The 57,284-nt window shown below is 32.7% G+C and carries 69 protein-coding genes and 20 pseudogenes (2 of these 89 cut by a window edge); 3 read left to right on the forward strand and 86 right to left on the reverse strand.

The genetic code is table 11. The annotated features are described in order from the left end of the window. The 21 genes and pseudogenes from yqfD to gpr all read right to left on the reverse strand — a co-directional run. Positions 1-78: pseudogene (gene yqfD, locus PWK10_RS07485) on the reverse strand (sporulation protein YqfD); it reaches 1,097 nt to the left of the window's first position. Between the two features lie 21 nt (positions 79-99). Further along, entirely contained in the window at positions 100-339 is a 240-nt protein-coding gene (gene yqfC / locus PWK10_RS07495; protein ID WP_274767858.1) for a sporulation protein YqfC, read from the reverse strand. Between the two features lie 75 nt (positions 340-414). Beyond that, positions 415-887 (reverse strand): annotated as a pseudogene (locus PWK10_RS07500) (GatB/YqeY domain-containing protein). Positions 888-903: 16 nt separating this feature from the next. Beyond that, positions 904-1,080 carry a 30S ribosomal protein S21 gene (gene rpsU / locus PWK10_RS07505; RefSeq protein WP_008907865.1) on the reverse strand — a complete coding sequence of 59 codons (177 nt, stop codon included), beginning with the start codon at positions 1,078-1,080 and terminating at the stop codon, positions 904-906. Between the two features lie 198 nt (positions 1,081-1,278). After that, positions 1,279-2,666 (reverse strand): annotated as a pseudogene (locus tag PWK10_RS07510) (ISLre2 family transposase). Between the two features lie 103 nt (positions 2,667-2,769). Further along, entirely contained in the window at positions 2,770-3,111 is a 342-nt protein-coding gene (locus tag PWK10_RS07515; RefSeq protein ID WP_446715308.1) for a histidine triad nucleotide-binding protein, read from the reverse strand. Continuing rightward, a pseudogene (gene mtaB, locus PWK10_RS07520) lies at positions 3,111-4,409 on the reverse strand (tRNA (N(6)-L-threonylcarbamoyladenosine(37)-C(2))-methylthiotransferase MtaB). Before mtaB ends, PWK10_RS07515 begins: the two are co-directional and overlap by 1 nt. Next, positions 4,406-5,152 (reverse strand): 16S rRNA (uracil(1498)-N(3))-methyltransferase, encoded by a 747-nt coding sequence (locus tag PWK10_RS07525; protein ID WP_274767859.1) that lies wholly within the window; start codon positions 5,150-5,152, stop codon positions 4,406-4,408. The pseudogene mtaB and the gene PWK10_RS07525 overlap by 4 nt, the downstream one beginning before the upstream one ends. A 12-nt stretch (positions 5,153-5,164) precedes the next feature. Then, positions 5,165-6,102 (reverse strand): annotated as a pseudogene (gene prmA, locus PWK10_RS07530) (50S ribosomal protein L11 methyltransferase). A 172-nt stretch (positions 6,103-6,274) separates the two neighbouring features. After that, positions 6,275-7,387, reverse strand: a pseudogene (gene dnaJ, locus PWK10_RS07535) (molecular chaperone DnaJ). A 43-nt stretch (positions 7,388-7,430) separates the two neighbouring features. Further along, a pseudogene (gene dnaK / locus PWK10_RS07540) lies at positions 7,431-9,253 on the reverse strand (molecular chaperone DnaK). Between the two features lie 18 nt (positions 9,254-9,271). Then, positions 9,272-9,870 (reverse strand): annotated as a pseudogene (grpE, locus tag PWK10_RS07545) (nucleotide exchange factor GrpE). A gap of 15 nt (positions 9,871-9,885) precedes the next feature. Continuing rightward, positions 9,886-10,909: pseudogene (hrcA, locus tag PWK10_RS07550) on the reverse strand (heat-inducible transcriptional repressor HrcA). Positions 10,910-11,089: 180 nt separating this feature from the next. Further along, positions 11,090-11,365, reverse strand: a complete 276-nt coding sequence (locus PWK10_RS07555; RefSeq protein WP_342455729.1) for a hypothetical protein — start codon at positions 11,363-11,365, stop codon at positions 11,090-11,092. Next, positions 11,329-11,769 carry a carboxylesterase family protein gene (locus PWK10_RS07560; RefSeq protein WP_274767861.1) on the reverse strand — a complete coding sequence of 147 codons (441 nt, stop codon included), beginning with the start codon at positions 11,767-11,769 and terminating at the stop codon, positions 11,329-11,331. Before PWK10_RS07560 ends, PWK10_RS07555 begins: the two co-directional genes overlap by 37 nt. A 62-nt stretch (positions 11,770-11,831) precedes the next feature. After that, positions 11,832-12,341, reverse strand: coding sequence for a GGDEF domain-containing protein (locus PWK10_RS07565; RefSeq protein ID WP_342455730.1), 510 nt, complete (start codon positions 12,339-12,341; stop codon positions 11,832-11,834). Continuing rightward, a complete protein-coding gene (locus PWK10_RS07570; protein ID WP_274767862.1) occupies positions 12,319-13,086 on the reverse strand; it encodes a hypothetical protein in 768 nt (255 codons plus the stop codon). Before PWK10_RS07570 ends, PWK10_RS07565 begins: the two co-directional genes overlap by 23 nt. 535 nt (positions 13,087-13,621) lie before the next feature. Continuing rightward, positions 13,622-14,722 (reverse strand): annotated as a pseudogene (hemW, locus tag PWK10_RS07575) (radical SAM family heme chaperone HemW). Next, positions 14,722-16,524, reverse strand: a pseudogene (lepA, locus tag PWK10_RS07580) (translation elongation factor 4). The pseudogenes hemW and lepA overlap by 1 nt, the downstream one beginning before the upstream one ends. A 102-nt stretch (positions 16,525-16,626) precedes the next feature. Further along, positions 16,627-17,636: pseudogene (gene spoIIP, locus PWK10_RS19650) on the reverse strand (stage II sporulation protein P). A gap of 179 nt (positions 17,637-17,815) precedes the next feature. Then, positions 17,816-18,793, reverse strand: a complete 978-nt coding sequence (gpr, locus tag PWK10_RS07595; RefSeq protein WP_008909647.1) for a GPR endopeptidase — start codon at positions 18,791-18,793, stop codon at positions 17,816-17,818. Positions 18,794-19,010: 217 nt separating this feature from the next. On the opposite strand from gpr, the pseudogene rpsT reads away from it, so the two are divergent. Beyond that, positions 19,011-19,279 (forward strand): annotated as a pseudogene (gene rpsT, locus PWK10_RS07600) (30S ribosomal protein S20). 31 nt (positions 19,280-19,310) lie between these two features. Here the strand turns inward: rpsT and holA are convergent. From holA to PWK10_RS07650, 10 genes and pseudogenes are all read right to left on the reverse strand, one after another. Further along, on the reverse strand, positions 19,311-20,120 hold the full coding sequence (holA, locus tag PWK10_RS07605) for a DNA polymerase III subunit delta (RefSeq protein WP_274767864.1): 810 nt from the start codon (positions 20,118-20,120) through the stop codon (positions 19,311-19,313). An 8-nt stretch (positions 20,121-20,128) separates the two neighbouring features. Continuing rightward, entirely contained in the window at positions 20,129-20,341 is a 213-nt protein-coding gene (locus PWK10_RS07610; protein WP_274767865.1) for a hypothetical protein, read from the reverse strand. Further along, positions 20,331-21,176: a ComEC/Rec2 family competence protein gene (locus PWK10_RS07615; RefSeq protein WP_274767866.1), complete on the reverse strand. Its 846-nt coding sequence runs from the start codon at positions 21,174-21,176 to the stop codon at positions 20,331-20,333. Before PWK10_RS07615 ends, PWK10_RS07610 begins: the two co-directional genes overlap by 11 nt. A 226-nt stretch (positions 21,177-21,402) precedes the next feature. Next, positions 21,403-22,137, reverse strand: coding sequence for a ComEC/Rec2 family competence protein (locus tag PWK10_RS07620; protein ID WP_274767867.1), 735 nt, complete (start codon positions 22,135-22,137; stop codon positions 21,403-21,405). After that, on the reverse strand, positions 22,134-22,280 hold the full coding sequence (locus PWK10_RS07625; RefSeq protein ID WP_274767868.1) for a hypothetical protein: 147 nt from the start codon (positions 22,278-22,280) through the stop codon (positions 22,134-22,136). Before PWK10_RS07625 ends, PWK10_RS07620 begins: the two co-directional genes overlap by 4 nt. Positions 22,281-22,404: 124 nt before the next feature. After that, a complete protein-coding gene (locus tag PWK10_RS07630) occupies positions 22,405-22,704 on the reverse strand; it encodes a hypothetical protein (RefSeq protein WP_008909651.1) in 300 nt (99 codons plus the stop codon). 93 nt (positions 22,705-22,797) lie between these two features. Continuing rightward, on the reverse strand, positions 22,798-23,289 hold the full coding sequence (locus PWK10_RS07635) for an ECF transporter S component (RefSeq protein WP_274767869.1): 492 nt from the start codon (positions 23,287-23,289) through the stop codon (positions 22,798-22,800). 107 nt (positions 23,290-23,396) lie between these two features. After that, positions 23,397-26,014, reverse strand: a pseudogene (locus PWK10_RS07640) (calcium-translocating P-type ATPase, PMCA-type). A gap of 133 nt (positions 26,015-26,147) precedes the next feature. Next, positions 26,148-26,555 (reverse strand): TVP38/TMEM64 family protein, encoded by a 408-nt coding sequence (locus PWK10_RS07645; protein WP_274767870.1) that lies wholly within the window; start codon positions 26,553-26,555, stop codon positions 26,148-26,150. Then, complete coding sequence (locus PWK10_RS07650) at positions 26,540-26,887, reverse strand: hypothetical protein (RefSeq protein ID WP_274767871.1); 348 nt, start codon at positions 26,885-26,887, stop codon at positions 26,540-26,542. The genes PWK10_RS07645 and PWK10_RS07650 overlap by 16 nt, the downstream gene beginning before the upstream one ends. Before the next feature lie 150 nt (positions 26,888-27,037). On the opposite strand from PWK10_RS07650, the gene PWK10_RS07655 reads away from it, so the two are divergent. Together PWK10_RS07655 and PWK10_RS07660 are read left to right on the forward strand one after the other, a co-directional pair. After that, positions 27,038-27,229 carry a zinc-ribbon domain-containing protein gene (locus PWK10_RS07655; protein WP_274767872.1) on the forward strand — a complete coding sequence of 64 codons (192 nt, stop codon included), beginning with the start codon at positions 27,038-27,040 and terminating at the stop codon, positions 27,227-27,229. A gap of 63 nt (positions 27,230-27,292) precedes the next feature. Beyond that, positions 27,293-28,134 (forward strand): annotated as a pseudogene (locus tag PWK10_RS07660) (DegV family protein). A gap of 62 nt (positions 28,135-28,196) precedes the next feature. On the opposite strand, the pseudogene PWK10_RS07665 reads toward PWK10_RS07660, so the two are convergent. The 55 genes and pseudogenes from PWK10_RS07665 to PWK10_RS07930 form a co-directional block, all read right to left on the reverse strand. After that, positions 28,197-28,436: pseudogene (locus PWK10_RS07665) on the reverse strand (FAD-dependent oxidoreductase); the annotation flags it as partial. Positions 28,437-29,085: 649 nt separating this feature from the next. Then, positions 29,086-29,334 carry a hypothetical protein gene (locus tag PWK10_RS07670; protein ID WP_274767874.1) on the reverse strand — a complete coding sequence of 83 codons (249 nt, stop codon included), beginning with the start codon at positions 29,332-29,334 and terminating at the stop codon, positions 29,086-29,088. A gap of 13 nt (positions 29,335-29,347) precedes the next feature. Beyond that, positions 29,348-29,545: an SH3 domain-containing protein gene (locus PWK10_RS07675; protein ID WP_274767875.1), complete on the reverse strand. Its 198-nt coding sequence runs from the start codon at positions 29,543-29,545 to the stop codon at positions 29,348-29,350. Positions 29,546-29,748: 203 nt separating this feature from the next. Further along, positions 29,749-30,126, reverse strand: a complete 378-nt coding sequence (locus PWK10_RS07680) for a peptidoglycan recognition protein family protein (protein ID WP_274767876.1) — start codon at positions 30,124-30,126, stop codon at positions 29,749-29,751. A gap of 10 nt (positions 30,127-30,136) precedes the next feature. Continuing rightward, positions 30,137-30,430, reverse strand: a complete 294-nt coding sequence (locus PWK10_RS07685) for a hypothetical protein (protein ID WP_274767877.1) — start codon at positions 30,428-30,430, stop codon at positions 30,137-30,139. An 87-nt stretch (positions 30,431-30,517) separates the two neighbouring features. Further along, positions 30,518-30,652, reverse strand: a complete 135-nt coding sequence (locus tag PWK10_RS07690; RefSeq protein WP_274767878.1) for an XkdX family protein — start codon at positions 30,650-30,652, stop codon at positions 30,518-30,520. Positions 30,653-30,655: 3 nt separating this feature from the next. Beyond that, complete coding sequence (locus PWK10_RS07695) at positions 30,656-30,964, reverse strand: hypothetical protein (protein WP_274767879.1); 309 nt, start codon at positions 30,962-30,964, stop codon at positions 30,656-30,658. Between the two features lie 15 nt (positions 30,965-30,979). Next, positions 30,980-31,999: a hypothetical protein gene (locus tag PWK10_RS07700; protein ID WP_274767880.1), complete on the reverse strand. Its 1,020-nt coding sequence runs from the start codon at positions 31,997-31,999 to the stop codon at positions 30,980-30,982. A gap of 15 nt (positions 32,000-32,014) precedes the next feature. Continuing rightward, positions 32,015-32,350 carry a hypothetical protein gene (locus tag PWK10_RS07705; protein ID WP_274767881.1) on the reverse strand — a complete coding sequence of 112 codons (336 nt, stop codon included), beginning with the start codon at positions 32,348-32,350 and terminating at the stop codon, positions 32,015-32,017. Positions 32,351-32,409: 59 nt separating this feature from the next. Continuing rightward, complete coding sequence (locus PWK10_RS07710; protein WP_274767882.1) at positions 32,410-32,799, reverse strand: hypothetical protein; 390 nt, start codon at positions 32,797-32,799, stop codon at positions 32,410-32,412. Beyond that, on the reverse strand, positions 32,796-33,629 hold the full coding sequence (locus PWK10_RS07715) for a hypothetical protein (RefSeq protein ID WP_274767884.1): 834 nt from the start codon (positions 33,627-33,629) through the stop codon (positions 32,796-32,798). The genes PWK10_RS07710 and PWK10_RS07715 overlap by 4 nt, the downstream gene beginning before the upstream one ends. A 252-nt stretch (positions 33,630-33,881) precedes the next feature. Then, the gene (locus tag PWK10_RS07720) at positions 33,882-36,410 is read right to left on the reverse strand and encodes a hypothetical protein (RefSeq protein ID WP_274767885.1); all 2,529 of its coding nucleotides are present in this window, start codon (positions 36,408-36,410) and stop codon (positions 33,882-33,884) included. Beyond that, a complete protein-coding gene (locus PWK10_RS07725; RefSeq protein ID WP_274767886.1) occupies positions 36,382-36,654 on the reverse strand; it encodes a hypothetical protein in 273 nt (90 codons plus the stop codon). Before PWK10_RS07725 ends, PWK10_RS07720 begins: the two co-directional genes overlap by 29 nt. A gap of 43 nt (positions 36,655-36,697) precedes the next feature. Beyond that, positions 36,698-37,141, reverse strand: a complete 444-nt coding sequence (locus tag PWK10_RS07730) for a hypothetical protein (RefSeq protein WP_274767887.1) — start codon at positions 37,139-37,141, stop codon at positions 36,698-36,700. A 14-nt stretch (positions 37,142-37,155) separates the two neighbouring features. Next, positions 37,156-37,737: a hypothetical protein gene (locus PWK10_RS07735; RefSeq protein ID WP_274767888.1), complete on the reverse strand. Its 582-nt coding sequence runs from the start codon at positions 37,735-37,737 to the stop codon at positions 37,156-37,158. Between the two features lie 12 nt (positions 37,738-37,749). Next, complete coding sequence (locus tag PWK10_RS07740; RefSeq protein ID WP_274767889.1) at positions 37,750-38,946, reverse strand: hypothetical protein; 1,197 nt, start codon at positions 38,944-38,946, stop codon at positions 37,750-37,752. Beyond that, entirely contained in the window at positions 38,943-39,074 is a 132-nt protein-coding gene (locus PWK10_RS07745) for a hypothetical protein (protein ID WP_274767890.1), read from the reverse strand. The genes PWK10_RS07740 and PWK10_RS07745 overlap by 4 nt, the downstream gene beginning before the upstream one ends. A 158-nt stretch (positions 39,075-39,232) precedes the next feature. Continuing rightward, positions 39,233-39,946 (reverse strand): hypothetical protein, encoded by a 714-nt coding sequence (locus tag PWK10_RS07750; protein ID WP_274767891.1) that lies wholly within the window; start codon positions 39,944-39,946, stop codon positions 39,233-39,235. Next, positions 39,931-40,164, reverse strand: a complete 234-nt coding sequence (locus PWK10_RS07755; protein ID WP_274767892.1) for a hypothetical protein — start codon at positions 40,162-40,164, stop codon at positions 39,931-39,933. The genes PWK10_RS07750 and PWK10_RS07755 overlap by 16 nt, the downstream gene beginning before the upstream one ends. Positions 40,165-40,305: 141 nt before the next feature. Then, positions 40,306-40,437 carry a hypothetical protein gene (locus PWK10_RS07760; protein ID WP_274767893.1) on the reverse strand — a complete coding sequence of 44 codons (132 nt, stop codon included), beginning with the start codon at positions 40,435-40,437 and terminating at the stop codon, positions 40,306-40,308. A gap of 14 nt (positions 40,438-40,451) precedes the next feature. Beyond that, entirely contained in the window at positions 40,452-40,586 is a 135-nt protein-coding gene (locus tag PWK10_RS07765) for a hypothetical protein (RefSeq protein WP_274767894.1), read from the reverse strand. Between the two features lie 71 nt (positions 40,587-40,657). Continuing rightward, positions 40,658-40,981: a hypothetical protein gene (locus tag PWK10_RS07770; RefSeq protein ID WP_274767895.1), complete on the reverse strand. Its 324-nt coding sequence runs from the start codon at positions 40,979-40,981 to the stop codon at positions 40,658-40,660. A 105-nt stretch (positions 40,982-41,086) separates the two neighbouring features. Next, a complete protein-coding gene (locus tag PWK10_RS07775; RefSeq protein ID WP_274767896.1) occupies positions 41,087-41,626 on the reverse strand; it encodes a major tail protein in 540 nt (179 codons plus the stop codon). 20 nt (positions 41,627-41,646) lie between these two features. Beyond that, on the reverse strand, positions 41,647-42,009 hold the full coding sequence (gene gp17 / locus PWK10_RS07780; protein ID WP_274767897.1) for a tail completion protein gp17: 363 nt from the start codon (positions 42,007-42,009) through the stop codon (positions 41,647-41,649). Continuing rightward, positions 42,006-42,086 carry a hypothetical protein gene (locus PWK10_RS19655; protein WP_446715355.1) on the reverse strand — a complete coding sequence of 27 codons (81 nt, stop codon included), beginning with the start codon at positions 42,084-42,086 and terminating at the stop codon, positions 42,006-42,008. Before PWK10_RS19655 ends, gp17 begins: the two co-directional genes overlap by 4 nt. Next, the gene (locus PWK10_RS07785; RefSeq protein ID WP_274767898.1) at positions 42,071-42,400 is read right to left on the reverse strand and encodes an HK97-gp10 family putative phage morphogenesis protein; all 330 of its coding nucleotides are present in this window, start codon (positions 42,398-42,400) and stop codon (positions 42,071-42,073) included. The genes PWK10_RS19655 and PWK10_RS07785 overlap by 16 nt, the downstream gene beginning before the upstream one ends. Continuing rightward, positions 42,401-42,718, reverse strand: a complete 318-nt coding sequence (locus tag PWK10_RS07790; protein WP_274767899.1) for a phage head closure protein — start codon at positions 42,716-42,718, stop codon at positions 42,401-42,403. Between the two features lie 11 nt (positions 42,719-42,729). Beyond that, positions 42,730-43,038: a head-tail connector protein gene (locus PWK10_RS07795; RefSeq protein ID WP_274767900.1), complete on the reverse strand. Its 309-nt coding sequence runs from the start codon at positions 43,036-43,038 to the stop codon at positions 42,730-42,732. Further along, positions 42,986-43,165, reverse strand: a complete 180-nt coding sequence (locus tag PWK10_RS07800) for a hypothetical protein (protein WP_274767901.1) — start codon at positions 43,163-43,165, stop codon at positions 42,986-42,988. Before PWK10_RS07800 ends, PWK10_RS07795 begins: the two co-directional genes overlap by 53 nt. Positions 43,166-43,212: 47 nt before the next feature. After that, positions 43,213-44,358, reverse strand: coding sequence for a phage major capsid protein (locus PWK10_RS07805; protein ID WP_274767902.1), 1,146 nt, complete (start codon positions 44,356-44,358; stop codon positions 43,213-43,215). 48 nt (positions 44,359-44,406) lie between these two features. Beyond that, complete coding sequence (locus tag PWK10_RS07810; protein ID WP_274767903.1) at positions 44,407-44,994, reverse strand: HK97 family phage prohead protease; 588 nt, start codon at positions 44,992-44,994, stop codon at positions 44,407-44,409. Beyond that, positions 44,966-46,204, reverse strand: a complete 1,239-nt coding sequence (locus tag PWK10_RS07815; protein WP_274767904.1) for a phage portal protein — start codon at positions 46,202-46,204, stop codon at positions 44,966-44,968. The genes PWK10_RS07810 and PWK10_RS07815 overlap by 29 nt, the downstream gene beginning before the upstream one ends. A gap of 15 nt (positions 46,205-46,219) precedes the next feature. After that, complete coding sequence (locus tag PWK10_RS07820) at positions 46,220-47,917, reverse strand: terminase large subunit (protein WP_274767905.1); 1,698 nt, start codon at positions 47,915-47,917, stop codon at positions 46,220-46,222. Then, positions 47,917-48,246 (reverse strand): annotated as a pseudogene (locus tag PWK10_RS07825) (phage terminase small subunit P27 family); the annotation flags it as partial. The pseudogene PWK10_RS07825 and the gene PWK10_RS07820, both read right to left, overlap by 1 nt. A 266-nt stretch (positions 48,247-48,512) precedes the next feature. Beyond that, positions 48,513-48,863: an HNH endonuclease signature motif containing protein gene (locus PWK10_RS07830; RefSeq protein WP_274767906.1), complete on the reverse strand. Its 351-nt coding sequence runs from the start codon at positions 48,861-48,863 to the stop codon at positions 48,513-48,515. 62 nt (positions 48,864-48,925) lie between these two features. Beyond that, positions 48,926-49,138 carry a hypothetical protein gene (locus PWK10_RS07835; RefSeq protein ID WP_274767907.1) on the reverse strand — a complete coding sequence of 71 codons (213 nt, stop codon included), beginning with the start codon at positions 49,136-49,138 and terminating at the stop codon, positions 48,926-48,928. A 627-nt stretch (positions 49,139-49,765) separates the two neighbouring features. Continuing rightward, a complete protein-coding gene (locus tag PWK10_RS07840) occupies positions 49,766-50,065 on the reverse strand; it encodes a hypothetical protein (protein ID WP_274767908.1) in 300 nt (99 codons plus the stop codon). 4 nt (positions 50,066-50,069) lie between these two features. After that, positions 50,070-50,336, reverse strand: coding sequence for a hypothetical protein (locus PWK10_RS07845; RefSeq protein WP_274767909.1), 267 nt, complete (start codon positions 50,334-50,336; stop codon positions 50,070-50,072). A 167-nt stretch (positions 50,337-50,503) separates the two neighbouring features. Next, a complete protein-coding gene (locus tag PWK10_RS07850) occupies positions 50,504-50,767 on the reverse strand; it encodes a hypothetical protein (RefSeq protein WP_274767910.1) in 264 nt (87 codons plus the stop codon). 11 nt (positions 50,768-50,778) lie between these two features. Continuing rightward, positions 50,779-51,423 (reverse strand): phosphoadenosine phosphosulfate reductase domain-containing protein, encoded by a 645-nt coding sequence (locus tag PWK10_RS07855; protein WP_274767911.1) that lies wholly within the window; start codon positions 51,421-51,423, stop codon positions 50,779-50,781. A gap of 108 nt (positions 51,424-51,531) precedes the next feature. Beyond that, positions 51,532-51,924 carry a RusA family crossover junction endodeoxyribonuclease gene (locus tag PWK10_RS07860; RefSeq protein WP_274767912.1) on the reverse strand — a complete coding sequence of 131 codons (393 nt, stop codon included), beginning with the start codon at positions 51,922-51,924 and terminating at the stop codon, positions 51,532-51,534. Then, positions 51,921-52,331, reverse strand: a complete 411-nt coding sequence (locus tag PWK10_RS07865; RefSeq protein WP_274767913.1) for an HNH endonuclease — start codon at positions 52,329-52,331, stop codon at positions 51,921-51,923. Before PWK10_RS07865 ends, PWK10_RS07860 begins: the two co-directional genes overlap by 4 nt. An 11-nt stretch (positions 52,332-52,342) precedes the next feature. Then, positions 52,343-52,669 (reverse strand): hypothetical protein, encoded by a 327-nt coding sequence (locus tag PWK10_RS07870; protein WP_274767914.1) that lies wholly within the window; start codon positions 52,667-52,669, stop codon positions 52,343-52,345. Continuing rightward, positions 52,645-53,102: pseudogene (locus PWK10_RS07875) on the reverse strand (SAM-dependent methyltransferase). Before PWK10_RS07875 ends, PWK10_RS07870 begins: the two are co-directional and overlap by 25 nt. Positions 53,103-53,114: 12 nt before the next feature. After that, positions 53,115-53,450, reverse strand: a complete 336-nt coding sequence (locus PWK10_RS07880; protein ID WP_274767915.1) for a hypothetical protein — start codon at positions 53,448-53,450, stop codon at positions 53,115-53,117. 68 nt (positions 53,451-53,518) lie between these two features. Further along, a complete protein-coding gene (locus PWK10_RS07885; protein WP_274767916.1) occupies positions 53,519-53,866 on the reverse strand; it encodes a single-stranded DNA-binding protein in 348 nt (115 codons plus the stop codon). Then, a complete protein-coding gene (locus tag PWK10_RS07890; RefSeq protein ID WP_274767917.1) occupies positions 53,859-54,014 on the reverse strand; it encodes a hypothetical protein in 156 nt (51 codons plus the stop codon). The genes PWK10_RS07885 and PWK10_RS07890 overlap by 8 nt, the downstream gene beginning before the upstream one ends. Positions 54,015-54,066: 52 nt before the next feature. Next, positions 54,067-54,845 (reverse strand): annotated as a pseudogene (locus PWK10_RS07895) (ATP-binding protein). 39 nt (positions 54,846-54,884) lie between these two features. Next, positions 54,885-55,187, reverse strand: a pseudogene (locus tag PWK10_RS07900) (DnaD domain protein); the annotation flags it as partial. Beyond that, positions 55,162-55,524 carry a helix-turn-helix domain-containing protein gene (locus tag PWK10_RS07905; protein WP_274767918.1) on the reverse strand — a complete coding sequence of 121 codons (363 nt, stop codon included), beginning with the start codon at positions 55,522-55,524 and terminating at the stop codon, positions 55,162-55,164. The gene PWK10_RS07905 and the pseudogene PWK10_RS07900, both read right to left, overlap by 26 nt. Positions 55,525-55,528: 4 nt before the next feature. Further along, positions 55,529-55,810, reverse strand: a complete 282-nt coding sequence (locus tag PWK10_RS07910) for a hypothetical protein (protein WP_274767919.1) — start codon at positions 55,808-55,810, stop codon at positions 55,529-55,531. Between the two features lie 2 nt (positions 55,811-55,812). After that, the gene (locus tag PWK10_RS07915; RefSeq protein WP_274767920.1) at positions 55,813-56,094 is read right to left on the reverse strand and encodes a LysM peptidoglycan-binding domain-containing protein; all 282 of its coding nucleotides are present in this window, start codon (positions 56,092-56,094) and stop codon (positions 55,813-55,815) included. Between the two features lie 137 nt (positions 56,095-56,231). After that, positions 56,232-56,366, reverse strand: coding sequence for a hypothetical protein (locus PWK10_RS07920; RefSeq protein WP_274767921.1), 135 nt, complete (start codon positions 56,364-56,366; stop codon positions 56,232-56,234). Next, the gene (locus tag PWK10_RS07925) at positions 56,363-56,974 is read right to left on the reverse strand and encodes a RecT family recombinase (protein ID WP_274768182.1); all 612 of its coding nucleotides are present in this window, start codon (positions 56,972-56,974) and stop codon (positions 56,363-56,365) included. Before PWK10_RS07925 ends, PWK10_RS07920 begins: the two co-directional genes overlap by 4 nt. Before the next feature lie 77 nt (positions 56,975-57,051). Continuing rightward, on the reverse strand, positions 57,052-57,284 hold the 3' portion of the coding sequence (locus PWK10_RS07930) for a host-nuclease inhibitor Gam family protein (RefSeq protein ID WP_274767922.1). Its footprint extends 361 nt past the window's final position; only the last 233 of its 594 coding nucleotides appear in the window; its start codon lies beyond the right edge, outside the window; it ends in the stop codon at positions 57,052-57,054.

Consider the following 57,284-nt stretch of genomic DNA (forward strand, 5'->3'; position numbering starts at 1 on the left):
TAGATTTATAAATTTTTCTGGATTCAATCCTTCCACATCAACAGTTATATAATTTTTATCCATAGGCCCAGCCCTCATCACTTAATAAATTCTATTACTTCAATTTCCCTCCAAAATTATCTCATCTTGTGTGATATATTTTATAACAAAATCCTCTCCTTTTAGTGCTACAGTCCCTATCTTTGAATTAATTCTTACAATTGTTTTGCTGTATTCAATTATACCTTTATGATTTTCTATGATAATTTTATTATTACTTACTATCTTTATTACTGGAACATCTAAAACTATTTCTTCTGGAATATCAAGTGCATCAGAAAATCTTTGTTTTATATCCATATACTCTCCCTTAAAATTCATCCCATTAAATTTTATGAATAAAATAATCAATATTTGATTATTTATTTTTCAAAACTAAAAGACCCGCAATTTGCGGGTCATTATTTCACTGTAAAAACTTTTTACCATTTCACTAACCATCTTGCCATCTGCCCTACCCTTAACCTTTGGAGCAACAATGGCCATGACTTTTCCCATGTCCTTTATGCTATTTGCTCCCACCTCATCAACAGCACTTCTTATAATTTCAGCAATCTCATCTTCAGTAAGCTGCTGAGGAAGGTATTCAAGCAAAATCTCTATTTCCTTATTAACTTGTTCAACAAGATCTTGCCTGTTCCCCTTTTCAAATTCTTCAAGGGACTCTTTTCTTCTTTTACTTCCCTTGATAACACAGCAATAACTTCTTCATCATCAAGGATTTTACCATTAGTTTTTTCATCATATAATATAGCAGCCTTAGCCATATTAAGGACGCTTGCTCTAAAGCTATCCTTGGCCTTCATCGCATTTTTCCAATCCTCTTGGATCCTTTCTTTGAGTGACATATTCACCCTTCTTTCATTATTTATGCTTTCTCTTACGAGCAGCTTGTGATTTCTTCTTACGTCTTACGCTTGGGCTTTCATAGTGTTCTCTCTTTCTGATTTCAGCAAGAACACCTGCAGCTGCGCACTTTCTCTTAAATCTTCTAAGAGCGCTGTCTAATGATTCGTTTTCGCCAACTCTTATTTCTGACACCGTTCTCCCTCCCTCCGCTTAACAGAATAAAATAGTGCTGCGATGATAGACGCAAATAGCACATTAACATTATATATTACTAAAGTAAATTTTGTCAATCATAAATTACATCAAGATAGTGTCAAGATATTGTAGGTTAATTTTTTATAGACAACCCCTAAAATGTTTAAAATCAAGACTTTCGTAAACTTTTAAACTTTAAATTATATTTTCATATTTAATTGATTTTAATATCTTATACATCGGTGTTACTTTTCCAATGTTTAATATTGTTATATTATTTATTCCTTCTCGTGAAGAATTATTTATTCTTTTAATTGTTTCTTTTATCTTCTTTTTATTTAATCTAAATGTTTCAACATCTTCCTTGTATATACTTATTTCCCTTAAATTACCTCCATTCCTGCTAAATACCCTTAGCTTTGCCATTATCTTTAATCCCTCTTTACTCCATCCTAATGGCCTACTGCTTAATCTCGCTGATAATACATGGCTTATATGCCCTTCTGCACTGCATCCTATTACATCCTCGTCCTCTTTATATATTACTATCCCTTCCCAGTTATTTAATATATATCTCCTTGCTTCTTTTGCTCTCTCCTTTTCTGTCTTAGTTTCTGCTATATTTATTAACTCCTTAAATATCTCCCTTAAAACCTTCTTATCCCCTTCATTTATCGCTCCCCATATCTTTTGCCTATATTCTTCTCGCTTTGCTGTCCCTCTTATTATGTATTTGTTCAAATGATATCTATCTAATACAAATTTCGCTTTCGGAATCCATTCCATTCCTTCCTTTATCCATCTTGCTCCATCTCCTGCTATGTATATCTTTTCTATGCTCTCTATTTCATAATTGTCATACACATAATTCGCTACATCTATCCATATTTCTTCAGCTTCTACACCAACGTATGCTTTGTAATATACATTCTTTAATTCGTTTCTCCCATTTTTGCTTTGCCTTCCTTCATGTATATATACAAGCCTTGGCATCTCCTTCTTCCCATCCTGCAATGCCACATGATCCTCATCTGCTTCTATGTATAGCACCCTTACTTTCCTCTTTTCTTTTACTTCCCTTTTACTTCTACTTCTCCTACCTGTCTTATTGCATTAAATACTGCCTGTCTACTTAGTTTCTCCGGACATGTTATTTTACTACTCTCCTCATAGGACATATTAATTGCGTTCTCCACCAGCTTTATCTTTACTTCTTTATCTACCTTCTCATGTTTGCTTATCCCTATAATTTCATCAAGTAAATATCTATATTCCCCATTCTTCTTAGATTTGTAATACGTTCTTGCATATTCTATTTCGCCTAGCATTGTTACAATCTTTTTCTTGTCTTTCCTTTCTACTACCCATCCCTTTTTCCTTTTTTCATCTTCTTTAATCGTTTTATCTAATTCTTCTAAAAAGTCCTTTATTATGTTTGCTCCTAATTCATCAGTCATTTTTTTAACTACATCAACAAGTTTTGTTAGATCCCATTCTTTTGATATAGTTTCTTCAACATTTTTTATTAATTTAGTAGTGAAATTTATTAAATGTTGTTGTATAATATTATTCAAAAGAGACACCCCTTATTGGTTTGTGTGTTTTTTCACTTTTATTTTATCACAGGGGTTGTCTCTTTTAAATTTTTGTCTTTTTCGTCCTACAATAATTTTACACTATGTTACATCAACCTGGTGGCCATTGCATATCCTGTCCACCTAATAGGTGAAAATGAATATGCATTACTGTTTGTCCTCCAGCTCTATTACAGTTATTTACTATTCTAAAACCATCTTCAGCGATGCCAAGTTCATTAGCTAGCTTTTTAGCAACCATAAACACATGGCCAATTAAATTAAAATCCTCCCCTTCAAGCTTTAAAGCTGATTCAATGTGTTTCTTAGGGACAATAAGAACATGAACTGGTGCAACAGGATTAATATCCCTAAATGCAACTACTTTTTCATCTTCATATAAAATTTCAGTCTTAATGGTTCCATTTGCTATTTTGCAGAATATGCAGTCCATTATTTCACCTCCTCCAAAACTCCAATTGCCTTATTTTCCCTACTTTCTATTATTTTAACATTAATTATCTCTCCTGACAAATCCCTTTGTGACTCTACTCCAACTCTTATATAATTTTTAGTATATCCCCAATTATAACCTTCCTTATATTCCTCAAATAAAACATCCATTACCTTTCCTTCATGTTTTTTATAAACTCATGCTCTAATATTTTATCAAGTTCAATGAGCTTTTTGCTTCTTTCTTCTTTAATGACCTCTGGGACTTGATTTTTATATTCAGCTGCTTTTGTCCCCTTCCTTGGGCTATATTTAAATATATGCATCTTTGAAAGTTTAATTTCCTTCAAGAATTCAAAAGTCCTTTCAAATTCTTCATCGGTCTCACCAGGGAATCCTACAATAACGTCAGTTGTTATAGAGACATCCTCAAAAACCTCCCTTAAATTATCCACTATTTTTTTATATTCTGAGGTAGTATAATGTCTATTCATCCTCCTTAAGGTTTCATCACAGCCGCTCTGAAGGGATAAATGAAAATGATGGCAAAACTTGTCTATATATTTTAATTTTTCTATTATTTCCTCATTAAAAAATGTTGGATCTACTGAACCTATTCTAATTCTTTCTATTCCTTCTACTTTAGAAATCATTTCAATTACATCTATAAGATTCACATCCTTTAGATCTTTACCATAGGATGCTACATGGATACCTGATAAAATTACTTCTTTATATCCATTTCTTGACAGTTTCTCAACTTCCATTAAAATATTTTCAGGTTTTCTGCTTCTTACTGGCCCCCTTGCATACGGAATTAAGCAATAGGAACAAAATCTGTCGCAACCATCCTGAATCTTTAAAAAGCCCTAGTCTTATCCTGATATTCATCTATTTCAAGTTCTTCAAAATGTCTAATGCTCATAACATTTTCAACGTGCTTAATTCTCTTCCTATTTTTTAAATATTCATCAACAAATTCAACAATCTTACCTTTATCCTTTGTTCCAACAATTATATCCACATCTTCTATCTTTTCAACCTCTTCAGGTGCCACCTGAACATAACATCCTACAGCAACAACAACGGCATCATTATTCTTCTTTTTGCCCTTCTTATCATTTGCCTTGATTTTTTATCTCCTATGTTTGTAACTGTGCAGGTGTTTATAACATAAACATCTGCATAATCATCAAAATCCACAACCTCATAGCCGTTTTTAATAAACGTCTCTGCCATAGCTTCCGTTTCATAGGTATTAACCCTACAACCTAATGTATAAAAGGCAACCTTTTTCATCTTCCTCCTCCTAAATCTCCTAGTTCGTATAAAATTAGAGCTGATGTTACAAAACCAGCAGTCTCTGTCCTTAATATTCTTGGACCTAAAGTAACAGGAATAGCTCCAATATCAAGGCAGTTTTCTATTTCCTCCTCTTCAAAACCGCCCTCAGGACCAATAAATATAGCAATATCTTTTATATCCTTTCTATCTCTAAGATCCTTTATGCCCCTTTCTTTTTCTCTTTCATAGGGAACCACTACTAAATCCTTTTGCTTCATTTCTTCAATTGCCTCTTCAAAATTCATGACATCGCTAACAATAGGAACTATGCCTCTATTGCTTTGCTTTGCAGCTTCATAGGCAATCCTTTGCCATCTTTCTATTTTATTTTTTAAATCCCTTCCCTCTACTTTAACAACAACTCTATTAGTTATTACAGGAACAATTCTAACAACTCCTATCTCTACGCATTTTTGAACAATAAGGTCCATCTTTTGTGATTTTGGAAGCCCCTGATATAATGTTATATTAATAGGTGCTTCTGTCTCGTTATCGAAGCTTTCAATTATATTACACACAACTTCCTTTTTATCTGATTTTATTATTTCACAAATATATTCTTTGCCATTCCCGTCGCTAATTTGTATCTTATCGCCGTTTCTCAACCTTAAAACTTTAACGATATGGTCAACATCTTCTCCATAAATATATATATTAGGAAATCTAACTTGTTCTGCTGATACGAAAAACTTGTGCATACTTCATCCCCTCTACATATTTTTTACAACAATTCCTACCCATTCTCCCATTTCTCTAATTTCAATTAAATTAAAGTTATTTCTTTCAAGTGTGGATAAAACATCAGTTTTCCTATCCTTTATAATACCTGAAATTATAAATAGTCCATCCTTCTTTAAAAATTCCTTTGCAGAAGGAGTCATCATAATAATCACATCAGCAATAATATTTGCAACTATTATATCCGCCTTTTCCTCTAAAACATCAGTTAAATTTCCATGCCTTATTTCTACGTTTTCAATGTTATTATACTCAACGTTTTCCTTTGCAGCATCTACAGCTACCTCATCAATATCTACTCCAATAACCTTTTTAGCCCCAAACTTAGATGCAGCAATCGAAAGTATTCCTGAACCAGTTCCTATATCGTAAACTAATTCCCCACCCTTTATGTATTTTTCAAGAAGTTCTAAGCACAAAATTGTAGTTTCATGGGTTCCCGTTCCAAAGGCCATGCCTGGGTCAAGTTCTATTATAATTTCATCTTCCTTTGGAATATATTCCTCCCATCTTGGCTTAACAACAATTCTATTACCTAGTTTAGTCACCTTATAATATTTTTTCCATGAATGAGCCCAGTCCTCTTCGTAAACCGAATTGGTAATTATTCTTCCTTCGCCAATACTAAAACCTTCTTCTCTAAGTTCTTTTAATCTTTCATCTATAAATTTTACTATATCATCAATATTATTATCATCGCTGAAATATCCTTTTACTACAGCTGCCTTGTCTCCATGTTCAAATAAATTCATATCAACATAATCCCAACTTGGTTTACTTTGTTTTTCTAATATATCATTTGGGTCCTCTATGGCTACCCCTTAACATCTAAAGAATAAAAAATGCCGCTAACCATTTCAACAGCCTCAGGGCTTGTTATTACTTTAATTTCAATCCATTTTCCCTTCATTTTATCAACTCCTTTTTATTATCAAACATTATATTAATTCAAATATTTAATTACTGCAAGTGTTATTATTAATGTTTAATAGGTAAGCAAAAGAGAATAAAAGGGCGGCCGCAATAGCTATTAATGCCAATGCGGCTGCCCTTTTATACTCCAAATGCATCTTTAAATTTGTCTACAAAGGATTTTTCTCCGGTGCTGTCTCTCCAAACTCCTCAGCAAGCTTTTTCAATAGCTCCCTTTGGCGTTCTGTCAGCTTCTTTGGGACTTCAACCTTAACTTCAAAATATAAATCTCCCCTTACGCTGCTTCTTAGTTTTGGGATGCCTTTACCTTTTAGTCTAATTATAGTTCCAGGCTGAGTTCCCTCAGGAAGATTGTATTTTTCTTCACCCTCAAGGGTTGGAACTGTAATTTCACCACCTAGTGTTGCCTTTGTTATGCTAACCGGTATCGTGCAATAAATATCGCTCCCCTGCCTCTTGAATATCTTATGAGGCCTTACATTAATGTGCAGATATAAATCGCCTGCAGGACCTCCTCTTACACCTGGTTCACCTTCGCCTCTTAATGGTATTGTCATACCGCTATCAACACCTGCAGGAATATTTACTGAGATTATCTTTTTCTTTCTAACTTTGCCTTTTCCTCCACAAATTGAACAAGGACTATCTACAATCTTTCCCTCTCCATGACATCTATCACAGGTAGTTATGCTTACAAAACTTCCAAAAGGAGTTCTTCTTTCAATCTTCATCTGACCTGTTCCATGGCACTTATCACATGTCCTTGGACTAGTTCCAGGCTTTGCCCCTGTTCCATGACAGGTATCACATGTTTCATACCTGAAAATTTCTACATCTTTTTGGCTCCAAAGGCTGCCTCCTCAAAGGATAGATTCAATGTATATTCTAAATCAGCACCCCTTTGGGGGCCTGTTTTGTTTTCTTGAACCACCAAAGAAATCACCAAAAATATCTCCAAAAATATCTCCAAAACCACCAAAGCCCTCGAATCCTCCAAAGCCACCAAAATTTGAATAATCGAATCCCTGCCCATTAAAATCAGCTGTTCCAAATTGATCATATTGTGCCCTCTTTTGAGGATCCGATAACACCTGATATGCTTCGTTTATTTCCTTAAATTTTTCCTCAGCCTCTTTATTGCCGGGATTTCTATCTGGGTGATATTGAAGGGCTAATTTTCTAAAGGCCTTTTTTATTTCTTCGTCGGATGCATTTTTGTCTACTCCGAGTATTGCATAGTAGTCCTTTGCCAATTGTTTCACCACCTTTCACATACAGAAAAGAGGGATAAAAATCCCTCTTATATTATTTACCGTCCTTTACATCGTAGTCAACCTTTATATCATCGTTTCCTGTATTTTGCTGTTGACTAAATCCTTGATTTGCTCCTTGGTTGTATTGTGAATAAATTCTTGATGAAATTTCATAGAAGGACTGAGTAAGCTCATCTGATGCAGTCTTTATAGCATTAACATCAGTTCCATTCAAGGCATCCTTTAGCTTCTTTATCTTTTCTTCTATCTTTGACTTTTCATCTGCTGTTAATTTATCACCTAAATCCTTTATTGTCTTTTCAGTTTGATAAATCAATGAGTCAGCATTATTTCTGATTTCAATTTCTTCTTTTCTCTTCTTATCCTCTTCAGCATATTTTTCTGCTTCTTTAACTGCCTTTTCAACTTCTTCCTCTGAAAGATGTGTTGAAGCTGTAATTGTAATTTTTGCATCCTTTCCTGTTCCTAAATCCTTTGCTGAAACATTTAATATACCGTTAGCATCTATGTCAAATGTAACTTCGATTTGTGGCACTCCACGTGGTGCTGGTGGTATACCTGATAGAGTAAACCTTCCAAGGGTCTTGTTATCCCTTGCCATTGGTCTTTCTCCCTGTAGAACATGTATCTCAACGGAAGTTTGGCCATCGGCTGCTGTTGAGAATATTTGGCTCTTCTTTGTAGGAATCGTTGTATTTCTTGGAATTAAAACAGTAAATACTCCTCCTAATGTTTCAATACCAAGGGACAATGGTGTAACGTCAAGAAGCAAGAGGTCCTTAATTTCACCTGTTAAAACTCCTGCTTGAATTGCAGCTCCAACTGCAACAGCTTCATCAGGATTTATTCCCTTTGTTGGTTCCTTTCCTGTAAAGTTTCTTACAGCATCTTGTATTGCTGGTATTCTTGTTGAACCACCAACTAATATAACTTTATCAATATCATTGATTGTAAGTCCTGCATCCCTTAAGGCATTTCTCATAGGCTCAATAGTTGCTTCAACAAGATCTGCAGTTAATTCATTGAATTTTGCTCTTGTTAATGTCATGTTAATATGTTTTGGACCTGTGGCATCAGCTGTTATGAATGGAAGATTTATCTCTGTTTGAAGCATTGATGAAAGTTCTATCTTAGCCTTTTCTGCTGCTTCTTTTAATCTTTGGAGTGCCATCTTATCGTTTCTTAAATCTATTCCTGTTTCAGCCTTGAAAGTATCCATAATATAATCCATTATTCTTTGGTCAAAGTCATCACCACCAAGGTGGGTATTACCATTAGTTGCCTTAACTTCAAATACTCCATCACCTATTTCAAGGATTGAAACGTCAAAGGTTCCGCCACCAAGGTCATAAACTAAAATCTTTTGATTTTTATCCATTTTATCAAGTCCATAGGCTAGTGATGCTGCAGTTGGCTCGTTTATTATTCTCAAAACTTCAAGCCCTGCTATCTTACCTGCGTTTTTGTAGCCTGTCTTTGGCTGTCGTTAAAATATGCAGGAACTGTAATTACTGCTTGAGTTACAGGCTCTCCAAGATAAGCTTCAGCATCGGCCTTTAGCTTCATAAGTATCATTGCTGAAATTTCTTCTGGGCTATATTCCTTATCGTCGATTTTAACCCTATAGTTTGTTCCCATGTGCCTTTTTATTGATATCACTGTTCTTTCTGGATTTGTTATTGCTTGTCTTTTTGCAACCTGACCTACTATTCTTTCTCCATTTGGTTTAAAACCTACAACTGAAGGAGTTGTTCTTGCACCTTCAGAATTTGGAATAACAACTGGTTCTCCACCAATCATGACAGCAACACATGAGTTGGTAGTTCCAAGGTCAATACCTATAACCTTACCCATTTCTTCTCCTCCCCTTTCTTAATTTGCTACTTTAACAAGGCTGTATCTTATTATTTTATCTTTATATTTATATCCTTTTTGGAACACTTCAACTATGATGTTTTCATCATAGTTTTCATCTTGAACATGCATTATAGCATTGTGATAATTTGGATCAAATTTTTCTCCTTCTGCTTTTATTTCTTCTACTCCCATTTTTGAAGTGTATCTTTAAATAACTTCAAAGTCATTTGTATACCTTCAACTAAAGGATTTGACTCATTATCTTCAACATGTGCTACTGCCCTTTCAAGATTATCAAGGACAGGCAATAATTCCTTAATTGCATCTACAAAGCCATCTGTATATATTGTTTCTTTCTCTTTTTGAGTTCTTTTCCTAAAATTATCAAAATCCGCCATAGTCCTTTTCAATAGGTCTACATAACTTTGGCACTCATTTTCCTTATCTGAAAGTTTTTGTCTCAGCTCTTCTATTTCTTTGTTCTTGTCGTCTAATATTTCTTTTTCCTCATTAACTTCTTGACTTAAATCTATATTCTCCTCCTTCGTTTTTTCATTTTGTTCGTCTTTTTCTAAAATCAAGTTATCTTTTTCATTCACATTTTCATTTGTCATAAATTCACCACCCTGTTAGAAGGAATTTCTTAATATGTCATTTAAATTATCTGCTATAAACTTTAGTATTCCGATTACTTTGGAATAATCCATCCTCGTTGGTCCTATAACTCCAATAGTGCCCACAACTTTATTTCCAACCATATATGACGCTCTTATTATGCTGCAATCTCTAACTTCATCATTGTTGTTTTCTTTACCAATTGAAACCTTAAGGTTTTCTCCATCATCTGAGAATATATCAATAAGGGTTTCCTTTCTTTCTAATAATGATAAGAAGTTTTTCGCCTTGTTTATATCATTATACTCTGGATATTTAAAAATATTGGTTGTTCCTTCTAAATAAATGTCGCAGTCTACTGATTTTAAAGAGTCATATAAAACAGGAATAATAGCATTTAATATTTCATAATACCCTCTAAGTTCCATAAGAATTTGATTTATAACTGAAAGATCTATCTGTTCTACTGTTAGATTTCTTAATTTTTCATTGAGCATATTGTTTATTTTTAATAGTGTATCATAATCTATTCTTCTCGGCAGCTTAATCAAAACATGTTTAATCACAGCAGTATCAGTAACAACTATTGCTAAAACATCATAATCGTTAACTTGAACGAGCTGTATTGATTTTACTGCACTTTTTTGACCGAAGGCGATAAAACTGCCGCTGTATATCTCGTAACCTCTGACAAAAGTTTAGTCGTTCTTTTTATTATATTATCTATCTCACATATAGTTGCAAATTGCAATATATTTTTTATTTCTGAAGCCTCTTCAGGCGTTGGATCTTTTATGTTTATAAGCTTATCTACATAGTATCTATATCCTTTATCTGAAGGAATTCTTCCGGCTGATGTATGTGGTTGCTCTAAATATCCCAATTCCTCTAAATCTGCCATTTCATTTCTTATGGTGGCGGAGCTTATACCCATCTCATATTTTTTGCTATGGTTCTTGATCCTACCGGTTCTGCTGTTTCAATATAATCATCTACAATTGCCTTTAGTATATATCTTTTTCTTTCGCCAAGATCCATGCTCCCACCTCCTCTCTTATTAGCACTCTTTAATAGTGAGTGCTAACTCTAAGATAAAAATATCACTATCCTTTAAATTTGTCAATATATTCTATTAAAAATTCTTGTGATATAAAAATAATCCTTTTTATAGCATAATAATATTTATGCCATAAAAAGGATTATCACAATATTTTTATTCTAATGTAAACTTATCATTCTTCTGTCCAAGAAGCCAAGCATATAAATCTTTATTTCTATAAGTTTCAGTCCAAGAATCATGCCCTGCGTCTGGATATACGTAAATTTAACATTTCCATTATGCTGCCTTAAAACATCCACTAATTCTTTAGACATTTCAATAGGAACTATTTCATCCTTTGCACCATGAAATGCCCAAACAGGCACATCTTTAAGAACTTTAATCCTTTCAGGGAATCCTATTTTGGGAACCGTCCCACCGCAAATAGGAACAATAGCCGCAAAAGTTTAGGATGAGCCTCAGCAAAATGCCAAGTTCCAAAGCCACCCATGCTTAACCCTGTTAAATAAATCCTGGATGTGTCTACATTATATTGATTAATAACATGCTTAACTAGTTCAAATAGTGAATCTATTTCCATATACCACATAGAGTTTGTTGGGCATTGCGGTGCAATAAGAATAAAAGGAAAATACTCTAATTCATTAATAATATTGGGTAGTCCCTGTCTTTTAACAAGTTCCAAGTCTTCCCCACGCTCTCCCATACCATGTAAAAATAAAATAAGCGGCCATTTCTTGTTTTTATCTTTTTCATATCCTTCAGGCAAATATGCTAAATATTTTAATTTCACCTTTTTTATTATTTCACCTGAAAACTCCTCATAATTACATTTCAATATTTTTACCCCTTTACATTTATACCAAAATCTATTTTTAAATTCTTAAGGCTCTATCTAAGTTAGCATATAGCTATTTTATTTTTACCCTTCGATTTGCCTTCAATATATAAAGCAGCATCAGCCTTATTAAGCAATTCCTTTATATTATTTGCATCTTCTGGATACGAAGCTATACCACCTGACACTGTTACATTAATTGAATTACCGTTTATAATAATATTTGATTCTTCGAGCTTTTCTCTTATTCTTTCTGCAATTATGTATGCCTGTTCCTTTGATAGTCCCTTTAATATGATTAATATCTCCTCTCCTCCAAATCTACAAGCTATGTCAGTTTTTCTTATAACTTTCTTAATAACATTTGCAAATTCCTTAAGAACCTGATCCCCTGCTAAATGTCCATACGTGTCATTAACCTTTTTAAAATCATCTAAATCAAAAATTACAATAGAAAAGTTTACATTTTGTTTTATTAAATTGTCTATTTCTTTATCTAACACCTTTCTATTATATAGGCCTGTTAATGGATCTATCTCAGCTTCCTTTTTATATCCAAAAATATCTATAATTAGAAATTGCTAATGCCATTTGTTTTGAAAGTATATTTAATGGATCTTCAATGTCCTGCAATAGTAAATTTGACATGCTAATTCGTCCTGCTAAAAAGATTAATCCCTTCACTTCATCCTCTACAACAATTGGAACGAATACAGCAGATTCACACCAATTTTGAAGTTCCCCTACAATTGAAATATTTTTATCTCTTTTGGTATTTTTGCTAATATATATTTTCTTGTCTAAAATTCTTTTTATAGTATTGCCATTTTTAATATTAAGGTCTAATTCGTTTAAAGGAAGTTCTATAGGTAGATAAAAAGAAATAGGGATTGCAAAATCATCATTTTTATAATCGAAAAAATATATTGCAGCAATATCATAGGGTATTATTTCTTTTAAATTTATTAAGAAATAATCACACTTTGTTTTTAAATCGCCATATTTAATTAGGTCCTCACTTATAATGAGCAATTTTTTAATTATTGCATTTTTAAACTCCAATCTTTTAAAAAGATAAAAGGTATAACTTAATATAACTAAAATAACAAATATTAAAACCGTTCCTAATTTACCCGAGCTAAAACTTATCAAGCATAAGGATATCGACAGCGTCACAGCAATAATATAGTCCGTAAGTAAAATTTCCAAATCAAAGGCTTTAAATATAGATAGCCTCTTTCCATCCAAAATAATTTCAATGTATAATAGCAATATATTAAAAGTCAAGAAAAGAAGCTCAAACAATGCTGCAGACAATACAATATCTTCTAAATAAGGCAAATTTGCAAAACTAGATAATAAGTTGCTTATTTTACCCGATAAAAAACAATTATTGCAAACATTGAGGTATTTACCAATAATTTATCTAAATTAATATCTGCTTTCTTATAATAAAACGTATTAATAATAAATGTGGTGATACTATAAAGGGTTTCAAACAAAATCGCATTATAAAGTCCAGAGGTTAAAAAGATGAAGATGGTTATTGTTTCCGTAAAGTCGAATCTAATATCTTTAACAAAAAGGGTAAAATAATTCATAATAGATGCAACAAATAAGGCAAAAAGAAGAAAAACAAATCGCGAAAACTAATTATATTGATATTAAAAAGAGACTTTATGATAACTATCAATCCTATTGTAATAAGCAAAATTCTATAAAATCTTTTCTTCTCCATTTTATCACCTGCAAGAAAATATTTACTTAACATCGATAAATAATATTCTACATAAAAAAGCCAATTCCTTCTTAATTCAAAAAATAAAGGAACGTCTTAAAACGCTCCTTTGTTTTATAATATAAATCTCATAAAAACCTGATTTGCAATGTCAAGACCCCTAATCGTCAAAAAATATTTTTCCCATCATCCATTAAAAGCCCTTGTTCAATTAGTTTAGATATTTCCTGACCAAAAACATTATAAACATCATCACTAAATCTTTTATTAAAAACTTCTTTAGAAACACCTTTTATTTTTCTTAAACCAAGGATCATAAATTCGCTCATTTCATCCTTTTTGCTAATAAATATTTTTCTCTTTTTGCTTCATCATTATATACTAAGTTTACATATTTCTTAACATCATCCACATTGTAATATCTATATTTATCTATAAACGAATGAGCCGATGCCCCAACTCCATAATACTCTTCTTCATTCCAATAGGTTAGATTATGAATGCATTCATATCCCGGTAAAGCAAAATTCGATATTTCATAATGCACAAATCCCTTGCTTTTTAAAAAATTTACTGAATAATGATACATTTCTCTATCGATATTTTCATCAGCAACGTTAAGTTGTCCCATATTATATAATTCGTAAAAGGGCGTTCCTTCTTCTATTATCAAACTATAGCACGACAAATGTTCAGGTTTAATTTCTGCAATTTTCTCCAATGTTTCCTTCCAGTCATCCATTCCCTGTCCAGGAATATCAAACATCAAATCAACATTAATATTATTAAAACCTATTTTCCTTGCCATTTCATAGTTTTCTAAAAAATCGCTAAAGGTATGAATTCTCCCTAGACTTTTTAAAATCTTATCTTGAACAGCCTGAAGACCAATAGATAGCCTATTGACTCCATATTCTTTTAGCACTATCAATTTTTCTTTTTCCAAAGTTCCAGGATTAGCTTCAACAGTAAACTCCGTAAATTGAAATTTGCTTAAACTTCTTAACAGTTTTTCAAGGCTATTTTTAGATAAAACGGTGGGGGTTCCCCACCGATGAATATTGATTTTAATTTGTTGTCTTCAATTCTTTTTATTTCGCTTATTAAAGCATCTATATAATCATCCTGCAAAGACAAATCTGAAATAGAATAAAAATCACAATACAGACACTTTCTTATACAAAATGGGATGTGAATATATAAAGCCCTTTCCATTATTCCACCTTCAATACAGCCATAAATGCTTCCTGTGGAACCTCAACAGTTCCAATTTGCTTCATCCTCTTTTTACCTTCTTTTTGCTTTTCAAGAAGCTTTTTCTTTCTTGTAATGTCTCCACCATAGCATTTTGCAAGAACGTCTTTTCTCAAGGCCTTTACAGTTTCCCTTGCTATAATTTTCGAACCAATTGCAGCTTGGATAGGTATCTCAAAAAGTTGCCTTGGAATAATTTCCTTAAGCTTTTCACATATTGCTCTGCCTCTTTGATATGCCCTTTCCTTTGGAACAATTTGAGATAAAGCATCTACTGGATCACCATTTAGCAATATATCAAGTTTAACAAGGTCTGATTCCTTGTATCCTATAAGTTCATAGTCAAGGGAAGCATATCCCTTTGTTCTAGATTTTAAGGCATCAAAGAAATCATATATAATTTCATTTAATGGCATCTCATAATGAAGCATGACCCTTGTTGTTTCTATATATTCCATATTTTTAAATATTCCCTTTTATTTTGACAAAGATCCATTACCGCACCAACATATTCTGAAGGAGTTATAATAGTTGCCTTAACATAAGGTTCCTCCATAAATTCTATTTCTGTTGGCGATGGCATATTTGTCGGATTTGTAAGTTCAATTACCTCTCCATCCGTCTTAGTAATTCTATATATAACGCTTGGAGCTGTTGTTACTATATCAAGATTATATTCCCTTTCCAATCTTTCCTGAACTATTTCCATGTGAAGAAGTCCCAAAAATCCACATCTAAATCCAAACCCTAAAGCTACAGATGTTTCTGGCTCAAATATTAGGGCAGCATCGTTAAGTTGAAGCTTTTCCAATGCTTCCTTTAACTCCTCATATTTTGCACTATCTGTTGGATAAAATCCGCTGAATACCATCGGAATGGCAGGGCGATAACCTGGAAGCGGTTCTTTAGCTTCCCTTTCAGCTTCAGTAATAGTATCACCAACTCTTGCATCCCTAACATTTTTTATGCTGGCACAAACATATCCAACATCTCCAGCCTTTAGTTCTGCAACTTCCATATATTGTGGCCTAAAGATTCCTACTTCGGTTACTTCATATTCCTTTTTAGATGCCATAGCTTAATTTTCATGCCCTTTTTGATAGTTCCCTCTTTAACCCTAATATAACATATAACTCCTTTATATGAGTCATAGTAGCTATCGAATATCAATGCCCTTAGTGGTGCGTCCTCATCGCCCTCAGGGCAAGGTATCTTTTCAACAATTGCCTTTAAAACATCCTCTATTCCAAGTCCAACCTTTGCAGAAATTAATGGAGCATCAGAGCAATCAAGCCCTATTACATCTTCTATTTCCTTTTTAATCTCATCAGGCCTTGCACTTGGAAGGTCTATTTTATTAATTACAGGAATTATTTCAAGATCATGCTCTAAAGCTAAATAGCAATTTGCAAGGGTCTGAGCTTGTATTCCTTGTGTTGCATCAACAACTAAAAGAGCCCCTCACAAGCTGCAAGGCTTCTTGAAACCTCATAATTAAAGTCTACATGACCAGGGGTATCTATAAGATTTAGAATATATTCCTCACCATCTTCCGTTGTATGAACAAGTCTTATGGCCTGAGCTTTAATCGTTATTCCTCTTTCCTTTTCAAGCTCCATTGTATCAAGAACCTGATCTTCCATTTCTCTTTGGGTTAAAGTTCCTGTTTTTTCAATCAATCTATCAGCTAAAGTTGATTTTCCATGGTCAATATGCGCAATAATACAAAAATTTCTTATCTTCTTTTGTCTATCACTTGGCATATATATCCTCCTCATAGGTAGAGTGCAATCTTTTCTTCGATTTTGCTATTAAATAATTATATATTAAAATTTATTTTATGTAAATAAATGAAAGGAAATTAGTTAATCTATGCATTCTGCTAAAACCCTCGCAATAACCTTTGCAGAATTAATGGCTTCCTCAAGGGAATTTTCGTTTGACCCTACCTCTATCAAAACTATTTTTGAAGATAAATCCTGGTTATAATGACTTTTGGATTGTTTATACATTATTCCCCTTGAAAATCCTGGATATAAATAGTTAAACTTATCATTTATCTTTGTTGCTAAGACATTGTTCCTTGTGTGATTTCTATTTAAAGTATCGACAACAAACATAACCCTCCCATATCTTTCATTACCTATAATTGCAGTAGATTTATTTTTTCCTACATTTGCGTCCCTATGTAAGTCAATTATAATTTTAAAACTATCGTATTTTTTAAGATATTTTTGAGCTGTTGGTCTAGACTTAAGATATGCTCCCTCACGTTTGGGAATATCATGAAAAGTCGTATCATGGATTGTTGATATACCATACTTTTCTTCAAGTTCCTTTTTATTTCTGCCCCAACCCTTATTAAATTTAAATTTGAATCCGTTGTAAAGTTTTGTCCCTTACCATCAGGATTATAGCTCTCTGTGGTATGAGTATGATAGATTAAAATTAAAGGCTTTTTAGGATCAAGTTTTCTCTTTTGGGGCGGATTTGATTTTGCTTCCTCTATTATATTTATAGCAGTTTCCTCTTTTTCTTGTGATGAATTGTTTATTGCTTCCTCATCTTGAATTTCCTCTTCATCCTCCAATGCAACCTCTGTCCTTGGTATTACAACGATAGGTCCACTTTCTTTTATAGCTAAAATTTGTTGTTCAACCTCACCCATCATTGGAATACTACTTATTAATAACGTTTTATAATCATAAAAATCAATTCCAGTTAAATTTTTTGTTATTACAGAAAACCAATTTATGTCTTCTTCGTCATCTTCTTGATACATAGAAAGCATAGGTGTTGCTTGAATTAAAAGGAATTGATATGTATTTAACTTATATTTTGAATTAAAAAATATAAGCATGATGGAGTAAAACATAACTTAATAAAAGTTTTAATAGAATAAGAAATACTCCTATTTTCCCTAGATATTCTAATATTAACGTCCAATTTAACCTCTTATGCATCCCCATCTTCCCCTTTACAATTTACTCTTAATATTTATATGTTCAAATTTATAGTATTAAAACAAAAATAAGACACCTTATCGGTGTCCTTTTAATGAATGTATTTATTAATGTCCTCTAACTCAATACCAGGATGAACGGCAATATTTATCGCATTTGCTATAACTTTTGAAATGTCTTCAATTAAACTATCGATTTCCTTAGGAGTTACCATAAGATCACCAATATAAGGATTTAGTATTTGTCTTATTAAGGCATATTTTTCATCCTTATTGACATTTTTAAGCATATTATAAAAATCCTTATCATTAGACGTCTGTTTAATTAAGGAATCTATCATAAGATCAATAGTATCGTTAGCAAGAGTTGCAGCATCTACAACAGTTGGAACACCAATAGCTATTACAGGGATTCCTAAGGTTCTTTCGGATAATTCCATTCTCCTGTTTCCAACACCTGAACCAGGATTTATACCTGTATTCCCTATTTGAATAGTTGTTACAACCCTTTCCATTTTCCTTGAGGATAATGCATCTATCGCTATTACAACATCTGGTTTTACCTTTTCCACTACTCCTTGAATAATCTCAGCAGTTTCTATTCCAGTTATTCCTAAAACTCCTGGAGAAATTGCACATACTGGATTAATTCCTTCTTCTAAATATTGGGGCATATATTGTTTTAAATGCCTAGTTACAAATAACTTTGACACAACCTTAGGGCCTAATGAATCAGGTGTTACGTTCCAATTGCCAAGACCAACTACTAATACAGTTCCATCCTTCTTTAAATTTATTAGTTCTGCTAATTGTTTAGCCAAAGATTTTCCTAATCTATCATGAAATTCGGCATCATAGTGCCTAATTTTGGGAACCTCCATAGTAATATAGCTTCCTATTGGTTTCCCGATTATTCTTGCTCCTCTTTCATCTAAAACCTTAACAATGGTTATTTTAATATCTTCATCCTTATGATCAACGTCCACCGCAACACCTGGGACTTCTCTATTGCTGCCTTCCCTATAAATTTCCCGTGCTTCTATCGCAAGATCTGTTCTAATATTAAACATCGAACCACCCTCTTTTACAAAATTCTATTTATAGATTTCCCATAATTTTTTTCATATACTATTTGTGCCTACGAGCAAAATTATTGGACAAAAACTATATATTTTTCTTGAAATACATAAATATTAATGGTATAATATCCTTTGTTGTAATATGTAGAACCCTTCGCAGATTCCCCATCTGCTGGTATAAATAATTTATTTTTGAGGAGGGTAGTCAATGGCAAACATAAAGTCAGCTATAAAAAGAATAAAAATTACCCAAAAAAGAACATTAAGAAACAAAATGGTTAAGTCTTCAATGAGAACAGCTATAAAGAAGTTTGAAGCTGCATTAAACAGCGGCAACTTAGATGATGCAAAGGTTTTACTCGTTGAAGCTATCAAAAAATCGACAAAGCAGCTGCTAAGGGAGTAATTCATGCTAATGCAGCAGCAAGACACAAGTCAAGACTTACTTTAAAGCTTAACAAAGTTTCAAATCAATAATTAAAACACCCATTTAGGGTGTTTTTTACTTTTATTTGCATATATTTAAAATCAAAAGTTCTAATGCCAATTTACTATCTTGAAGTTTTCCAGACTTTATACTAAAATCCGTTTCCAAGCACAAATTAATATTTTTAATTATCTCATCTCTATTAAATTTTTGGTGCTGAATTCTTAGGTTTTTAATAATAAATCTTTTCTTACCATCCAAGGATAAATTTCTCAATATCTCATCCTCACCCATTCCCTTATGTCGTTCATCTATAATCTTCATCAAATATAACAATCTAAATTGCCTTATTATCATTCCCAATATTTTAAGTTCCGATTCCTTTTGATTTATGAGTGTATTTAAGATAGACAATGCAGTGTGAGCTTCCTTTTTGCCTATACTATCAACCATTTTAAAAATATTGCTTTCTAGTGTTTTAGTAACAATATCATCAATATGCTGAAGGGTTATTTTTGGCTCATCAAGGGTATAATCTATTAGTTTATTAAGTTCATTATAAACCTCCTGAGTTGAATAATTTATTGACTCTAAAAAATAATTAATCTCCGCTCGCCCTGCTTTTTTATATTCTTTGTTTACAAGTTTTTCAACGAAACTTGGTAAATCCTGCTTTGTAATAACAAAATGGGCCAAGCATCCTATTTCAGATACTATTTTACTTATTTGATTAGAAAGATCTATTTGTCCATCTATCGTAAATAATAAAACTGTATCAGAATCAACAATTCTAATAAGTTCAACTAATTCCTTTATTATGCCTTTATCAATATTTATTTTTTCTTCTTCTGTTCTCGCTTTAATTATATTAAAATTTTTAACATGAACCAATTTTGTTGTTACAAAAAAGTTGAAGTAAAAATAGCATTTTTAATATCATCAATAGATGTATTTTCAAAATCTAAAATTCTAATATCATATCCATTTCCATCATAAAATTTATAAGCTTTTTTTAATGATAAATCAATATCATTTTTATTAGTTCCACCGATAATAATAACTCGGTTTGATTGTAATTCCCTTTCAAAGGATTTTATATCATTAACTATCATCAAAATCACCTTTTATAAAATATTTTTTACCATTAGTATGTATTGTAATATTACCATTTATATCAGTTCTAAAAATTCTAACTCCCCTTTGGTAAAGGTATTCCATCAATAAGTTCGATGGATGTCCAAAATTATTTTTACCAACTGATACAACAGCAACACTAAATTTATATTTTTCAGCCGTATTTATATCAAAGGATTTTATTGAACCATGATGTGGAAGTTGAACTATATCATAATTCTTATTTTCTAAATCTATATTATCTAAATCTACATCCGAAGGCAATAGCATATAAAAATCTTTAAAAGATAATTCTAAAACAATAGCATTTTCATTTTTATCATCCTTTTGTTGTAAAACTTCTGGATATAAAACCTTGAGAACAACTCCATCCACCACAACCTCATCCCCCTTTAAAAGCAGAGTGGATTTTATGTTTTCTATTTTAAATGGTGCAGCGATATTATAAACATTAAAATTATTTAAAATAGTATGAAACCCAGAGAAATGATCCTTATGGGGATGGGTAATAATAAGTAGGTCTATTTTATTATATCCTTTCCGTTTAATAAATGGAACTATTCTTTCTTTTGCAGCAATATAGTCATCAAAACTTGGCCCTGTATCTATCAAAATTACTTTTTTATATGGAGTTTCAATTAAAATGCTATCTCCCTGTCCGACATTAATAATGTTTACTTTTAAATTTTTAGGATTATACAAAATTGAAGATATTAAAAATAAAACCAATATATAGTTAAATTTTCTATATTTCTTTTTTATTAAGTTTATAAATATTAATAAATAATAACTAACTAATGTAATGTAGTTCATGCTAAAAAACATTTGAATATTATATTTACTAATTTTTGTTATAATCTCAAATAACTTTATCCCAAAAAATAAGGGTGGAAAAAGTAAAATGTCCAATTTAAACACTAAAAATATTATAGAGGATAAAAAGATAAAATCGTTAATATACCAATAAAAGGTGATAATATAATATTCAAAATAAGGCTATATATTGAAAAATAACCATTATAAATTAAGGATATCGGCGTTATAAACAAAAAGTAGAAAGAGCAGCTGATATATCATTATTAGCATTCTTAATGTAATGTCCTAATATCAGGATTGAAAACGTTGCTAAATACGAAAATATAAATCCTCTATTAAAAATTAAATATGGGTTAAAAAGTAGCATCAATAGTGCTGCTATAAAAAAATTGTTTAATCCTAACGATGGTCTTTTTACTATCTTTGAAAGGCTTACAAAGGCAATCATTATAAACGCTCTTAGAACTGAAGGTTCAAGTGACGAAATTAAAACAAATATGAAACAAATAATTAGGGATAAAATTTTTCTTAAATTTGCTCCAAAGCATTCAAAAATTCTATTAAAAAACAAAAATATAATTCCAAGATTAAACCCAGATACAGCTAAAAAATGCGATAATCCTAAATCATTGAATATTTTGTATTCCTCTTTCATATTTGATGTATATCCAAATAATATTGCAGCTATTAACCCTCCTGCCTTTTTGTCAATTAAAGTTAGTCTATTTATCAAAAAATACTTAATTTTAACTAAAGATGATAAAACTGTTTTTTTATTTATAATTGTAAAATTTTCATTTTCTTTTATTTTTCCTATAATTCCCCTTGAATAATAATTTTTCTTTTTATAAGTTTGAATGGGTTCAAATTTTGAATATATTTTTATATAATCTCCCGGTGAAAACTCCTTAGTAGTATATAACAGAATCTTATAATTTTCTTTATAATTTACAATCAAATAACTATCTGAATTTTTTCAGCAATATATCCATCAAAAATATTATTATTCCTTAACAATTCCTCCTTCTTCACAAAATTGCTGTGTTTAAAATTAGCAACCAATATTCCTAATACTAAAAATGCTATTAAAAAATATATCAAACTCCTCTTATTGATAAAAATCAAAAAAGTGCAGTTAAAGCTGCACTAATTAAAATAATGCTTCCTGAAAAATAAATCAAAACTCCTAAAATAAAAAATAAAGTCAAATAAGGGATTAGCAAAGCTATTCACCTCTCGCTTTATTGAGCATATCTGGGACAGGACTTGCATCCGTATGATCATTATCAAGATAATGTAGTTCAGCCTTTATATCAACAATATGGCCATTTTTATTATGCTTTATTCTCACATTATCAAATCTTGCATCATCTTGATATTTAGAAAGATAATTTCCTAATATCTCAATTGCATTATATTCCGTCACGCTATCATAAACACTAAAATACTCACTTTCAGGTATTTGAAGGGTTATTTCATAAAGTCCATCCCTTTGAATCCTGGTTTCTCTAATTCTATTTAGCATATTTTCTTCACCTCCAAATTACTATTAATATTTTTTCCTAACTAATCAAAATATAAACAAAAACCTAAAGGCAATTTCGCCTTTAGGTTCAATTTACTTTATAACCTTCTTTAAAGTCCTTGAAAGTGGAATAGCAACAATGGCACTGACAATCGCCTGAACTAAGTTACCTGGGACAGCAGTCATTGCAGTTGCAAAACCATAAAGAACAGTTTCATATATAAAATATCCCAATACCATCCAAAGACCCGCTATAAAATAAGCCGAATAAATAAAATAAGGATTAAATTTCCTATCAAATATTCTAAGCAATGTCCCTGCAATAAATCCTTCCAAACCCTTAATTATAAATGTTCCGGGTGCATATATATTATACCCTAGGTAAATATCTGAAAAGGCTGACCCTATACCTCCAGAAATAAATCCAATATTACTTCCTAATATACTTGAAATAACAAAAATAAAAATATCTCCAAAATTAATATACCCCTTTACATACGGGATTTTAATAACTATTGTTGCAACAAAAACAAGCGCAATACCAAAACCTGAATAAATTATTTTTCTAAATTTTTCTGTCCTCATAATCCCCTCCTATTGTATCGATACATTTAATCAATTGTTTATTCATATATATAATATTCAAAAAATAAGTTTGTCAATACAAAAATGAACTATAGCAAAGCTATAGTTCATTCTTTTCTAAATAATTTAACTATCTCAACTACTACTAGTGGAGCTATTGAGCACAATAGGACCACTACAAGTTGTTCTCTATTTAATAATGTTACTTTAAATATCCTTCTTAAGAAGGAAGTCGATAAAACCGTAATTTGAATAAATAAAGATATTAGAACAGCAAGATTTAAGTATCTATTTTTAAATATGCCACTTGCAATTACTGACTTTAATTCATATCTATTATTATAAGCATGAACTAACTGTGATAAACTTAAAGTAAAAAATGCCATGGTTCTTCCAATTAACTCATATTCTTCAAAGGAAAGGCCTTGCTTTTTACCATAGTTAACACCATATACATAAGCAATAAGAGTTAAAGCTCCTATCAATATACCTTGCATCAATATTCTAAAACCCGTCCCTTTAGAAAAAATTCCTTCATTAGGATCTCGTGGCGGTTGTTTCATTACTCCTTCTTCAGCAGGTTCCATTCCTAATGCCAAAGCTGGGAGGCTGTCCGTTACAAGATTTACCCAAAGTATGTGAATAGGCAATAAAGGTTCAGCCCATCCTAAAAGCGTTGCAACAAAGAGTGTAACTATCTCTCCTATGTTACATGATAACAAATAGCTTATGGACTTTTTAATATTAGAATAAATCGTCCTTCCTTCCTCTACTGCCGCTACAATAGTTGCAAAATTATCGTCAGTGAGGACCATATCAGCAGCTTCCTTAGCAACATCTGTTCCGGTTATCCCCATCGCTGCACCAATATTTGCAGTCTTTAAAGCCGGTGCGTCATTAACTCCATCTCCTGTCATTGCAACAATTTGACCATTCTTTTTCCATGCTTCAACGATTCTTACCTTATGCTCTGGTGAAACCCTCGCATAAACGCTATACCTAGTTACATTATTAAACAACTCCTCATCGCTCATTTTTTCAAGTTCTACACCGGTAATAGCTTCTTCATCACTTGTTTAAAATTCCAAGTTCTTTAGCAATAGCAATTGCTGTTGTCTTATGGTCTCCTGTTATCATTACAGGCTTGATACCAGCGGTTTTACACTTTTTAACAGCATCCTTTGCTTCTTCCCTTGGAGGATCTATCATACCTATTAAAGCGACAAAAATTAAATCCTTTTCAGCATAATTAATATCCACTTCATTTGTGTTTTTGTATCCTACTGCTAAAACCCTTAATGCCTTAGCAGCCATCTCTTCATTAGCTCTTTTTATTCTTTCAATATCGTCAATTGTTATTTCTCTCACAGCATTGTTATCTAAAATAAACTTACATTTAGATAATAATATATCTGGCGCTCCCTTTACATTAACTTCTATCTTATCTTCATATCTATTAAATGTTGTCATTAGTTTTCTATCTGAATCAAAAGGTATCTCATCAATCCTTACATACTGCTTTTCTAACTCCCTTTTATCAATTCCTGCCTTTAATGCTATATCAACTAAAGCTGTTTCTGTCGGGTCCCCCAAAGTGACTATCTTTCCATTTTCCTCAACAACTTTAGTATCGTTGCAAAGATTAGCAATTATTAAAGCCTTTTTAGCATCTAATATATCATCTGCATAACCGTTTACTGTAAATATTTCTTTTACTGTCATCTTGTTTTGGGTTAAAGTTCCGGTTTTATCAGAACAAATTACAGTAGCGCATCCTAAAGTTTCAACCGCAGGCAATTTCCTTATTATAGCATTCCTTTTTATCATTTTTGAACACCTACAGCAAGAACAATTGTAACTACTGCAGGTAGTCCCTCAGGAATTGCAGCAACAGCAAGGGAAATTGAAGTCATAAACATATCAAATAATTCATGACCTCTTAATATTCCAATTAAAAACATAACTGCACAGATAACTAATGCCGTTATTCCCATCCATTTGCCTGCTTCTTCTAATTTTACTTGTAAAGGTGTCTGTTCCTCTTCTACATTAGAGAGCATATCTGCAATTTTACCTATCTCCGTTTTCATACCAGTTGCAACAACTACACCCTTGCCTCTTCCATATGTAACCATGGAGGACATAAAGGCCATGTTCTTTCTATCTCCAATTGAAATATTTTCATTATCTAATGCTTCACTACTCTTTTCAACCGGAACGGATTCACCTGTTAATGAGGATTCTTCTATCTTTAAATTTACTGCTTCTATAAGCCTCAAATCCGCTGGAACAAATCTACCTGCCTCTAGCACTACTATATCTCCAGGAACAATTTCCCTAACAGGAATCTCTTTTGAAATTCCATTTCTTACAACTACAGCAAGAGGTGCTGCCATCTTTTTAGTGCACTAAGAGATTTTTCTGCTTTGTTCTCTTGAATAACGCCAAGAACAGCGTTTAAAATTACTACAAATAAGATTATTATTGAGTCAGCAATCTCTCCAACAAATCCAGATATTAAGGCAGCAACTATTAAAATTATTACTAAAAAGTCCTTAAATTGATCTAAAAATCTTTGAAATAATGATTTTGTTTTTCTTTCCTTAAATTCGTTATACCCAAACTCTGATAACCTCCTTTTGACTTCTTCATCCGATATACCATTTTCATTTGTATTAAGTTCTGAAAATATTTCTTGTTTAGTAAGCATATAGAACGGCTTCATATAATCCCTCCTTAGAATATTTTTTCAAAAATAAAAGACCTTTATCCATGGATATCCATAGATAAAGGTCTTACTCACAAGGTTTCCCTTGCTAACCGACCGGGCTTTCGCCGAGGTGACGATCGGTTAAGGCTTAGGCCGAGTTACTCCCCTTTACATGTATAATTATAGTCACTTTCTTTTTTGTCAATCTGTCATTATCCTCCTCAAATTCGACTGCTTTAATTTTAGTAGAATATCTTTTATAAATAAAAGGTATTAAACTCAAAAGCAAAAGTAAAAGTATTGCTATATAAAATTCTTTAGACTTTATATTTTTAAGGGAACTACCAAAGTAGCTATAAATAAAAGTCCCAGGAATAATGCCTATTATAGTTCCTAAAAGGTAATCCTTGAATGTTATGTTAGAAATTCCACAAATATAACTTACAGCATCAAAGGGTAGTATTGGAACAACCCTTAAAATAAATGTAATAATAAATCCGTTTTCCTTTGAATTTATTTTTATTCTGCTGTATCTTCCTTTTAATAACCTATCCACCAAATCCCTTCCAAATTTTTTGCTAAAAAATAAGCAATTATTGAACCTAAAATACTTCCAACCAAAGTATAAAAGGTTCCTAATAATGCACCAAAAATTAATCCTCCCAATGTTGAAAAAATACCAACTGGTAAAAGTAGAAGTGGTCTTACGGTGCATAATATTAAAAATATAAAAGGTGCAATAACTTTATTATAACCAATTATGCCTCTTAACTTATTTATATCATAGAGCTGATATTTAATTAATAAGAACAATGAAATAGATAAAAACAATAAAATAATTAAAACATTTCTTTTTATACTTTTTTCGCCTATAACCTCTTTATGCATCAGTTTAACCCCTTTACTCATCCTTTTTAGTTAATTTTATCATTTTATGTGTATTATTTCAATTAAATTAAATATTTTTCAATTCATTGTATATTTTTATGTTTATTGGAAATATTATTAACATCACCAATATAAGTTAGGAGGTTTTTTATGGCAGACAAATCTATAATCTGCAAAGACTGCGGTAAAGAATTTATATTTACTGAAGGTGAGCAAAAATTCTACAAAGAAAAGGGATTTGAAAACGATCCAGTAAGATGTCCAAGATGTAGAAAAGCAAAAAACAAGAGCGAAGACCTTCAGCAAGATAAGGGAGTTATCCCCTTTTTTTATGTTACATAATTTTTATTAGATTTTTCATAGATTTAATGTTATAATAACCTTAAAATATTAGGAGGTTAATTTATGGAAAAAGTCGCTCTTGTTACCGACAGCTCATGTGATCTTCCACAAAGGATAATAGACGAATACGGAATTAATGTAATTCCTCTAAGGATCATATATAAAAACAATGAATATAAAGATGGAATGGATATTAAACCTATTGAAATTTATCAAAACTTAGATATTGAGGTTCCCAAAACGTCAATGCCATCTCCTTATGATGTTGTTTCAAAACTAAACGAATTAAAACAAAAAGGATTTACCCATTGCATTGCGTTAACTATATCTTCAGGCTTAAGCGGCACATATGATATGTTCAAACTTGTTAAGGAAGAAATCAGCGATATTTATATATCAGTAGTAGATTCGAAAATTCTTTCCTTAGGACTTGGGCTTTTAGTCTATGAAACAGCTAAAATGATAAAAAACGGATACCATTATGATGAAATTTTAGATAAAATAGAAGTTTTAAAAAATAGAGTAAAAGGATTTTTACAGTTGATACATTAGAATATTTAAAAAAGGGCGGGAGAATTAGCAGTTTTGCTGCTAAAATAGGATCTTTATTAAATCTTAAACCAATAATTTCTGTAGATGAACATGGCAAATATTATATGTTTTCAAAGGTCAGGGGTAAAAACCAAGCCGTAGCAAAGATGATAGATGAATTACTTTTGTATTCTAAAAATTATAAATCTATAATAGTTGGTATTCCCCATGCAAATGTAGAAAATGAAGCCAATGAACTTGCAAATAAAATTAAAAATATATCTTCTGTTAAAGAAATTATAGTAAACGAAGTAAGTCCTGCTCTTGGAGTGCATTCTGGGCCTGGACTTATAGGTTTAACTTTTTACCAATAGAATAAGGGGCACAAGCCCCTTAAATTATTTTATTCTTAAAAAGTCTTTCAAAAATAATCCCTCTACTTTTTACGTATTTTATCAACATCAGTAATATAAAGATTTAATTCCTTCATCCTTTCAAAGTAAACAGCCCCTGCAAAGGTATATCTTTGCTTTAAACCTTCAATAGTTTGTTTGCTTTCATTTTCAAATTTTATTATATCCCCAACAGCAAGCGAAGTAGGAAGTTCTACCAAATTCAATCCAAGCCCTGCTCTTACTGCATTATATCCTGCCAATGTTCCCGTTACAATAGCTTCTCCTTGCCTTCCTATTTTGCGACAATACATTTCTATAATGAAAAATATTCTAACCTTCCAGAAACAACTGTTGGCGAGAAAATTAGAAAGTTAAGGTTAATAAAAAACATGTCTCAAGAAGAATTGTGCAATAAAGCTGGTATTAAAAAGGAACATTAGACACATTTGAATTTAATGAAGCCTATCCATCACCAAATACATTAGTTAGAATTGCTAAAGCTTTAGGTGAGCCTGTTGAATATTTCTTTGATGAGTATTATAATTTTGTGTTTAAACAAAGTAATATTATTAAACAATGGAGAAAAAGCATAATTTATCTATTAGAGCTGCAGCAAAAGGTTAGACATTAATGTAAAAACACTGTGGCAATGGGAAAATAATGTTTGTTACATGAATAGAGTCACTTATGAAAAATTAAAAGGAGCCTAATATAGCTCCTTTTGTATTCCCTCATTCGTATTTCACGCAAACGATTCTTTACCATACCACCACCTCTATTATAGTATTCGCTATTGAGGGGGAAATTCCTGCAAAGAAAAAGCCCCCAGGATTATTTCTCCTGGGGGCTAAAATCATCTAATACTTTCATTAAAAATTCCATCATCTAAATAATCCTTCGCTTTCTCATACAACCAATGAACAATTTTCCTCATAGTTGTTTCTGATATAAATATTGTCCAACTCTTGGGTAAGAATTGATAAGCCTTTTTACAACCCATTCCTCTTGTTGTTGACCACTTTTCAGAACTGCATCCTTGGCCATTCTCTTAGCTTGAAGCATAAGAGCATAGAGCTGAGCCTTAAAGCTGTTCCACTCTAATAGTGCATATATCAAAATTGACAATGCTAACACAATAATAAACCTAAACTCCCATGCAAAATTTAAGATTTCATTCATGATTTTACCCTCCTTAATTGAGTATTTTCACATAATCTTTACATACCCAGCCTTTGTTTGTCTTATACCAGCCTTCATTCTCGTCAATTATCTCGATTATTCCACCTTTTTTATATGTGCCAAGTATTTTCGCTGATGTAAAAGGCTGTTCTCTAATATTCAAAGTAGTCGCTAAGACTTGTCCCTTCTTTGTTTGTGACGCTTTACCCATTTGCTCTAATTCTTTCTGTATGAGCGGTATAAAATACTTATTCGCCGCTTCAACTGTGTTCCCACCGAAAAAGTTTGTTCCAGGGCAGGATTTAGTTACGCCTTTTCCATTTGTTCTTTTTCCTGTGTTTAAATCATACCAGTGATGATATACAATTGTATTTATGCTAGGAGTTAATTTAAACTTCTTACAAAGAACAGCATTTACAAAGACAATGCTCTTTTTTGTTCCTCCGTCATCTTATCCCCGCCGATGTCAAAGTTGCCAACGTTCTCTATGCATATACCATATTTGTTTGCACCTTTTATTCCTGCTGGAGCTGTGTCAATAGGTCTGCATATCGCAATCAATCCATCTGGAAATATTGTAATGTTCTGTGCTATCTCATTAAACCCCCTTGAAAGATGACATCTTTCCATCCCCTCTAAAAGTTTAAAATGATTATTTTTAAATTCCTTATAACTTGGAATATAAGTATGGTGATTTTGAATTAACTTTATTATCCTTTTTACCTTAAGTTTTAAAATATATTCTTTAAACTCATCTCTATTCATAAGAATAAATTTCCCCTGCTGTTGCATAGTATCACCTTCATTCCAAAATTTTTATACCTGCTATTATCCCTGCTATAATACCTATCGCCTTAATAAGCTCCATAACCACCTTAAGCCATTTATCTGTTGTGTCGCTTGTCCCAGTTTTAAATAAAGCTTTTAAATCGTCAAGCCTTTCAAATATTTGCTTTACATATATCCTCGTTTCAGCTTGTCCTTCTCTCAGCTCTGCAATCTCTTTTGAATGTAAAGCAAGAGAATTTTTTATTTCTGTTATATCGTTTTCTATATTTTCAAACCTTCTTGCTTCTATGCACTTTTCTTCTCCCATGTTGCACCTCCGATATACTCTATCACTTGTATAAAAAGAAAAGGGCTATTCCCTGTAAAATAGCCCCGGCTAAATAAAATTTATGTTTTATTTACTTGTAGCAATTATTTGCTCATATTCTTCTTGTGTGATGTATCCCTTTGCAACTGCGTTTTGTAGTCTTGTTTCATCTACTGTTCCATTCAACCAACATTGAAGGAAGAAATTATAAAGTTTGCTCATATATTACACCCCCAATAATTCAAGAATTGTTTCTTGAAGTGTTTTAATTTGTAATTCAAGTTGTTCTTCTTTTGTAAGTGGTCTATCCTCGTATTCATACCAAACATCTTTAGTTACAGGATTGCAATATAGAACAGCAATTTTCCCCTCAATTTGTTGCGGTTCAGGCAATTCCTCAATCAAAATTCCTTCTTGCTCAAGCTCTTCTTGTGTCTTGCCTAAGCCGTGTTGAGGATGAAATGGGAAATTATGAATAAAACCCACTCTATACTTATTTGCATCAATTTGAATTAAATCACCTAAAAATTTCATAGTTATAAACCTCCTTTAGTTTAATATTTTATAATAAATTGCACCATCAAGTTTTCTTTCTGTTTTGGAACCTGCAGTTAAATAATGTGGAACATATACATAACCTTTTTTATCAACTGATATACGTTTTACCTGACCATTATCAGCTTTATTCCATACTTCATTTCCATTTGGGTCAAATTTTTTCAAACCAGCACCACTGTAAGAAACATATATATTACCACTTATATCTGCGGTGATATTTTGAGGTGTTCCCCTATGTTTTTGAAAAACAATATTCCCATCGTTGTCATATTTTATTATCGATTGCCCTCCGTTACCACCATATGAAACAATAATACTATTATCATTTATATCAACACATACATCAATTGCATAATAACTACTATAATTTTTAGCCCATATTTCATTTCCATTCGCATCTAATTTTCTTACTGCTTTAAAGGAATTCATATCATAGACTACATAAACATTACCTAAAGTATCAACAGCAACAGCAATTGCATAACCAATATCTGTTTTAGCCCATATTTCTGACCCGCTCGAATTTAGTTTTCTTACCGACCTACTACCGGCAGCGACATTATGAGCCGTATAAACATTTCCGTTAGAATCTACTTTTACATCTCTGCAATAAGCAACATCCGTTTTTGACCATATTTCTGTTCCGCTTGAGTCCAACTTGATTATTGATTTATTGCCTACACTAACATTTATGGCTAAATGGATATTACCTAAGCTATCAATTGCTATACCATTTATGGCATCAAAACCTGTTGTTTTTGCCCAAACTTCAGTTCCTCCCGAAGTTAACTTTCTTAATTGTTTACTTCCATCTGAAACCCAATGAGCAAAATATACTACATCATTAATTACATCAACAGCACTCGCATATCCCCCTTCTACATCAGTTTTCGCCCAAATTTCTGTAGCATTGCCCTTAGTATTATCCTTTTTCATGTTTATATCTGTAATATACCCATTTTTCCTATACTTCCCTACATCCAGTAAATGGTCTTGAATACTTGGAAACATCTTTTTCACCTGCCTTTAAGTCATGCTAACTATATTTCCATCACTATCGTAAGTAATGGTATAAGTTAGAGTTTTTAAAACTGTTGTTCCATTTTCATCATATACTGTAACTGTTCTTGTTGTATAATTAGGACTTGTTCCACCGCTTAATACACTTCTCATATATAATTTTCCTGTTGATTTTCTTTTGTAATCTACTTGAGTATAAATCCCATTACTATCTTTACCACTTTTTTCAACTGTTAATTCCCCAATTAATTGATGTGCTTCTGAAATTCCTTTTTCTATTTTATTTCCCCACGCACTTGTTATAATTTGACCATCAGAAATAGTTTCTTTAGTGTATGCCAATTCAACCACCTCCTGTTAAGCGTTTTGCAGCCCTATCTCCCATGTAACTGTTGCAGTTCTTAAATTATCTTTATCTTCATTGACAACGACTCGTGCAACAAGCGTTCCACTATTAGCCTGTTCTGTCCCATTAGCAAATAGTCCAATTTCTCTCCAATAAAAATTACCCTCATCTGTACCGAAAAAGTTTCAATAATGAGGGTATCTTCATCTCTTACTATTGATGTTATTGGTTTTCTTGTTCTTTCATTATAAAGTTGGGTATCTCCCAATGTTACTTGAGTTGAATCATCTCCTACAGCTATATAATTGATGCTTTCGTTTTTCAATCCTCCAATAATATCTAGTAGCCAATTAAGTCCTGTTTGAACAACATTATTTTTATATTTCTTTTCTTTATCCCCTATTTTTACAGTAACATTAGGGTAAGCCTTTAGATTAGTCATCAACTTTTCACCTCCACACCCCATACAGCTGTTCCAAACTGTGCTTTTCCTAAAAATGCAGTTCCGAGTTTTACATATTCACTCACAGCAACATCCTCGTTTTTATTTAATGTGATTTTCTTTCTTATCTCTTCTTCAAGATTTAAATTATCATAACTGTAAACATTACTTGACCAACTTCTCTTAAGAGCTAATACATGGCTTTCTATCAAATTGTTCAAATCATCTTCAAAATTCTGCTTTATACCTCCCTTTACAGAGCCAGCGATATTTATCTTTAAATTTTTATTTCCTGCTCTTAAAATTCTTTGAACAACAACATCTTCAGGTCTTTGACTTGCTTCTAAACTTGAAATCCTTTTTGCAAAGTCTTTAAGCCTTTGTGCTATTCTACTTTCTGCATCATCTGCAATGTTTAAAGTAACTCTCCTTCTAACCCTTGAAGCTTCAATCCACTTTTCAATTTCTACGATTTCATATAGCCCATTTGCATTGTATTTTGGAAGATTTACAGTTATAAAATCACCTGCTCTAAGTCCCTCAACAAAAACTTCACAGCTTCCATAACCTTTTGGCCATGCATTTTCTCTTAAAACCATTTTCCCAAGTTCCCTTGCTGTCTTAATATCCTTGATGTTTGTATCTTGTATTCTGTGTTCTGAAAGTCCAAAATTTTTAATGCTTACATCATCAGTTAGATGAACAAGTATTGGATAAGAATATCTATATGTTATTGATATTATTGCATCCTTTGAAGGTTTATTATCCTCTCTCCATTTCAAAGTTTTTTCATTAAAATTTAAGAGAACATCATAATCATCAGGATTATGCAAATTCGCTATACCAATGCTTTGTGAAACTCCGTTAACCTTTACTGTTATTCCACTGCTGTCTGATATTTTGTAAGGCTTTGTAGCAAGGGAATAAACAGTTCTTTGGCCATCTGCAACTATATTTTCAGTAAACGGATCTGAAAGTCCTTCTCCTCCGAATACATATACACTTGTTTAATAGCTTATTATCTTGTCCAAATCTTGCTGTTCCTGCAACAACGTTTTTATTTTCAACACTTAATGTAACAGGTTTTACTGCAACTGATGGAGGAAAAATCTTAATATCCTTTCTGAGCCATTCCATTCGACATACCATACCCAGCCTAGAAGCTGTGCTATCTTCTCAGTAGCATCAAAAAGCGTATCATAATTAAAAATAAGGTTATCAAGTGATTTTTCACTATGAACAACCTCATTGACGTTAATAGGATATCCAAAATATTTCTGCCACATTTTTTTAACAATATCAGTTAAAGTACCGTCTTCTGATGTATAATGCTCACTTACAAAAACATCATGTGCAGCTGAGGTCCAATCATCAACAGTTATTTGAATCTCTGATGTTATTGAAGACCTTGCACTTACAGGATTGTTGACTATTCTTCCACCGAAATAATCCGTTATACCATCACCATCAACAAGGTAAACCTTAACTTCTGCTCTTTGTCTTGCTAAGTTTAGAACTTCAATAGTGGGAGAAGGAATAGTAAAACTACATGTTGAAACCCTTTCTTTTGCTGAATGTTGTATCCTTAAATTAATTACTGGGACTTGAACTCCTTGTATAAAAACTTGTTGTAACAACGTCACCTTCCTCCCTTTTAAGCTATCCGATAAGCCTATCGGAAGCTCCTCAAATCCTAATAGGGCTCTTATATAATATTCATCGATTATTCCCACAGGATTTTCTGCCATTTCTTTGGTTGCTTTTATACCTAACAATTCAACTAAAGAAATTACTTCATCCTTAGCTGATTTTACTTTGAAGTAATAATCATCCATTATAGTTAAAACTTCATCACATATCTTTATAAATCTAAAGTATGCACTATCCAGCACTTCAATTAAACCATCCATTTGACGTTTCATTTGCAATGATAAAACAATATTATCAGCTATTACTTGCATATCATTAGATGGAGCTGAATCCATATTTTTATAAATATCTTCAACTAAAGAAATTGCTTCATCAATGCTCTTTTCCATGATTATTTGAAGCAATTCATCAGATATACCAAGAATTTCAGATGCTTTAGGTAGAGCCTTTAAAATTAAATCATCAATAATATCTGATATATCATTCGCTCCTGTTTGTATTTTATTTGCTATTTCATCCAAAACACCTAAACTATCAGCTAATGCAATTGATGCCTTAAATTTAATAATATCATCAACTTGTAATTTTTCTCCTATCTCATCAAAACCACTTATACCAAACTGAGCCATCCCAAAAGTTGAGCCTACAACAAACTTAATCAATCGTTCAATACTATCCGAAATATCCACATTGTCATTGAAAGCATCTAAAACTATCTTTAAAGCCAATTGCTCTGCAATATCTATCACATCATTTGTATTTAAACTATAATTTTTAATTAGTTCCTCAACTATTGAAGTTGTATCATCTATAAATTTTGATATTTTATAAGTTTTATCATCATCCAAAGTAATTAATTCTGCAATAAGTTTGCCCGTTTTTATACTATCTATAACATCCCCAGATTCAATTAAATCGCTAATAACTAACTTGGCAATATTATAAAAATCATCATTGATGCTAATTGTATCAGCAATACTAAATATTGCTTTTTTAAGAATATCATCGGACATTGATAAGAGTTCTAATAATAATGTATTTACCTTGTTGCTATTATCTTCTGTTAAGCTAATATCTTCAGTAAATATATTTTGAACCTTCTTCAATATATCATCATTTAAAATAGCGTCATCAGTTAGCAATGATTTAATGTTTGCACTTAAATCTTCTAGAGCTGATAATACATCTTCCAATAATAGTCCTAGTCCTCTTATATATGTTAAGTTGTCTGATATAGATATTGAATCACCATTTATCATACCAAACTCAGAATCAGTAAATCTTCCTGTGCCAAAAACAGCTGCAATAGGTCTTATAATCCCTATATTTTTTGATATATCATCAGCTAAATCTATCGCATCATTTAAGGCTTTTTGGATTTTAAAACCTATTACATCATCTATATATGTCATATCATCATTTACAGGACTTGCTTTTAACTTTAAATCATCAATTGCACTTTGAAAATCAGAAAGAACAATCTTTACGTTTGCTACTATACTATCTGTTAAAAAAGCTATATCATCGTATTTTGGTTGAACTTCTAAAGAGTAGTTATCACTTGTGCTTAATGAATCATCTGTTGCCTTCAAAATTTTCATTGCCAAATCCTCAGCAATTGATAAAGCTTCATTTTCCTGTCCTCTTGATATCTCAAGTGCAATATCTTCAAGGACCAACAATACTTCATTAGAAGGTAAACCTGCTTTAATTGATATGGCATCTGCTAAATTTAATAAATCACTTTGATATTGTCTAATAATTTTTGTTAAATCATCAGTTAAATTTATAATTTCGGCAATTGAAGGTTTTACACCAAAACTGTAATTATCTAGCACTGTATACATGTCATCTTTTAATGACTTTGTTTTATTGCTTACATTATCATCTAAGCTTAAACTATCTCCTTGAACTGCTTTAACTAAGGATAAAATACTATCTGTAAAAGCTACTTGTCTCAGCAAAAAGAATATATGCCTTTTGTGTAGCATTATCGTTTAAACTCAATACGTCGTTCTTTACAAGTGAAATTTTATTTAGCAAGTTGTCAGCCAATGTAATTGCTTCATTCCTTGAAAGTTTTATTGTTTTTGTTAGATTATCATTTAATGCTAAAGCATCACTCAAGCTTTGTGGTATTGTTTGGTTCCCCCACTTACTTATGCCCCACCTATCAACTCCAAAGCCATAGTATGGCAACCTATTCACCTCCACCTCCAATAAAGTTAGGAGGTAGAGTGCCTACCTCCAATTAGCCTATTGTATATGTCCATGTAAGCTCTAGTGTGTCATTTGCTCCTTTGTTAATTGCTGAAAATGTTATTCTACTAAACATTGTTCCTCCAGATGAAGCATTAAATATTCCTGCCTCTGTTATTGCTCCAGTTCCATTACCTGCTCCAAAACTTGCAACCATTGTAACAACATTATTTGACCTTGTTTTTGAAGAAAATGCCTGCCTTGTTCCTACTTCTGCTACAAGTGCAGTATCCCCAACTGTAGGGGCTGTTGTTCCAGTTCCTATTCCCATGTGTGTAGGCTTACCTATCGTCGGCGAAGCCAAAAGCTGATCTGCAATGCCATACTTCCCGTTGTTTACTATAAGATTGTCTTTTTCAATTTCTTCCCTAACGTTACCATTTTCATCAATAAGCCTTATTCTTAATTTACCTAACACTTTTAATTCTTCTCTCATAACGCTTTCCTCCTTTAAGGTAATGTAATTACAAAATCTATATTATGAATACAACCTGTCTGTGGATGAGGTCGTGCTTTTATAAGCAAAGAATAGCCTGAAAAATTCCTAAAAGGATGTTTTATATCCTTTAAAATTCCTTTACAATAAGGGAATCTGTGTCTTATATAACCTTCTAATTGCCCATATTGAAGCGAAGGTATATATACATCTACTTGGAACCTTTTCGGATTGTTTCTTTGTTCTGTGATTGATGGTAGCTGCAGGCCTGTAATCTTATTATTTTCATCCAAAGACAAAGTTCCACCAAAAATATTGTATATTAAGTTTAAATCAAATTTATTTAACCCAATTTCCATGTCAACTCCAAGTAATGTATCATCTTCTTCATGAATGCCTATAACGCCTACTCCATCTGCTTTATCAATAACTCTTTCTCCTTGCTCGATTAGTGATTGCATTGGAATTTCAAGAGTATTAGTTATTCTTAATATATCAGGTATAGGAGAAGGTAAGCTGCCATCTATCTCAAGCTGTTGCAAGGTAATTAGCTTTGTTCCATATATTATTCCATTCATTATTTGTGTTGTTGGCATAAGCTCATCTCCTTACAATCCTAATCTTCGAATAGCTTCCGATATTTTGTCGCCAGCTTCTCGGCCATCTTTAAATACATTATCATATACATAAACATTAATTGGTGTTTTAGAATTTCCTCCTGTTTTATTTAGTTCATCTCTTACAATGAATCTTAAATCATCAAGAGCACCCACAAACTCTGGCCGTCTTTCAGCAACTCCGATTATTGCTGGTCTTGTAAATATACCACCTGTATCATACCAGTTTACATCAAAACTGGGTATTGGTATTTTTGCTCCTGCTATTTCTTTATAATCTATTCCAACACTCAAGTGTGGTAATGGAATATGAATATTACTAAATATATCTACAATGAAATTTTTAATTCTATTAAATATGCTTGCTGTCATATCCCATATAGAGTTCCATATATTGCTGAATGTATTTTTTATTTCTCCTAAAACACTTCCAATTAAATTTTTCAAACCTCCTAAAGTGTTTGAAATAACATTTTTAATTCCATTCCAAACACTTGTGACTATTTGTTTTATACCTCCCCATGCACCTTGCCAATCGCCTTTTATTAGAGATGTTACTGTTTTAATAATACCAGCAATTACATTAAGAATCGTTGAGATTATCGTTGAAATATTCTTGAATGCAGTATTGACTACAATCATTATTTCGTCTCCCCATTTATTCCATAAAGCACTTACAAGCTGTGTAAAGTTTTGAATTATGCTTTTTATTTGTCCTGTTATTGAACTTATTAACTGCTTTACATTGTTCCATGTTTGATTACAACTATTTCTGAAATCCTCGTTATTCTTATATAGTGCTACAAATATTGCAATAAGCCCTGTTATAGCAGCAATTGCTATCCCAATCGGTGCCACCAAACCCGCAAGTGCTCCACCTGTTGCTGTGGCTGCTGTTCCTGCTACCGCTGTTGCTGTTGTTGCAGCTGCTGCCGAACCCGCAAACGTGCCAAATAACCCTATTATGTTACCTATTGACCCTGCTAATGTCCCAACAACTACAAGCAGTGGTCCAATAGCTGCTGCTATACCGCCTATAATTACTATTACCTTTTTTGTATTATCATCAACACCTTGAAACCATTCACTTAACTGTTTTGCTTTTTCGCTAATAAGTTGAACTGCGGGTGCAGCAACCTCCATTATTGTATTGCCAATGTCCGCAAGTGCTATTTTTAAATTATTCAATGATTGTCGCAAAGGTCTGGAGGATCTAAAGTTGCTTCAAAAGTATCTGATACTACTGTTGCAAATTCCTCCATATCAATGCCAAACTTGTCTAGTTCAAACCTTCCTTCTCTTATAGCTGCGGTCATCTCCGCAGCCCCTTTTGTTCCAAATACTTCTGCGGCAATTTGTAGCGCTTTTGCTTCTGTTTTAGCATTTTTTATAGCTTTTACTGTTTCTTGTAACCCTTGTGTTAGTGTTTTCCCGTCTTTTGCAAAGTTAATAGCTGCTTTTCTTAATGCAGTTATTACAACTTCTGCATTAATACCGTTTTTTCAAACTCTCCAAGAATAGCAATACTATCTGAAAGAGTAAATCCCATTTGTTTTAAAACTGAACCGTTTCGCTGTATGCTATCCATCAGCTTATCAATACTAATTCCTGAAAACTGTGCTTCGTTTGTAAGAAATCCCAGCAATCCACTAGTTTTGCTTATATCAAGTCCCCACTGGCTCATTATTTTTTGAGTTTTAGCAATAGATTCACTTAAATCAGTTTGATGTATTTCTGCAAACTGTATGAAAATTTTCGATAAGTTTTCAAGTTCTGTACCTGTTACCCTAAACCTTGTATTTATTACTCCTATCGCAGTACTCAACCTGCTCGGCTGATGCAGGCATTGAACTGAAAACATTTTTAAAACTTTGTTCAAGCTCAGCAAACTTTTTTCAAGCTCTACAAACCCTTTACCAGTTATGCCGGTTTTAATTATAATTGTATCTAAACCTTCATCAACTTCACTAAATGCAGCTATTGAAGCTGCACCAACCGCAAGAATAGGTGCTGTAATGCCTTTGCTTAACCCTTCTCCTACATTTTTAACTTTATCACCTATATTTTGCAATTTTTCTCCAGCTTCTTTTGCTTTTTCAGAGAGTTTATACCATGCATTAGATTGTTTTTCTATTTCTTTAGATTGTTTTTCTATTTCTAATGTAGTTTGTTTTAGTTCGCTTTCCATTTCATTAAGTTTAGCTTTTGCATTATTGAGTTGTATTGTATAACCTTCAATTGACTTCGCACTATTTCTAACCTTCTGCTCTTGCTGTTCATATTCTTTTTGAGCTTTTCATACTCACCTTTAAGTTTTTGTGTTTCTTCTGCATTTTCCCCTAAAGTTTTCTTTGAGTTTTCCCATGCTATTTTAGCTGAGTCAACTTTGTCCTTTAGTTCAAGCATTTTCTTTGCATTGTCTTCAAGTCCTTTTTAGACTTGTCTAACTGCTCTTGATATGCTTGAATTACTTTCTTTGAATATCTATCTTTTGAGTGAGTGTATCTGCGTAGCTTTTTAAACTATCTAAATTCTTTCCCCAGTCCTTTATGCCTGCTGTACTTGCTCTAAATTGAGATTGCACCACTTCCATTTCCCTTTTAAGTTTTGAATTCCCTGCTGGAAGGATGTGTTGTCCATAGCAATTTTGACCGCCAGAGTGGTTAATTCTTCTGCCATATTCTCACCTACCTTTACAAGAAGGCAATTTGGTCAGCGAATACTTCCTGTTCTTCTTCTTTTGTTTCAATTCCTTGAACTTGTTTATGCACTTCAAAAAGTGCAATAAGCTTCCTTAGAGTACATCTCCAAAATTCTTCTTCTGACATTCGTAAAATATTTGTTCCCAAATAGTAAAGCCATGCCCAATCCCAACCTTTATTTTGAGATTGAGCAGGCATTATGCGTTTTTTTCTTCATCATCTACTTTTGGCATTGCTTCTGAAATTGCTTTTGATATTGCTGAAACAATCTCATTTATATTTGTCATATCAATCATGCTACCGACTTGTTTAATTGTAAGTTTTTCATCTTCGTGTATTAAGCCAGCCCATAGCATAGCTCTTATTGCTTTTATACTCCCTTTTGACATTGCATCCATTGCAGTTTGAAAATCACCATATAATTCTTCAAGCTCTGCAAATGCATTTAAGTCAAATTTTAAGTGTCTTTCTTTATCAAGCTGTATTGGTATCATTTTAACTCTTATATCATTTACACTCATTTTCTCACCTCATTGGTCAAATTTGTCCCGCTTAAAATCGTTTTAGAGCGTTTATTTTTAATAGGATAATATCTTTATATTTCTCAAATTAAAATAGGGGCTATTTTAAGCCCCTGCGTTAATCTTAGTTTCACTAAACCAATTTAGTGCATCAAAACCTGTTTCGTCTTCGTCTCCGACCATTTTCCATTTACCATCATATATTCTTGCAACAAATGTGCCTGTAATTTTCGCTGTCTGAAAATTAGCCTTATCTTCTTTAGTTTTGCTTTCATCATCTGGAATTTGGAATTTTCCCTTAAGTAGCCAATAATATCTATACTTGCCATTTGATTTTAAGCTACGCCATCCTATCGCTACATAAGGTGCTTGATCTGTATTCTTTGCTTCAAGCACTCCGTTTGTTACTGTATGCCCAAGCAAATCAGCTTGAACGCTTAAAGGTAAATCTGCTAATTCAAGTTCAACTGTAATTTCACTAAGTTGACTTGCTGTTTCAAAAGCCCCATCGTCAGCGTATAGCGTTTGTGTATCACTCTTAGGACTTACCTTCGCACTAATAGCTCCTGCTGTCAATATAGGTGTTTCATAAGTTACACCTGTTGCATCATCTTTAGTTAATTTAGCATAATACAAATCTTTCATACCTATTTTTACAGCCATTATTATTCTACCTCCCTATTTATCACATATCTTAAAGCTTTATGATATACCTGAGTATCTTCCTCATATAAATCCGCTGCACTTGTTCTCCCAAAGCCTATATTTTTCATAGTCTTGTCCACTTCATCTGCAATCGCTGTTGTATTACTTTTATGCCATATATCAATTTGAACATGTATTTCGCTTGCTTTTTCTTCATCATCAGCATATAAGCTGCCGAAATTGTCTATTTCAAAATAAGTAATACGTGGAAATTCGTTAGGATTTGGTGCAACTTGAAAATATATTCTTTGTCCGCCTAATAGATTGATTAAGTTAGAATTGCTTTTTAAGGAATTTACTATTGTTGTTTTTATATTTATCATAGTCCCAACGCCCTTCTTATGACATCTTTCATTTTATTTACTACCTCGTCCTTGTTCTCCATCATTGCTGGATACATGAAAGGTCTTGCAGGTTGTTTAGATGTCCCAAATTCAATAAACTTGCCATAAAAAACTTATCATTATCTCCTCTTTGTGGGCCTACCTCAATATACTTAACTCCATTCTTTGTTTTTACTTTACTTATTTTTATGTTATCGGCTAAATGCTCCTTATTTCTATCGCTCCTCGGGGCTTTCTCACTTGCCGCTTTTTGAATTATTTCAGCTCCTTCTCTAAGTGCTTGATTTTCCACTCGCCCAGCTTTTTCTCCAAGTTGTTGTAGTTGTTTTAAGAGTTCGTCAATTCCTTCAAATTTAACTTCTACGCCCACCTAAATCACTTCCTGTGCCTTTATCTCAATAAACTTATTTTGATACTTAATATTGTCGATGAATATGATGTTGTAATACTTGTTATTAAACTTAATCCTCATTGTATTGTCTATATCATTTCTATATCGTATCGTAAATTTCACTGTATTCTCAGCCTGTATTGCAGCCGCTTCCCAGTATTCTCGACCATACAAATTCTTAACAGCTGCCCAAACACTCGCAATATCTTGCCATTCTTGAGTTGCAAAGCCTTCTTCGTCAATTGTAGAAATATACTTTTGAAATGTTATTCTGTGTCTTAAATCGCCTATTTTCATTTTATCACCACCTAAAAGGTGATTAGCCTATATGGCCATAATAGAGCTGACACACTATAAGCTATTTCTCCTGTAAGTTTATCTCCAATCACACCTCTATTTTCATACCAATGTGCTATAAGCATTAGAATTGCAATTTTAATCGTTTCTGGAACTTCCCATCTATTCTCATCTGTCATTTTTTCTTCATTAATAGGTCTTCCTAAAAATACTTCACAATATTGTATAGCTGCTGTTAATAAACTATTAATTAAATTATCATCATCATTATTTTCTACCTTTAGATAATTTTTTACCTCCTGTAGTGTTATTTGCATCATTCTCCACCTCCTCAGCTAACCCTGCTTTAATGAGCTGAGAGGCATTTTTGTCATCTATTTCTACAATTTGCCCTGCATAAAAACTAAAATCTAATCCTGCAAGGCTTTTAAGGATCTTTATTTTCATTTTCTCACCTCTCTAATAGCAAAATAGAGAGGGTCAGCCCCTCTCTATTAAGCATTCATTTGAAGAACTTTAACAGCTTCAGGAAGAATAAGCTTTCCATCAACTCTTTCATATCCTCTAAATCCTACTTGTCCATTTGCAGCATATAATTCATTTAACCTTTGAATTACTCTTCCTTGTCTATCAGCTATCCAGTAATATGAGAAATCACCAAATGTAATAACTTTTGCATTAGCAGCAATAGTTGGCATAGCTGATGTTGTATAAACAGGTCTTCCTAAGAGCATATCTGGTTGTCCTTGTTGAACTGATGGTTGCCATAGATATTGACCGTCATTGTCCTTTAATTTTCTTATCACTTTTGCAGTTGTGTCATTCATTATGAATGCAGCCCTGTTCCTATATGGTGTTTTTAAGCTATAATATAAGTCTATAATTTCATCAAATGTAATTGCATTGTTTGCAGCTGTTGTTACACCTACTTGAGCTGTATTTATTATTCCTGTTGGTTTGTTGTTACCATCGCCAGAAACAAATGCAGCTTCTTCTGCCACTCCAAATCTTCTTGCAAACGCATTTATAATATATGATTCTAAATCAAACGCACTATCATCAAGAAGTTCTTCTGATACTTTAATTAGAGTTGTTAGCTTATATGCACTAATAACTGCTTGGTTAAATTCTGCATCTGATTCTTGATAAGCACCTTCTTCAGCAACCCATGTTGCAGAACCTAAATCTGATTCAACTGGTATCTTTGTATCACTTGAAGTAGGTATAATTGTTGCTAATCTTCTCATAACGTTTTCTTCTGCAAGAGCTTGAACTAATCTCTTTTCAAAATCAGTTGGAACTATATATCCACCTTTGCCAGCATCTCCAACCTTTAAAGCTCTTAATTCATGAGGGTCTAATGCATGAATTGTTTGCCTAAGCATTTTCATGAATACATCTCTGTATTCAGCATTTGCACCATCATTTCTTCCTTCAATAATAGGCTTAATTGGTGGCTGAGCACTTGTTCTAAGTTCTTTTTCTAATTGTTCCATTCTTTCTAATCTTTCAATATCTTTTGCAAGCTTATCAACATCTTCCATTATCCTGTCATACTTTTGTTCTTCCTCTGCTGTTAAATTTCTGTTTTCTTTCTCTGCTGTGTTAAGAATCTCCCTTGCCTGCATGATAAGATTCATTCTTTTTCTCTAAGTTCCTTAGTGTTCATATTAATTCCTCCTTTTCTTTTAGTTGTAGTTTTCTTTTAATATTGAAATTTTATTTACATCCTGCTTTTTATACTTTTCCTTGGCCTTTTCTAAACTTCTTTGTGCTATAACACTTTCAGTTTGTTCATAAGCAGGATAAGTAACGGGTGATACATCATAAAGCCTTTTAATTTTTTTAATCGTCCTGATATAAATATCATTGTCCTCATCATATTCCCATTCTTCTGCGTCCGGATCGTTGTAATCTAAAGTAAAAGCAAATGAACTTTGATTAATGTCGCCTCTTTCCATTGATTTAATTAAATCATTTGCCCATGTTGTGTCTGGTGGTATTATTTCATATCTAAGTCCTATATCATCTACTGTCAATTTAAGAGTCCCATTTTTAGTTCTTCCTAAAACATAATTAGGATCATGATTAAAAAGAGCTCTCACATCATCATCTAAAACATTATCAAATGCATGTCGGTCTAATTTCTCTTTAAATCCCCACATTCCATTGCTTAAAACATTAAATTTTGCTGCATATCCTACTATAACTTTTTTACCTTCTTCATTTGACCTAACCTCTACTTTTTCATGCAGTGTTCTTATTTCCTTTTCCATCATCTCCACCTCCTTCCTGTTTCCCAGCTTCAACCATGTTGAGAGGCTGGAGATATATATCGCCATTCGGTATGCTATTGAGGTTTTCTAATGCTCGTATTTCATTTACACTCATAAATCCCCATTGTCTTGCTATTGCGTATGCTTCATACCTACTCTTTATATCTCCCCTCAAAAGCCCATCAACACTAAATTCCGCAAAGAATTTAGTTGATGAACCGAATAGCTTCCAATTAATCGCTTGTTCCCATCTAACTATCCAAGGTCTAATTGTGTGAACCACAAAATCTATTGATTGATGTTCTATATTGCTAAAAGTTGCATGTTCAAGATTCTGTATTAAATGTAATGGAACCCTAAATATTCTTGCTATTTCTTCAATTTGGAACTTTCTTGTCTCTAAAAATTGTGCATCCTCTGGTGGTATTCCAACTTGCTTGTAAGTCATTCCCTCTTCAAGTATTGCTATTCTGTGTTGATTAGATAATCCTTGATGCATTTGATTCCAAGAGTCTCTAAGTTTATCCATTGCTTCTTTTGATAATGTGCCTGGATGTTCAAGAACTCCACCTGGTCTTGCACCATTACCAAAGAATCTTGCTCCAAATTCTTCTGCTGCAAGTGAAAGTCCTATCGTTTCCCTTGCCATTGCAATAGGTGAAAGACCTATTATGCCATTAAATCCTAAACCAGGGATATGCAAAACTCTTTCTTTTGGCAATATAGCTCCTGTGCCATCGGGTAGTAAAACTCTATATTGCAATTCATTTTTGCTATTCCTTTCAGGGAATACATTGTCAGGTCTCAAAGGCCATAATCCTTTTACATTTCCTATTTGGTCATATTCAATTTCAGCGTATGCATTACCCCAAAGTAAAATATGTGTCATCATAGTTTCCCTAAATGTAAAAGATGTCATTTCTTCATTTGCAAGATCATGCAACACATAATATAAAGGATGGTCATAAGCTTTTTCTTTTCCTTCTTTCGTTATCCTAAAAACAAAAAGCGGTAGACTTGCTATCGTCTCCGCTATAACTCTAACACATGCATATACTGCACTCGCTTGCATAGCTGTTATTGGCGTAACTGATCTTCCTGCTGCTGATTTTTGAACTCCAAATAAGTCTATTGCTTCTGGTGATGTGAGCGTTATACCTGAACGTTCCTCTAACCATTTACCAAGTTTGTATAAAAATTTACTCTTCACTACCTCACCACCTTTCTATAACATTAATAGCCCTCTTTCTTCATATACTGATTTTTCATTAAAATTAGTCAATCTCATTGCTCTTACGTAAGCATCTATAACTGCAGCAATTGGGTCTATTCTTTCTGTTGATTTTGATTTGTCAAGCATTATATTCTCATTAACATCTACTTTTAACACCGCATTACTTATAGCCCAAGTTAGAACAGGATTATTATTATGAACTATATTTTTCGCATAGACTTGGGCTCTAAAATCTTTTGTAGGTTCACTTAATGTTTTTGTTCCTTGTATAATTTCAACCATTGTATATCCTTCTGACGCCATCTCTTGTGCAAACTGTGTTGCATTCCACTTATCATAGCATATCTCACGAATATGCCAATCATATTTTTTCTCCATATCTTGAATGTATTTCTTTATATATTGATAATCTACATAAGCACCACTTGTAACTGTTATCCAGCCTTGTTTTACCCATAAGTCATAAGGAACTTTATCTGTTTTCATTTTCTTTTGCAGCGTTTCCTCTGGAATGAAACTATGTGATAAAACTATATATTTACCATCCTTTTTGAATACAAATCCTATGCTCGTCAAGTCTAAAACTGCTGATAAGTCTATCCCAACTATACATTCCATACCTCTAAGCATTTCTAAATCAAAATCTTGACCACATTCTCTCCACTTCTCCATATCCATATATCCATTTTCCTTTTGTTGTATCCAAACATTTAAATTTTTAGTAAGGAAAGTTCTCATCTTTTCAGGAACTTCTCTCGCTATTTCAAAGCTTTCTTTAAGCCCTGCAATGCCTTCTTCGTATGTCATAACGATTGGATTGGCCTTCTTCCAATTCTCTATATTTGAAATATCATCATCTTTGTCTAATTCACATATCATTACAAAATAACTATCATTTTCTACTGTGCCATCTAAGATACTTGAACAGTATTTGTATTCCTGTTGATAACAAGGAACATTAAGATCAACTCCTGCTGTTGTAATAATTAAAAGCAAGGGTTCTTTCCTTGCTTTCATTCCTGTATCAAATAGATCGTAAAACTCGGTTGTTTCATGTTGGTGGTATTCATCAAGTAAACCAAGTTGAGGATTTGTTCCATCACCCTTTTGCCCATCTTCTTTTGATAGGGCTTTAATAAAGCTTCCTGTCTTTTTATGCACAATTTCAGTTCGTAATACCTTGAAATATTCTCTCAAAGGACTACCATTAAGCATTAACTTTGCTTCCTCAAATATAATCCTTGACTGATCTCTTTTTGTACCTGCTGAATATATTTCGTTTAGTTCATTATTCTTTGAACTGGTTACCCCGCACTCGTAAAGTCCAATCCCTGCCATCATTTGAGACTTTGCGTTTTTACGACCTACTTGAATATACCCTTTCCTGAACCTTCTATATCCAGTCTCCTTGTGATACCAGCCATAAAGATTACAAACAACAAACTTTTGCCAGATATTTAATTCAATAGGCTGCCCCGCCAGTATTCCTTTACTGTGTCGAAGCAGCCTAAACCAATTAACTATTCTTTGTGCTTCTTCTTCTACCCATTTATAAGGAAAATCATCTGTTTTAGAACGTTCCACATCCTTGAGGAACCTTTTGCATGCTTGCTTGTGTTTTTCACATGCTATTATTTTCCCTTCTAAAACGTCATTGCTATATTGTATTAGTTCTTCAAGTATTGTCATTATATATCACCAAACATCTTTTGAATTGGATCTTCTTTAGGTTCCTCTTTTGGTAATGCAAGTTTAGCCCTTGTACTAGGTGTAAATCCAAATTCTAAGGCAATTGCTTTCATCTGGTCAAATAGTTGTCTCTTTTTGGTGAGCAATGGGTGAGGAACCTTGTTCGTTTCGGCAGCTTTATTTGTATATTCAACCATTAGCCCCTCTTGTCTAATGATTTTTGTGCACTCTATATATTGAGAATAAGCATCGCAATAAGCTGCTAACATATCAACATCAATATTTGTTACCAAATCTATCTCTAAAAGCTCCTTCGCTAATCTCTTGAATTCCTTTTTGCCACATCATCAAGCCATGCAGGAGGTTTTACCTTATTTTTTGACTTTTAGCCTGTTTTCTGCCACTTTTCTGGCTTTTATTTCTTCCTTTGTAAGGTGTTTCTTCCCATGCAGCAATATTACGTCAACAGGTTTTGCTTTTCTCCCCATCACACTCACCTCCTTTAATCCCCTTTTGAAAATAAAGGGAAAATTGCGTGCAGAAAGTCCCGCCGCCGGTCCCAAGCGAAAGGTCCCAGAGATTGAAGGCCCCTACCCTATTCGCCTCTTGCTGTTCTTCTGTTATGGCATACCTTACACAATGCTCGCAGATTGCTCATATCTAAACGCTTGTCTGGCCTGTCCTTTACTTTCTCTATATGATGCACTTCCTTTGCTGGTGTATATATTCCTCTTTCCAAACAATCCTCACATAAAGGATGTTCTACTAAATACATCTTTCTAACTTTCTCCCATGTTCTATCATATCCTCTTTCCCTTGCACTTAGTCTATTGTCTTCATACCTTCTTTTATCCAGTGGTTTATGTTTATCACAATATCTTGCCCCTGCATCTACTAACTCAGGGCACATTGGATAAGCACAAGGTTTCTTTGGTTTATATGGCATATTATCAACCCCAATAAAAAAGACACCTTATTTCAAGGTGTCTAACTCTAAACTAATTTTAATTAAATAAATTCTTCATCACACATTAAAATAATATTATTGAAACTGTCAATACATCTTTCTTTTATCGTATATTTTATATTACAATTATAATCAATATATGAATCTATCTTAAAAGCTTCTTCTCTATCAATTTTTAGTGTATCTATTGTCTTTTCACTAACTATAAATATTTCATTTCTATGTTTTTTTAAATATTGATAATCCATTTCCATTCACCCCTTTCTACTTCCAATATTCTCCATAGAAAGGGGATTTCCTGCCATTGTCGAATTATTTTATCTGCCTAAACGCTCCACCACGCCCTCTTTTATACACATGTGCTTCTTCCATGAGCTTTTTTATATCATAAAAGGAGAGGTGCTCCTTTTCCTCTCCTTCATCAACTTTTTATATTCTTTTGGCTGTTTTTGTTTGATGTATTCTCCAATTTTCACCTCTCCTCAACTCCTTTCATGTAAAATAAAAAGCAGCCTTGGGGGATAAGGCTGCCCGCCCGCACAATGCGAGCCCCAGAGTAGCTGTGCTACTCAAATTTAACTTATTTATCTATCTTAAATTATAAAATACTTTTTCTCCTTTTTCTGTCTCAATTTTGTCTCAAAAATGTCTCACATTTTTAACCTATTAAATTAACCCATCTTGCAATATCTTCTATTAGTTCCTCTCTCTTTCTATATACTGTTGCCCTTGCAATATTAAGTGTATATGCAATTTCATCTATACTTTTTTATCTCCATATTTCAGCTCTAAAAATCTCTTATTTTCTTCCGACAACATTGCTATATTGCATTTCATGGTATTTATTTGCCTTTCCAGTTCTCTTATTTTAGCTCTTTTCTTCAAAAGCTTTTTCTAACATATATCCATTCCTTTTCAAGCTTTTCTATTTCTTTTACTAAAGCTTTTTCTGCATAACTGGTCCCATCGTTTGAAGTTTGGATCTTACTCCTGCTATAATCTATCCCCATGTTTAGTTCAGTATCTATTGAGACATTAGTTTCTTGAATGTCTTGCCTTATTTTTTCTTTCTGTTTCTCTAATTCCTTACATTCTTCCTCTAAAGCCTTAATCTTTTTTAATGTATTGTAATATCTATATAAGTGCCCTTCTGTCTTTCTAAAAACTTCGTCTTTTATCATTCCGTCACCACCTTATTGTGAACTTTTTATTTAGCCACTCATTCAGCCACGATATTATAAAAATAATCACTCGCAATATTAACACAAGTATTAAACACAATAAAAACATTGGAAAAAATATTATTACATAAATCAAATCTAAAACCCTTATTTCTATTTCATTATCTATAGCATCTAACATCATGTTGAAAAACTTATCTGCAGCAATCTTAAATCCAATTGTTAACCAGCAAATAAAAATTAAATTCAACATCAATAATTTTAAGTCCACCTATACATCACCTTCTATTCCATTTGTTCCATTCTTGTTCAAATTCATTCTTTTTCTCTCTAATCAAGTTTGCCTTTGCAGTAACTTCTCTCCATACTACCAGAGCTAATAATAGAGCTGTAAAAAGATTCCAAGCATCCCACCTATTATCATAATAATTATTGTTTTTAGCATACCTTTACCCTCCTAATTTTCATTAACTTTTCCCCATCTTTAAACACTTGTCCACAGTTTGTGCATAACTTTACGCTGCATTTTTCTTTTCCATGCCTATATGTAGCATTGATTAGCTTGGAACCACACTCGCATATATTCCCTTCACTTTTGTATATCTCCATTGCTTTTGCAACAAGCTCATTGAACTTTCCTATGTCTCCGCCCATGTAGTTAATTATACATCTGTAAGCTAATTTAACCACCTCTGGGCTCATAGCTTTCCCTCCTATACAATTTTTAATTGACCTGTTTTTTCTCGCATTACGTAAGGTCTATATTCAACACCTAAATAATCTAAAACTTCTCCTATTTTCAATTTCTCTATGCAATACTTGTAAAGTTGTGGATGTGTAACTGCCATTCTTTGAAACCTGTTTGGATATTCTTCAAGATGCACTCCAAACATACAGAACATACAACCAGTTCTTTGAACACCTGTGAGATAATATTTGCCTTCGTTGTCTTGCTTAACTTCCCCATATACACTTGCTATTTCAACTTTGTATTTGTGAATATACTCTAATACGTCTTGTTCTGTCCAAAATGCCATTGGAGTGCTTTTAGGTCTTTTCTTATCGAATGCATTGCAGCCATGATTGATATAGTCTATTTCTCGATTTTTACTTTCTATTGCCATCTCTGCTGTTACTGGAGCTATGTTCTCTCGTTCTTCTAATTCTATCGCAGGTTGTTTCTTCATTATATCGCAGCATTGTTCGCTAATTTTAAAAGGTGCATTTAGAAGGTAATGCCACTTGTTACTCAATTTCCCCATTATGTATTCTAAATACAATGCTTTATACTCCTCATTTGCACTGGAGAGGTCGGCTAATAACCTCTCCAGCCTGTCCATCAATTCTATGGGTGTCATGCTCCCATTCTCCTTTTCTTGTATTCTTCAAATGTTTTAATCTTCTCTATGTCCTTTTCAACTTTTATTCGAGAATTTTATTAATTTTTTCTTCCCAACTTATTTCTTCTATCTCAACTTCAACCCTTGAGTATCCGAGTAGTATTTATGCACCTCACAACTAACTATTTGTGCATCATCTTTATATGCTACTTTATTTAATGCATCACATATTATTTTTACTATATTATCTACATCTGGCTTTTTAATTGGTCTCTCTACATCTGCTCTCATCAACTCTGCTCTTCGCTTTGATGTGCCTTTTGGTATCTCAAAATATGCTCTAATTTTCATTTTTAAAGGCCCTGTGATTATGTTTTCATTCCCATATCTTTGCATGTAACACATTTTAACTAAATTTTCATATGATACCGTTTCTTTTGGTGTATATGTTATCCCATTTTTCATCACTCTTGGCCTTTGTTTGCCCATTGGCTTGCCTGGGATAGTAATAATTATCATAATTTCCCTCCTAAAAGCCATCTAATTATATCAATTCCTTTTACCTTAACCTGCTTTTCAACTATTGCAAAATTTTTTATTAGCCTTTTAACTATGCACTTTTCAATAAAATCTTCTTCCATATGCGTTATTTCAGCTATTTCTTTGATTGTATAGTATTTTTCATGCAAAAATTTCTGTTCGATATGCTTTTTATACTCCCTTTTGAGTTTCTTATCTAATTGAGGTGTATGATGAATTTTGTTGTGACATTCTCTACATACAAATACTAAATTGTCTATGTAGTCTCTTAACTCTGGGGCTTGACTCTTGTGTATTATATGATGGAGGTCGTCTCCTTGACCTCCACATACGTAGCAATGATAACCCTGCCTTTCCTTTACCCTTTGTTTTAAACCTGCATTCAAGGCATTCACCTCTATTCAATGTCTATACGTATCACCTTTTTATATCTCCAACCTCTATGTAATAGCTTCAAATTATGCTTTTCTATTGTCTTTCTAATGTTTACCCCTTCCTCGCTTAGCTTGTCCAATAATCCAATGCAAACTTGTATGACGTCAAGAGTTTCGGCTGCAATATTTTCTTTGTTGTCTATATTGTCTAATTCATATTTAAAAAGCTCCTCACATAGCTCATCTACTTCTTCTTTAGCTTTGTTGAGTATTGAAACATAAGTGTCATCCTTTTTAAAATTAGTAGTTCCATCTTTATGCCTCCTTAAAGTTTCATAAAAACTAACCAATGTGTTTTAGCTCGTTTGTTGCCAAAAAGCGGTTTGTAATCAATTATCTCTAATATTTGTTTTAACTTTATCTGCTCTTCATTCCACTTGAAAATTAGCACACCGTATTGTTCTAATACCCTCATGCATTCATTGAATCCTTGTTTAATATCTTTTTCCCAGTCTTCTGATAATTTTCCATATTTTTGGCCATCCATGAATTTTCACCTATTTTTATTAAATGCGGTGGATCAAATACTACTAAACGAAAGGTATTATCTGGAAACGGAATGTTCCTAAAATCTCCTATAATGTCAGGTTTTATAATCAATTTCCTTCCGTCGCATAATACTTCTTCTGTTTCTCTTATATCCATAAAAACTACGTTTGGATTGTTTTTGTCAAACCAAAACATTTTGCTTCCACAACATACATCCAATATGGGTTTACCCATATAAACACTCCCCTAAATGAACATTTTTATAAAATCCTTGTGATTAACACCCAACCTAATGCAAGCCTCGTCTAATGCTTTATTTATAGCTCTCGTGTAATCCTCCCCTGTTCTTTCTGTTTCCTGCAATGCCAATGCTGTTGCTAAATTCAATACCTGCTTCCTCAATACCTTTGTGTCTTCCTTCATGCCCCTACCCTCTTTCTTTTTCTCTCTTTTCTTTCTCATGCTTTTTTCTACATTCATAGCAACAATATTCCTGTCTTGATGCAATTTGAATAAATTCCCTATTGCATTGTTTACATTTTTCTTTTTATATTTTCTTGCCACAAGTTGCCCTGGATTCATCTAACTTCCCCTTTAAAATGGAATATCCTTTTCATCTTTCCATTCTTCCGGAATATCCTCATCTTTTTCTACTGGGCAAAACTCTTCTTTTTCTCTTTAGGTCTTTCCAAAAACTTCACTTCATCTGCCACAACCTCTGTCATATACCTGTTTGTCCCGTCCTGGGCCTGATACTTTCTCGTTTGTATAGAACCCGATATGGCAACAAGCCTTCCTTTAGTTAGGTTATTAGCAACATTTTCAGCAAGCTTTCTCCAGCAAACAACAGGGATAAAGTCCGCTTCTCGCTTTCCTTCTGCATTTGTGTATGGCCTATCTACTGCTAATGTGAATGTGCAATTTGCTATGCCTGTATGAGCTGTATATCTTAGTTCTGGGTCGGCAGTTAACCTGCCGATTAGCAATACTTTATTCATGTTTAGCCTCCTTAAAAATTATTGCATTTTCTAACATGTTTAGATATTTCTTTATCATATCTATTTTTTCTTCAAGCCTTTTTAGTTCTTGTTTCTTAGTTTTTATTTCATCATCAATGTTAGTTTTATAAGGGCTTCTTCCTATCAAATAATCAGTTGTAACTCCAAATTAGCTATAATATCTTTCTTTGACATTTAAACTACCCCTTTAATCTATAATTGTTTTCTTCACCTTGTATAACTACAAGGTAACTTTTGCACATTTCAATTATTCTACTGCCTATTGCTTCGTCAAAATCTAATAGCCTTTCTGGTGTATATTCACTGGACACTATAATCGGCATCCTTGCTAAATACCTGTGATTGATTATTTCAAACATAATATTTATGTCTGCTTCAGTTGTCTTACCTTTAAATAAATCATCAATTAATAGCACTTTAGCCTTTTTATACTTCTCTATTTCTCTTTGATAGAATTCTTCATCAAGCATATTTTGTTTAAGCTCTGTTATAACATCTCTGTAAGGCATATATCTAACTGGAATACCTCTATTCATCAATGCATTTGCTATTGCTATGCTTAGATGCGTTTTCCTGCTCCTACTTGCCCCAGGAATGCTATGCTGTTCTGTCTGTCATCCTTTATTTCTTCAAAGTTCATTACATAGTCTATTGCAGCCTTCTTTGCTAACTGTGTTGCCTGGCTATATACCTTATATTGGTTTACACTTATTTTTTGATATTCAATAGATATTCCCGACTGCTCAAGTATGTTTCTCATTCTTTCTATTTCCCTGCACTCACATTCTCGATAAAATATCCCTTCTTCTTTTACAACTTCAATGAATCCAAGGTCTTTGCACTTTAAGCATTTATATAATGCCTGCCCTTCTAAGTTCTTCTTCTGAGTAGTCTTGATATTCTCTCGTTGGGATTTTAAGTTCTCTACGATTCGGTTTATTTGCTGTTGAAAGTCCATCTTTTTCTCCCCTTTCTCTTGTATCCCACCGTTTCGCTTCCAGTTTTGTAATATTCCTTCTACATAACTAAGCTTGTATTTACCTTCTTTAACTGCTATATCTATTGCTTTCATTACCCATTCTTTTGAATAAATTTCAACAAATGTATCTAAATATTCTGCTGCTCTCGGGTTTATAACTCCAAATCCTGCTTTTTCATAATAACTGTAAATTTCTGCTATGTCATTGCTATTACTACTACAACTACTATTATTTAGTTCTATATGGTTATTGTTATATGGTTTTAGTTCGTGTTCATTTAGTGAACACCCCTGTTCATTTGGTGAACACCCCCTGTTCATCTAATGAACACCCCTGTTCATTTAGTGAACGCCCTATCCAATCAACTGGATTGTCTTTGATTATATAAATGTTACTTTTACCTTCATCTTTCCCACTTATAACTTCTAAAACCCCTATATTGATTAATTCTTTAATCGCATTTGATAAAGTTGCTTTTGATTTAATTCCTATATCTTTCATCAGCCTTTCATAACTTGGGAAACATTCTTTCTCTTTATTTGCATACATACAAAGTATTACATATAAAAGCTTTGCATTTGGACTTATATTTGCCTTTAGCACATGATTTTCAACTATCGTGTAGTGCCATTCCCTTCTTACCTCGAATTTGTCCATCTAATCACTCCTTTGTTAGTGCAAATTCCTTGTAAACTTCTTTTAACTCTGTCCTTCTCTTCTTTATTCTTTCTGCTCCTTGATACTTGCCTTGCTCTTGTAGCTTTTGTCTGCATCTTCTTATGCTTTCCAAACATGGAATCTCTGGCTTACAAATATCATCAATGCTTTCTACGTTATAAAATTCTTTAAGCACATAAGCTGTCAGTTTCTTATCATCATTCCTTGTTTCAGGGTAATTCTGCAAAATAAATTCAACCTGTTGCTTGACATTATGTAAATCCATCCTTACCTATCCCCCTTAACTGGCACTAATATTTCTTGCCCTGGATAAATTATTGGTGTTATATTGTTTATCTTTCTTATCTCATATATCAACTCTCTTGGATCTTCGTTAGGATTTGTTTGCTTTGCTATTTTCCATAATGTATCTCCTGCTTGAACTGTGTATGTTATAAAAATTTCTTCTTCTTTAGATGCATAAGTTCTATTCATGATGGATATAATAGTAAAAGAGGAAACTATGCAAATTGCCAGTATAAAAAGCAGTTTCTTTCTCAATTTTTTCAACCCCCATTCAATTTAATAAGCTTTTGTGTTATAATGAGGGTGCAGGGAGTGGCCGCTCCCGCACCAAACGGACTTCAGAAAGAGCCCTTTTGCCCAGGGCTTTTTCTATTGCCCTTCAAACAATGTCCCCTCGTCTTTTAGTTCAATCTCTTCTTCTTTTTGTATTCCTCAAGTGCCTTTAATACTGTTTCTGCTTCTTCAAACGTCATTTCTTTGCTGCTTTCTTTGCCTATTGTTGAAAGTAAGAATACTTTTAACTCGTCAGCATTCATCCCTTTTGATTGAGCAAGTTCCCATATTTTCTTTTTTGCATTGCAGTTATCTTTTTAACTGAGTTATCAATAACTTCAACGTTGTCATAAGTTCTTATTTCTTTTACCTCTTTTATGTCCTCAACATCTCCTATTTCTTCTTTTGTTACTAATCCACTTATTCCAAATTGCCTTTTTAATACAAAAACCTCTGCAACTTTTTGAATCATTGCGCTCGGATATTTATTCCAAGTAGGTGTATTTTGCTTATACTCATCAAAACTTACAAAACATATTGCAGCATTTTTACCTTTTCTATCGCATCTGGCCCAAGCTCCAATAATTTTCCCACGCTTAGCACCAAATTTATGATTTACTTTATAATTAGCCGCATCTATTTCAAATTCGTCTCCTTCACATACAACAAATGAAATTAGCCCTAAATACTCTGGGTGATTTTGAGCTATTTTTAAGTAACCATCTCTACTCGTCATTATCTTTGTTTCATTGTTGTATTTAATAAACCATATTTCCTTAGCAAATGGATCTAACTGATATTTCTGGGCCAACAATAAAAACATTTGTAATTCTTCATCAGTTGCACCTTTTGCTACTGTCTTTTTATTAATTCTATTTTTTCTCTAGTCATTACCTGTTTATTAGCTTCATTTAAAACTTGTAAACTATTTTCCATTTATAGCCCTCCTTAAACTTCTGTTTCTATAACAACCTTCTCTGGTTGTTCTTCAATTGTTATGCCTTCAATTATTTCTCCATTTTCGTCTACTACAAACTCTCCTACAATTTTTAACTTCTTTTTAAGCTCTGATTTATTCACTTCTTCTTTAATTCTTATAAACTCTGTTTTGCCAGACTGCTTTAAATATTTTAATAATGTTTCTTCGTCATAATTCCATTTAGGCTGCTGCTTTCTAAAAG

Origin of the sequence: Caloramator sp. Dgby_cultured_2 (assembly GCF_028872215.1) — a bacterium.
GTDB classification, from domain to species: domain Bacteria; phylum Bacillota; class Clostridia; order Clostridiales; family Caloramatoraceae; genus Caloramator; species Caloramator australicus.

Coding starts and splice junctions, on each gene's coding strand:
- yqfC (WP_274767858.1), bottom strand. CDS start 339: ATGGATATAAAACAAAGATTTTCTGATGCACTTGATATTCCAGAAGAA.
- PWK10_RS07515 (WP_446715308.1), bottom strand. CDS start 3,111: ATGGACTGCATATTCTGCAAAATAGCAAATGGAACCATTAAGACTGAA.
- PWK10_RS07525 (WP_274767859.1), bottom strand. CDS start 5,152: ATGCACAAGTTTTTCGTATCAGCAGAACAAGTTAGATTTCCTAATATA.
- gpr (WP_008909647.1), bottom strand. CDS start 18,793: ATGTTTAATATTAGAACAGATCTTGCGATAGAAGCACGGGAAATTTAT.
- PWK10_RS07610 (WP_274767865.1), bottom strand. CDS start 20,341: ATGATAGTTAATGATATAAAATCCTTTGAAAGGGAATTACAATCAAAC.
- PWK10_RS07615 (WP_274767866.1), bottom strand. CDS start 21,176: ATGAACTACATTACATTAGTTAGTTATTATTTATTAATATTTATAAAC.
- PWK10_RS07630 (WP_008909651.1), bottom strand. CDS start 22,704: ATGCTAAATAGAATTAGAGAAACCAGGATTCAAAGGGATGGACTTTAT.
- PWK10_RS07635 (WP_274767869.1), bottom strand. CDS start 23,289: ATGAGGACAGAAAAATTTAGAAAAATAATTTATTCAGGTTTTGGTATT.
- PWK10_RS07650 (WP_274767871.1), bottom strand. CDS start 26,887: ATGCATAAAGAGGTTATAGGCGAAAAAAGTATAAAAAGAAATGTTTTA.
- PWK10_RS07655 (WP_274767872.1), top strand. CDS start 27,038: ATGGCAGACAAATCTATAATCTGCAAAGACTGCGGTAAAGAATTTATA.
- PWK10_RS07670 (WP_274767874.1), bottom strand. CDS start 29,334: ATGAATGAAATCTTAAATTTTGCATGGGAGTTTAGGTTTATTATTGTG.
- PWK10_RS07675 (WP_274767875.1), bottom strand. CDS start 29,545: ATGGGTAAAGCGTCACAAACAAAGAAGGGACAAGTCTTAGCGACTACT.
- PWK10_RS07680 (WP_274767876.1), bottom strand. CDS start 30,126: ATGCAACAGCAGGGGAAATTTATTCTTATGAATAGAGATGAGTTTAAA.
- PWK10_RS07685 (WP_274767877.1), bottom strand. CDS start 30,430: ATGGGAGAAGAAAAGTGCATAGAAGCAAGAAGGTTTGAAAATATAGAA.
- PWK10_RS07690 (WP_274767878.1), bottom strand. CDS start 30,652: ATGAGCAAACTTTATAATTTCTTCCTTCAATGTTGGTTGAATGGAACA.
- PWK10_RS07695 (WP_274767879.1), bottom strand. CDS start 30,964: ATGAAATTTTTAGGTGATTTAATTCAAATTGATGCAAATAAGTATAGA.
- PWK10_RS07700 (WP_274767880.1), bottom strand. CDS start 31,999: ATGTTTCCAAGTATTCAAGACCATTTACTGGATGTAGGGAAGTATAGG.
- PWK10_RS07730 (WP_274767887.1), bottom strand. CDS start 37,141: ATGAGAGAAGAATTAAAAGTGTTAGGTAAATTAAGAATAAGGCTTATT.
- PWK10_RS07735 (WP_274767888.1), bottom strand. CDS start 37,737: ATGCCAACAACACAAATAATGAATGGAATAATATATGGAACAAAGCTA.
- PWK10_RS07745 (WP_274767890.1), bottom strand. CDS start 39,074: ATGACCGCAGCTATAAGAGAAGGAAGGTTTGAACTAGACAAGTTTGGC.
- PWK10_RS07750 (WP_274767891.1), bottom strand. CDS start 39,946: ATGGAAAGCGAACTAAAACAAACTACATTAGAAATAGAAAAACAATCT.
- PWK10_RS07755 (WP_274767892.1), bottom strand. CDS start 40,164: ATGCTTGAACTAAAGGACAAAGTTGACTCAGCTAAAATAGCATGGGAA.
- PWK10_RS07760 (WP_274767893.1), bottom strand. CDS start 40,437: ATGGCAGAAGAATTAACCACTCTGGCGGTCAAAATTGCTATGGACAAC.
- PWK10_RS07765 (WP_274767894.1), bottom strand. CDS start 40,586: ATGTCAGAAGAAGAATTTTGGAGATGTACTCTAAGGAAGCTTATTGCA.
- PWK10_RS07770 (WP_274767895.1), bottom strand. CDS start 40,981: ATGAGTGTAAATGATATAAGAGTTAAAATGATACCAATACAGCTTGAT.
- PWK10_RS07775 (WP_274767896.1), bottom strand. CDS start 41,626: ATGAAAGATTTGTATTATGCTAAATTAACTAAAGATGATGCAACAGGT.
- gp17 (WP_274767897.1), bottom strand. CDS start 42,009: ATGATAAATATAAAAACAACAATAGTAAATTCCTTAAAAAGCAATTCT.
- PWK10_RS19655 (WP_446715355.1), bottom strand. CDS start 42,086: ATGTATCCAGCAATGATGGAGAACAAGGACGAGGTAGTAAATAAAATG.
- PWK10_RS07790 (WP_274767899.1), bottom strand. CDS start 42,718: ATGAAAATAGGCGATTTAAGACACAGAATAACATTTCAAAAGTATATT.
- PWK10_RS07795 (WP_274767900.1), bottom strand. CDS start 43,038: ATGATGCAAATAACACTACAGGAGGTAAAAAATTATCTAAAGGTAGAA.
- PWK10_RS07800 (WP_274767901.1), bottom strand. CDS start 43,165: ATGAAAATAAAGATCCTTAAAAGCCTTGCAGGATTAGATTTTAGTTTT.
- PWK10_RS07805 (WP_274767902.1), bottom strand. CDS start 44,358: ATGAATCTTATCATGCAGGCAAGGGAGATTCTTAACACAGCAGAGAAA.
- PWK10_RS07810 (WP_274767903.1), bottom strand. CDS start 44,994: ATGGAAAAGGAAATAAGAACACTGCATGAAAAAGTAGAGGTTAGGTCA.
- PWK10_RS07820 (WP_274767905.1), bottom strand. CDS start 47,917: ATGACAATACTTGAAGAACTAATACAATATAGCAATGACGTTTTAGAA.
- PWK10_RS07830 (WP_274767906.1), bottom strand. CDS start 48,863: ATGCCATATAAACCAAAGAAACCTTGTGCTTATCCAATGTGCCCTGAG.
- PWK10_RS07835 (WP_274767907.1), bottom strand. CDS start 49,138: ATGGAAATGGATTATCAATATTTAAAAAAACATAGAAATGAAATATTT.
- PWK10_RS07840 (WP_274767908.1), bottom strand. CDS start 50,065: ATGATAAAAGACGAAGTTTTTAGAAAGACAGAAGGGCACTTATATAGA.
- PWK10_RS07850 (WP_274767910.1), bottom strand. CDS start 50,767: ATGAGCCCAGAGGTGGTTAAATTAGCTTACAGATGTATAATTAACTAC.
- PWK10_RS07855 (WP_274767911.1), bottom strand. CDS start 51,423: ATGACACCCATAGAATTGATGGACAGGCTGGAGAGGTTATTAGCCGAC.
- PWK10_RS07860 (WP_274767912.1), bottom strand. CDS start 51,924: ATGATAATTATTACTATCCCAGGCAAGCCAATGGGCAAACAAAGGCCA.
- PWK10_RS07880 (WP_274767915.1), bottom strand. CDS start 53,450: ATGAATCCAGGGCAACTTGTGGCAAGAAAATATAAAAAGAAAAATGTA.
- PWK10_RS07885 (WP_274767916.1), bottom strand. CDS start 53,866: ATGAATAAAGTATTGCTAATCGGCAGGTTAACTGCCGACCCAGAACTA.
- PWK10_RS07905 (WP_274767918.1), bottom strand. CDS start 55,524: ATGGACAAATTCGAGGTAAGAAGGGAATGGCACTACACGATAGTTGAA.
- PWK10_RS07910 (WP_274767919.1), bottom strand. CDS start 55,810: ATGGATTTACATAATGTCAAGCAACAGGTTGAATTTATTTTGCAGAAT.
- PWK10_RS07920 (WP_274767921.1), bottom strand. CDS start 56,366: ATGAATGCTGACGAGTTAAAAGTATTCTTACTTTCAACAATAGGCAAA.